The sequence below is a fragment of the Clostridium sp. genome, assembly GCF_029267215.1.
Taxonomy (GTDB): Bacteria; Bacillota; Clostridia; order Clostridiales; family Clostridiaceae; genus Sarcina.
This window is the reverse complement of the sequence record NZ_JARIDH010000044.1, coordinates 1-57,671: the sequence shown is the minus strand read 5'-3', so window position 1 is coordinate 57,671 and position 57,671 is coordinate 1. Positions and strand designations below refer to the sequence as shown.

The following is a 57,671-nucleotide window of genomic DNA, read 5'->3' as shown; positions in this document are numbered from 1 at the left end:
ACCAAATTTTTCTCTTATTATTTCTTCTGGTTCCCATTCATTATTATTTTCTATCTCTTTTGATATTTTTCCATCACAATTAATCTTATCCCGCCCTTGTGATTCTTCTTCATAACAATCATTAAAATCCTCTTCTCTATCTGTATATTGAGAGTTTTCAAAATCAACTGAATTAGCAAATTCTAAAATATCTTGTAATATACCTTTAGCTCCATTTAATATTTCATTAAATGTAGTGTCACTTATTCCCTCAAATACACCTGAAGTACCGAAGAACCCATTTCCTTCAAATACTTCTGTTTTTATAAAGTTTTCATTACTATTATTTTCTTTATTTATAATAGTATTTTCATCATTATAAATTTCTTTACAATTTATTTCTATCGGATTATTTAGATTTTCAACCTCATTTTTAATACTATTTAAATAATCCCCTTTATGTTCATTTTTAACTTCTTCATTATGCTTAAATGTAGAATCCTTATTATATTCTATACTATTTTCTTTTTCCATTTCATCATTAAATCTAAATTTTTCTTTTTTTCTCATATTATTCATTCTATTAACAGTTCTTTCATTAATATTTCTATTACTTCCTCCATATGCATATCCATTTTCCTGAAGACTTATCCTAGTAAAACTAAAACCATCTCTTAACCTCATTCTAAATACTTTCTTTTTAAAATAAGAATGTTCTAATGTTAAAACATAAACTCCAAGTGGAACTAGAAATTCTACAATACCGCAAAAATCTGTATTTGCTTCATATTTATCATTTTTATTTTCAATTCTAACCTTACACCCAGGTATTGGTCTTTGGTTTTCATCAATCACATTAAAAAAAATTCTTTGATTAATCATATACCTACTTAAGAATCACCTTAAGATTTCTCACACTCCAAAGAATACTATACATTATATATTTATTCCTAAAATCTATTTTTGACAGTAAAATTTTTTCAAAATAACAAAATGCTATAAAAAATTGCTTTTTGAATAAAACTCAACATTTAATTACCTATATTTTTCTATGAAATAGGATGTTGATTTCATAGAAATTTGTTAGCTTGAACCTTCAAGAAAACAAACTATTTCCACACCCATTCAACACATAAAAATAATGGTAAACATATTATAAATAGTATAAATTTGTTTTAAAGGAGATTTACTAATGACAAAAAAATGTAGGTTTAAAATAGTTAACCCAAAAGATTTTTCTTATTCTAATTATAGAAAAAACTATAATCTCTCCATAGAACAATTTCCCTGCAAAATAGCAATTTGTTGTAATGAAGAAGATGTCATAAAAACCTTAAAAATAGCAAAAGAAAAAAATTTAGATTTTAGAATTAGAAACCATCGTCATGATTTTGAAGGTAATTCAAATTTAGATTGCGGATTAGTTATAGATTTAAGTAATATAAATCATATTTTCATAGATGAGGAAAATTTAACAGCAACTATTGGCGGTGGCGCAAATTTTGGAGATGTTTATAATTTTCTTGCTGATAGAGGCTTTACTATACCTGGTGGAACTTGTGCAGATGTTGGTGTTGTTGGACTTTCAACTGCTGCTGGTATTGGCTACTCAACAAGATATCTTGGCTTTAGTATGGATAATATTATAGAGTTAACATTAATCGATGCAAATTTTCAAAAACTAACTGTAAATTCTACTACTAATTGGGATTTATTTTGGGCAATAAAAGGTGCTCAACCCTCTAGTTTTGGAGTTATAACAGAAATTAAATTTAAAATATATAAAGTTTCAGATATAACTTATTTCAAAAGTTCATGGCCTATTAATTATGATATTTCCTTAATAGATGCATTCCAAAAATTTGCCTATAATACTGATGAAAGATTAACAATGAATTTAGTTTTTGAAAAAAATGAATGTAACAAATTAAATCTTAATATAAGTGGACAATTTTTTGGACCTAAAGATGAAGTTACTGAACTTTTAACTCCTCTCTTTGAAATAACATCCCCTTTATATTTCACTTTAAAAACAGCTCCATATAAAGATATTATAAAGTTATGGGATGAAGAGTGTTTACCTCCTAATATGTTTAAAAATAGTGGATCATTCCTTTATGTTGACTTATCAGAAACAGAAATAAAGAAAATCCTTAATTTAGTTGAAATAGCACCATGCGGTTTCCTTCACTCTATTGAAATGCTATCTTTAGGTGGTAAAGTATTATCCTATCCTAATAACACAGCCTCATTTCCACATAGACAAGCACACTATCTTCTTCAAATAAAATGTGTATGGAGAAAGTATGATGATGAAATATTAAACAAACATTGGACAGCTAACTTTAAAGATTATATAGATACAGTTGGCGTTGGAAACTATAGAGGCTTTACAGATTTCAATATTTCAAATTGGCAATATCAATACTTTGGTTATAATTATCCAATTTTGAGAGAAATAAAAACTAAATATGATCCTAGTAACTTTTTTAAGTTTTATCAAGGAATTCAGCCTTTAGAATATAATACTTCAAAATTAACTGGAGAAATAATTTTACCTTCTGACACTAATTATAATGAAGCTAGAACACTCTACAACTTATATTTCGATTATTATCCTGTAGCTATTGTTTATGCTAAAAACATTGATGATGTAAGTAATGCAGTTATTTGGGCTAAAGAAAATTACGTTAACTTGAGAATACGAGGTGGAGGACATAATTATGAAGGTTTCTGTAGTGCAAACTATTCTCTTCTTTTAGATATGTCAAATTTAAAAACTTTAAAAGTTAATGATTATACAAACACAGTTACCATAGGTTCTGGTTTTCTACTTGGGGATTTATATGATAAATTATATAAACTAGGTTACCAATTCACCGGTGGCACTTGCAAAGAAGTTGGTGTTGCTGGCTTAGTTTCAGGCGGTGGTGTTGGTCTTTCCTCAAGACTTTATGGACTATGTTGTGATAATTTAACCTCTGTAAAATTAATAAATGAAAAAGGGAAACTTGTTATTGCAACTAACTCTTATAACTCGGATTTATTTTTTGCAATAAAAGGTAGTGGTGGTGGAAACTTTGGTGTTATTGTAGAACTTACATTCAAAATTAGACCTGTAAAAAATATCACTTTCATTAAAATAACTTGGCCTGATTTTATGAATTTCGATGTTATAAGAAACTATGATAATTTCATGTATTATGCAGATAAAAGAGTTACCCTAGAACTTACTGTAAGTAAATCTGGCAGTATATTAGAAGGTTTTAGTTATGCGTCTCTTGAAGAAACCAAAATAATTATTAACCAAATATTATGCATACCAAATAAAGCCTCTGAAATAATAGAATATATTCCTTTTATAGATGCAGTAAATATTATTGGAGAAAAACAACCTCCTAATAATTACTTTAAAAATAGCAGTAGCTATATCTATGAGCCCTTAAGTGATGAAGCAATAAATACAATATTATATAACTTAAATAATGAACCTTCTTCTGGATTCTATCATGGAATATTAATAATACCATTTGGTGGTAAAATAGTAGAGAATTTCTCCCCAAATACAAGCTATGCCCATAGATTTGCACATTATTTAATTCAATATATTTCTAGATGGAATGAAAGTGATAATGAAAATACTAATATTGAATGGATTGAAAACTTTAGACAATCAATGCTTCCTTATACAAAAGGAGCATATATAAACTTTTCAGATATGGATATAGTAAATTATTCCCCAGCATATTACAAAAATTTAAATAACACTATGTGTCTACTAGACATTAAAAATGCTTATTTGAGGAATAACTGGTTATTTAATTTTCCTCAAAGTATAAAATAACTTTTATACTCTTTATATTTAATTAAATTCTAAAAAAGATCTCAAGCTTCAATAGCTTGAAATCTTTTTATTTTAATTCACAAAGCTCTTTCTCTATTCCTTTTAATCTTTCATATATCTCTTCACATCTATATTGTACATAATATGTCTTTCCTATAATCTCAGAAAAAGAATCCTTGTCCATTTTTTTAAATTACTAGTTGCTTCTTCTCTAATTTCATCTAAAGCATTATAAAAATGAACTCCATATGGTCCTTCCACTTCAATTTCTTCCTTAAAAACATTACTAACCTCTTTTAAATTATACTTTAGAACACCATAACAAAAATTCTCATTCACTTTTATCCTTAAAAATCAAAATAAAAAAATAAATAATATTTTATATTGTTTTAAAAGTTTAATTTAGTTTTTAAACAATAATTTTCTTTTCATCATTTTTATGAAACTCTTTAACTCTAATAATAAAATTATCAAGAAGATAAAGATAAACCATCATAAGACCAATTAATATTAAAATTCCTAAAGTTAAAACCTCTCCTCTTCCCAAAGTTAATATTTCACTATTACTTATTAAAACACCATAAAGAACTAAGGAAATTAAACTCTCTATTACTATCATCTTCCTTAAGTTTAAATTAGCTTTTAAATCTTCTTCATCAAAGTTTTTAACATCCTCATCCTTCTTAGAATATAAGATATAAATTAAATATCCTACTATTCCTATTTGAATTAAAATAAAAATTATTGCTGCAAAAAATCCTAGTACCATATATTCTCTCTCCCATACTTTATTTACACTTTTATCTCATGAAATCGTTTCCCTACAATAATTATATCACTTGATTTTACTTATTTTCAATAAATTATAATTAATTAATAAAATATTATTATAAAACAAATTAAAGAGCTTAAAATAGGTGCTAATTAAACTAAAATAACTAAAAAAGTGTAATATTTTAAATACTACACTCTTTTTTCTTATATATTAAAACAAGAATAATAAGAATTCTTATTTAACTATATAATTATATTCAGCTTCTAAGCTTTCCTTTAAAGCCTCTACTGTTTCCATAACATTATTTTTAATATCTAAAGGATGATTAGCACCGCTTATTACAAAGCTTTCTAAATCCTCTCTTGCTTCTATTTTCTTTCTATTTTCATAAGATAAAAGAGTATCCTCATCTCCAAAAATAACTAAAGAATTACTCTCTAAACCAAACTCATTTAAAGTTTTATCTATAGGACTTATGTATATGTTATTTACTTTATTAAATCTTTCTTTTAAATCTTTATTAACAAAATGTTGTACGCTTGTTCCTATGCTTTTTCCTATTATCAAAAGTTCTTCGTATTCTTTGTTTAAAGCATTATCTATAACCTCTAATGTTTCTGAAACCATAATACTAAACTCTTTTTCAATATCAAACTTACTTCTATTTATTTGATATCCATACTCAACTTCTATGGTATCATATCCTAATTCATTAGCTAATTGTTTAGAATAGTCTAAGTAAGATTTATCTAAATAATAAGCTATCCCTGGTAATATTATACATAGTTTCTTAGATCCTAAATCTGTAAATCTTGGATTTAATTCAACGCCCCAATATGATTTTATAACTTTATTTTCCATATAAAATTCCTCCCAAAACATTTTGCATTTTATTTACATATTAATAATACTCCTTTTTCATAAACAAGTTAAATTACTATTATTTATATATAATATAGAAAATTAGTTATATAATAAAAAATAACTTTCACTTAAGTGTTAATGCAATTTTATTTAAAAGAAAGCTATCCTTAAATTAAGGATAGCTTTCTTTTTTTAATTTTTAAGATATATTTATATGGAACAATTGAAAAGATAATCAAATGTAGTTTCAGCAATTACACTATTATAATCATATCCATTAATCATATCCCATGATGATATTATAATTATATGGCCTATTATTTTCATATCACCGTAGAAATTATCTCTTACAACTTTAACTTTACAAGTATCCATAACATATCCATCTTTAGTTATTGCTGTTATATAAGCTTTTCCTCTTCTTAAAGCAGTAACCTTACCATTTTGATCTACTCTAGCTACTTTAGGATTACTTGAAACCCAGACCACTTCTTTATTAGTAGCTATTTTGGGGAATATTCTAGCTTTTAATTTAAAGCTATGATTTTCTTTTATTTTGACACTATGTCTATTTAATCTAATTCTTTTTACATGAACTACAGATGGTACTGGTTTTTCATTAACCTTAACTTTTATTTCTTTTGTAACTGATTCTCCTCTTGAATCAGTTACTTTGTAAATCACATTATATGTTCCTGCTTTTTCTACATTAACTGTGTTTTCAACAATTTGAATTTTTGAAGTAATATTTCCATCTTCTTTATCTGTTGCTGTTACACCTTTCATAGGATCAAATTTTTCTCCAAATTTTAATGTGGTATCTTTAGCATTTATTGTTGGAACGTTATTTATTACTGATGGTTTAATTAAATCCTTCTTAGGAGCTAGTATAGAAGTTCCTCCATCCTCCATAGAAGGTAAGTTAACTGTTACATTTCCATCTTTAGAAACAATGTATTCTTTTCCACCATATAAATCTTGAAGTTTAGTTCCTTCTTTAAAGCTTGTTTTAAATGTTACATTTCTATTTATTTTTTGATCATTTAATACTGCAATTATATTTTCTCCATTATAACTTCTTAATATTGCTGAATATCCTTCTTTATTATTTCCTCCAATAGTTTGTCTACTTCCTTTTGAGAAAACTTTTGAGTATTCTTTTCTTATATTAAGTAGTTTTTCATAGTGATCATGAATTTTTTTATATTTAGGATCTTTTAATCTTGAAAAATCCATATCGTATCTGTTTTGATCGCCTTTTTCAAATCCATTCCATCCAGACATTCCAAGTTCTTCTCCATAATAGATAACAGGAATGCCCTTATCTGTAATTTGAAGTGAGGCACCTAACATTTGTTTTCCTAAGTCATCTCCCACAGTTTTTAAGAATCCATCCTCATCATGACTGCTTAAGAATTGACCCATTAACTTAGTATTATTTATTTTACTTGCTCTATTATTTAAATAAGCTGATGAAGATTCAATATTCCCATTTACAAAATCTCTTGCTTTATATTTATATCCAAAATCTAACAAAGCATCCATTTGTCCATTTTGAAGTTGTCCTCCATCACTATTTATATCAGCACCAAAATATTCTCCAATTATTTTAAAGTTTGGATTTATTTTTGTTAATTTATTTCTAAATGCTTTCCAAGTAGTATTATCAACATGTTTAACAGTATCTATTCTAAAGTAATCTATTGTATTACCTTTTTCTGTTTTACTTTTTTCTATCCATCCAGTTTGCCAATCTATTAGTTTTTGTCTAACTTTTGGATCCTCTGTTTTGAAATCTGGAAGTCCTGCTGATTCTTCAGTTATAAAATCATTACCTGGGTGTTCTCTAAACATTCCTTTAAACACTTCTCTATCCTTATCTGTTGGATAGTTATTAGCGCCCTTATTTGCTTCTACACTCTTCATTCCATATCCAGCATGATTTAAAACAACATCAACCATGATTTTTATTCCATTTTCATGAGCCGTGTCTATTAATGTTTTTAAATCTTTCATAGTTCCTAAATGTGGATCTAGTTTTTCAAAATTCTTAGCCCAGTATCCATGATATGAATATTGATTTCCACCTTTAAAGAACATTTGATTAAAGTCAGTATTTTCAACTATTGGAGTTATCCAAACTGTATTTATTCCAAGCTCTTTTAAGTAAGGTATTTTATCTGTTAATCCTTTTAAATCTCCTCCATGATAAGTATATGGATTTTTCTTATCATAATGATTTCCATGAGGATCGTCATTACTTTTATCTCCATTGAAGAATCTATCTGTTACTGTGAAGTATATTCTTGATTCATCAAATCCAAAATCTAAAGCATCTTTTCCAACCTTTGATTTAACTCTTAATTTTCCTGATTGCTTATGAAAATCTCCATTTTTATCAACTATAACAACTGGAATTTCCTTATCTCCTGATGTAATATCATCTCTTACTCCAATTGTTTCACTTATCTTACCATCTTTTAATAGGTTTAAATCCATTACAACTTTATTAGGACCACCTACTTTAGTAAGATCCATATAAATTTCTCTTATATTATCTTTTTTAAAGTCACTTCCACTTAAATTAAGAGTTAAAAGAGTATTTTGATCACAATTTATAGCATTTGGTGAGAATGAAACCTCTCCATTTATTTTTAATGGATTATATTCTATGGTTTTCTTTTCAGTTTCTGTTGTTTTACCATCTTTAGTAACTAAAAAACTATATTCATACTTACCTGGTTTAATATCTTTTAATGTGTATCCAAAGAATTCCTTTTTAGAATCATAAGTCATATCATAAACTTTTGAATCTTTAAATAATAAACCTGGGAATGTAATTTTAGCTTGTACTTTCTCTATTTTGTTTTGAGCATTTTCTTCATACAATGCTTCATCTCTGAATTTTAAATCTAAGTTTCCTTGATTTATTTCAGCATTTTTAATGGCTGGAACTTGGAAGAAATCTCCCACTCCACTTTTAACTGTTACCTTAGTAACATTCATTGATGGATCTATATTTATATATCTGTCTGAAGAATATGCATCTTTCTCTGCCCAGTTAGTTCCTTTTCTTAAAACAAATCCAACTTTTGTTGTATCTGGTGCAATCTCAAACTTAGCCTTTGCCTTTCCATCTTTAAATTCTGTGAAGTCTTGTTCTCCATCTTTAATTCCTGTTTGCCAAGTCCAAATATTCCACCCATTATAATTTTTATCATCTCTCACATAAGTAAATTCAATATAATTTTTAGTATATTTTTTAACTTCTATTTCTTTTTCAGCCTTAGCATTTCCACATTTAGCTGTAATTATTACCTTTCCTTCCTTTAATCCTTGAACTTCTCCTAAGGAAGATACCTTTGCAATATTTTCATCTGATGAACTCCAAGTTATGTCTTCCCCAGTCATAACCTGACCAAATTGGTCTTTTACTACTCCAGTAAGTGAAATATTTTTAGATGTATAAACTAAATTTCCACCATTTAATTCTATTTTGCTTGGAACTAAGTTTGTAACTTCAACTTGAACTTCTTTTTTGATATTTCCAATACTCAATGTAATAACTGCTTTTCCTTCTTTTAAAGCTGTTACTTTTCCATTGCTTGAATCAACCTTTACTACTGAGTTATCTGAAACATTCCATTTTAAATCAGCATTAGAAATTATTCTTCCATTTTGATCTTTCACTAAAGCTTTTATAAAGGAAGATTTTCCTAAATCTAAATTTAATTTTGATGGAGTTATCTCTATTTTAGTAGGAGTTTGAGTTTCTCCCTCTATACTCTCATCATATAAAACCTTAGTTGATAAAGGAGCTATTTTAACCTTGTCTGTTCCTTTCAATGTTTCTAATACTTTTGTTCCTGCATTATGTTCATTTACAACAACATTCCAATCTCCAGTATGAGGAAGAAAAATTTCTTTTTCAGAATTATTTCCGTTATATGCAACAACAATATTTTTCCAAGAGTCTCCATTTGCAAAGTTTTTAAGTTCAAAAACTACTATATTATCATTGGCTTTTCTTATAACTAAATTGCTTTCAATGGCAGATTTTGTACTCATTCTAAAGGCAGGATGAGATTTTCTTAAAGAGATTAATCCTTTATAATAATCAAATACTCCATTGAAATTTTGTTTATTTTGCCAATTAATTTGATTTATTGCATCTGGACTTCTATAACTATTATGATCTCCATATTTACTTCTTAAAAATTCATCTCCAGCTTGGAAAAATGGAATTCCTTGTGAAGTCATTGTTATAGCAGTTGTTAAAATACTTCTTCTCACATATTCATTATCTAATGGATTTTTCTCTTTTATTACACTATAAGGTTTAGCTTTCTTTTCAACAGCTTCTTGAACTGATGAATATTTTTTAGCATCATCACCTACTAATTTTCCATCATGTAATTCTAAAAATCCTGCTTCTTTTTCTTTTCCAGAAGATTTTATTACTTTATCCCATAAATCTAAATTATCGTGAGCTGTTACATAGTTTATAGTTTCACTTGGACTACTTGCAAAATCATCAACTGATCCTTTAACACCCTCTGCTATGGCACCTTCTTTACCTTGGGCACCAGTTGCAAATCCTTTTCCATATCCATCACTATCACCTTTTATTGCCCCTCTAAAATTATCATTGAATACAGCAAATCCTTTTCCTCTTTGAGTTCCTTTTACTGTTTGCTCATTACTAGGAAGAGAGCTTCCCCCAGCTTGCCATGGTTCCCCATAGATTATTATACTAGGATCAATTTCATTCTTTATTTCAGAAGTTAATTCACTCATTGTTTTTGTATCTATTAACCCCATTAAATCAAATCTTAATCCATCTATATCATAATCCTTAACTAAGTGTTTAGCAGAATCTTTTATATATTTTCTAACCATAGGTCTTTCTGTAGCAACCTCATTACCACATCCTGAACCATTTGTATATTTTCCTTTATCATTACTTCTGTAGAAATATCCTGGAACTATTTTATCAAATGGTGAGTTTTCTCCTATTCCATAAGTATGATTATAAACTACATCCATAACTACTCTTATTCCATTTTTATGAAGAGTTTGCACCATTTCTTTAAACTCTTTAATTCTAGCTTTTGGATCCTGTGCATTGCTTGAATATGAACCTTCTAATGCATTATAGTTTTGAGGATCATATCCCCAGTTATATTGTGGTTTATCACTCATTTCATTTACTGATGCATAATCAAATGAAGGTAATAAGTGAACTGTTGTTATTCCTAATTCCTTTAAATGATCTAATCCTGTTTTTACTGAAGTTTTAGGAATAGTTGTTCCCTCTTCTGATATTCCTTTAAATTTCCCTTTATTCTTTATTCCTGAATTAGTAGAAATAGAGAAATCTCTTACATGCATTTCATAAAGAATAGAATCAGTTGGATTTATCATGGAAGGTCTCTTAACACTTCCCCATCCTTCTGGGTTAGTTTTTGAGTAATCAATTATTGCCCCTCTTTGTCCATTGGCTGAAACTGCCTTTGCATATGGATCTATAGCATAATTAGTTTTTCCATCTGGTAATGTAACTTTAAACATGTAGTATTTTTCTTCTAAGTTTTCGTTAACCTTTAAGCTCCATACTCCATTTTCAGCTTTAGTCATTTTGATTTCTCTTCCACCTGTATTATCAGTTACTTTTCCACTTTTATCATATTTTCCTGCATTATCATATATTGAGACACTAACTTCTTTGGCTGTTGGTGCCCATACCTTAAATGTTGATTCATTACTTTTATAAGTTAATCCTAAATCATTTCCTTTGTAAAAATATTTTGGGGAATCTAATATTTTTCTCATTTTAACATTAGTTCCTCTGAAATCATGGCTACTTACCTCATACAAATGACTTGGATCAATTTCAGGAGTTCCAAAGAATCCTTTTTCAACTGTTACCTTAGCTTCATTTTCTCCAACTTTAACTGCCTTAATATCTATATTTTTATTAGTTGTTTTATCAACTAACTTAAATGAAGCCAAATCTCCCTCTTCCATTTTCCCAGCTGAAGTTACTAATATATCAGTAGAACTATCCATTAAGGCTGAAAAAAGTTTAGGAGAAGTGTCAACATCTTTTTTATTGTAGTAAACATTATCATCTCCTTGAATCAACCAAACCTCAACTTCATTTCCATTTTTAACTTCTATACTTCTGTCATGAGGAACATCTTTATCTTCCCAGTTTCCTTTTCTTATCATAAAATTCATTTTATTTGAAGGGAATTTGTAAACAGCTTCTGTAAATCCTTTTTCAGCTTCATCTTTTTTGTTGAAATCAAAAGATTTTCCTTCTAAGCCCTCTCCCCACATCCATAAATTCCATTTATCATAATTTCCATCATATCTAAAATAGTTTATTTTGTATGTAAACATCTTTTTAGAAATAGAAAATTCCTTAGTAACTGTGTATTTCCCATCAGTAGCTTTTACTTTTACTTTTTTACTTGTATCAGCATCCTTAGAAACCTTTATTGTATTTCCTTCTATTGATACTCCTTTCACAGGTTCAAGTAATGTTAAAGTAGCCTTAGTTTCTTTTTTAGCTCCTGTCTCATCATAAATATAAGTAACTAAATTTGTATCTTTACCTACTTCCAACCCCTCTCCTGAAATTTCTAATCCAGGCATTTTTAAAACTGAATTTCCATTTGCACCATCTTTGTTTAATGGATCTTTAAATGAACCATCCCAATTATCCTTATTAGGTTTAAATTTATATTCATAAACTCCCCCTGATAAAGGTATTGTTACACTGAATATTCCATTTTCTCCTTTTTTCATTGAAATCTCTTTATTTGTATCCCAAGAAATCATTGAACCTATAAGATATAATTCTTTTCCATCAAATTTAGTATTAAAAGTAACTGTACCATCATTATTTATTACTGGACTTTTTACTTCTTTGTTTTTATCACTATTTGGTTTAGTAGACTCTTTATGAGATGATGTATTATTCTTATCACTTATATCATCTTTTCCAGTAGTCTTATCATCCTCTTTAACTTTTAATCCTAGAGCTTTACTTATATCATTTTGATTATTTATTGAATCAAAGATTTTGTTTTCCTTTAAGTCTGCCATAAATACAACATATCTATCCTTTGGCACATTTAAAGTAATATTTCCTTGTGATGGTATTCCTCCACCATTCCAAGAGTGATTTAAAAGTCCTTTATACTCATAAGTCCCTTTTTTAATTAATTTAGAATAAATAACCTTACTTCCATCTATATTATGCATTTCAAAATCTTTATTATTAATATCCCAATTTTCTTTATCATTTCCTCTAACTGTTCCAATTAAAGAAATTGTATTAGAAAGATTAGGTGATTTTATAGAATCTGTAACATAATCTCCTAAATAATCAGCTAAAATAGTTATATTTTTTGTTCCCTTAGGAATAACTGTTTTCTGATTTTCCTTAACTTCCCCATTATTCCAAACACCATTATAAGAAACTTTATATTCTAAATTAAAATCTTTTCCCTGTGCACTTTCTTTTATAGGAAAAGTTTTTTTATAAATTCCTCCACCTAAATAATCAAGCTTTTCAGAAGAATCCCCAGGATTCCAATCAGAAGCGCCTTCAATTAAATCCTTTATATTGCCTACAAATATTGCTTCATTTTTAAATTTATCTGCATTATTTATAGAATCATAAACTTTTTTCTTATTATAATCTAATCTAAATGTTACATCTTCATCTTTAGGAACATTTAATTCTATGTTTCCTCCATTATTTCCATAGCTTTCTTTCCAAGTACCATTCATAGCAATTTTATAATTGTACTTTCCAGCCTTAAGCTTTAAAGTTCCTTCATATATACCATTTTTGTACTTTTTAAGGAGCCCTTTCATATTAGTTGGATCCCAATCGGAATCGTTACCATTTTTCTGCATAAAATCGCCAACAACCACTGCAAAATTCTCACATTGGTTTTTAACTATTGTTTTTTGTACTTCGTTAGAATTAGTTTTTTCTTCTGCTGCCCAAACTGACATTTGAGGAAAAAAACTAAATAAGAAAGTAAATAAAGTTGAAATTGTAATAAATTTTATCCTTTTCCCTGTATTCACTCTCACAACTCTCCTTCCATATTAATATTTTGTTAACATTTCTTTATAATGATAACATTTTCATGATATTGTTTTCAATAGTTTTTAAATCATTTCTAGAATTTTTCTCCAAAATAATTATTTTTTTAACTAGTATAAAAACTTTAATATTACAGCATGAAATCTATGTTTTTATAAGAAACTATTGGTATTTTATTCAAAAACTCTAAATTAAAAAAAGTATATTTTAAGGATTATTTAAATTAATAACTCTCAAAATATACTATACTCTCTATTCTTTAGCTTTGATGTAGAAATTTACTCTAAATTATTTTACAAAGTAAAAGTAAGCTATTAAAATTATTCCTAGGATAATTCTATAATAACCAAATACTTTAAAGTCATGATTTTTAATGTAACCCATTAAGAATTTAATAGCAAATATTGAAACAATAAAAGCTACTGCTGAACCTACTAAAAGAACCATCCATTCAAATCCAGTGAATACAAATCCTGCTTTCATAAGTTTTAATGCACTTGCTCCAAGCATTGTTGGAACAGCTAAGAAAAATGAAAACTCTGCCGCAACAAATCTTGATGTTCCTAATAAAATTGCCCCTATTATTGTTGCTCCTGATCTTGATGTCCCAGGTATTAAAGCTAAAACTTGAAATAATCCTATTAAAAATGCTGTTTTATATGTAAGGCTTTCTAAAGTTTCAAATCTAGGTGATTTATTTCTATTTTCAACAATTATAAAAGCAATACCATAAACAATTAACATTAATGAAACTGTCTTGGCATTAAAAAATGCTTCTTCTATTTTGTCATCAAACAATAATCCTATTATTCCAGATGGTATTATAGCTATAATAACCTTTGTCCACAAATCAATTGTCTCCTTCTTTTCCATGCTACTTTTTGATGGATCAAAAGGATTTAACTTCTTAAAAAATAGCATTAGTACTGCCAAAATAGAACCAAACTGAATAACAACAAAGAATGTACTTATGAATATTGGTGAAAGGTTAAAACTAATAAATTCCTCCACTAAAATCATATGTCCTGTACTACTTACTGGCAACCACTCCGTAATTCCTTGAACTATACCAAGCAAAATTGCCTTTAAAATTTCCATTATTTCCACTAACTAATCCCCCTTTTTACAAATCTCTGTAGATTATATCATCTTTGATTGAAGTTTATAAAAAAGTAGAAAATAGTTTTCAATTTATTAAAGTAAAATTTAATAATAAATGACTATGTTTTAAATACTAATAGTTTTTAAAACATAGCCTAATAAGTTTTTGTAATTTCAATTTTAATATTTATTATTTTTATTCTTGAATTTCAGCATTTTCTACTATTTTAGTTTTAACTTTTTTAGGTTTCTTTTTATTATTCTTAGCCATTTCTATTTCCTCCTTAGATTATATTTTTAATTATTTATAAAGCATTATATCTAAATCTCTTTTAATCTTTTTTAGTAATTTTTCTTAAAATAACCTTAAATTTGTTAATAATCTACTTTTTTCTTTCACAACCTGTTCATTTTTATGTTATATTTGAATAAATAAAATTATGGGAGGTCATTTTATGGAAATTAATAAAGAGAATAAATTAGGCGCTGGAATAATAACTTTATCAGTACTAACAATTATAAGTGTTTTCATAACATATTTCAGCAATATATGCCTTTTAATTCCATCTGTTCAAAACAATCTTAAACAAAAGGGAATACCAATTGAAAAATTAGGTTTAAACAAATCTATAATTGTAATAGGTTTAATAAGTGCCACAATATTATTAATATCAGTTATATTAATATTAATGAAAAAAGCTTTAGGAATATATCTTTATTATTTATTATTTCTTGCTAACTTAATTTACTCAACAGTATTACATGGATTTAATATTAAATCACTTATAATTTCAATTATTTTCCCAGCTTTATTTGGATACTTTTTATACAAAAAGAAACATCTTTATGGCTTTGAAAGTAAGTAATTTAATATTTAGATCTAAAAATAAAAAAGATATGAAAAACTTAAGTTTTTCATATCTTTTTTATATTATAGTCTTTATCTATATATTGCCTTTATAGGATCTAACTTACAAGCATTATAGGCCGGAATTATTCCAAAGATAATTCCTTCTATTATTGAGATAATAGTAGCCCCTGTAAATGTACTTAATGTAAGTATTGGTTTAAATGGCATGAATGCTCCTGCTCCTTTTGCAACTAAATATCCTAACAATATTCCTATTAGTCCACCAAGCAAAGTTACTAATACTGCTTCAAATAAAAATTGTAATAGTATGCTGTTAGGTTTTGCACCTATTGCTCTTCTTATACCAATTTCTCTTTTTCTTTCTGAAACTGAAACATACATTATGTTCATAACCCCTATTCCTCCAACTAAAAGAGAAATTCCTGTTATAAATGCTATAAATTTAGTTAATCCTCCTATTACTTTTTCAAAAGCCTTTGTTATTTCCTCTGGATCTTGCATTTTATATTTTCCACCTATATTTGGGTGATTGGCCATTAAATATTTATTTACTTCTTTAAACACATCTTTTTTACTTACATTTCCTTTTACTGATATATCTAAAGACATAATTTTCTCTCCGTTTGTCATATTATCAATGGCTTTTTTAGAAACATAACTTGTTGTATCTTGACCAAATCCCATAATATCAACTTTTGGAAGTATTCCTATAACCTCGTAGTTAATACCATTCATTGTTACGGCTTTTCCTATTCCACTTTCAATTGGATTAAACAATTCTTTGGCTGTATTATGTTCTAATACTATTAAGTTATCATTTTCTTCCCCTTTTCTAAACCATCTTCCATATTCCACCTTTTCATTTTTACCTTCATATGAATTTAGAATAGCAAATTGATTTTTATCAAAATATTGAAGTTGACTACTTGAAAAACTCATCATACCCATAAATCCTTGTGATGCCTTAGCTTTTTCAACTCCTTTTAAGCTTTCTATTCCATTTATATCAGATTTAGTGAAAGGTTCTATAATTTCCATATTTGCCTCATAATTATCTGGAGTAAATGTTACACTTATCTTATTAGCATTAGTTTCTTCTGAAGATTGAAGAACATAAGCTTTTAATCCATCTCCAACAGACAATATTGTAACAACTGAGCTTATTCCTATAATTATTCCTATCATTGTTAGGAAAGTTCTTAGCTTATGGAATTTTAAACTAGCAATGGCAGTTTTAATTAAATTAATTGCTGACATCCTCTGCCCCCCTTGTTATTGCTCCATCCTTAACACGTATTATCTTATTTGCGTATTTAGTTAAATCCTCATCATGAGTTACCATTATTATGGTTTTATTATCCTTGTTTAAACTTTTTAATATTTCCATTATTTCAGTGCTAGTATTACTATCTAAAGCACCAGTAGGCTCATCTGCAAATATTACATAAGGATTATTTATAAGTGCTCTTGCAATAGCTACCCTTTGTTGTTGCCCTCCTGATAATTCAAGTGGATATTGTTTTTTCTTTTCTAATAAACCAACCATTTTAAGGTATCTATCAACAAGCTCTTCTCTCTCTTTCTTTGGTACGCTTTTTCCATTATATAAAAGAGGAAGTTCAACATTTTTCCCAATAGTCATAGAATTTATTAGATGAAACTGTTGAAATATAAACCCCATATATCTATTTCTTATATTAGCCTTCTTATCCTCTTTCAACTTACTTACATCTTCATTATTAAACATATATGTACCATTTTCAAATCTATCTAAAAGTCCTAAAAGGTTCATAAGAGTAGTTTTACCACTACCTGATTTCCCCATTATCATAACAAAATCACCTTGTTCAATAGACAAATTAACATCCTTCAAAACATGAAACTTTTCTTTTCCTAAATTGTAATACTTATTTAGATTTTTTACTTCTACTATGTTACTCAACAGCCATACCCTCTTTCATGGATATACTAGGATTAGTTACAACTTCATCACTTTCTTTTAATCCATTAACAATAACTTTGTCTTTATCGCCCTCTTTATTTGAATATGTTACCTGTTGTTTTTTAAGTTTTCCATCAACATTTAAGAATACATATTCTTTACCTGAATCATCTTTAAGTATTGCACTCTTTGGAATTTCTATTGGTTTTTGTTCTAGATTTACTGAAGCCTGAACATGAAATCCATTAGTTAATCCCTCTTGAGTATCTGGAGTTATATCTACAGTATAATAAGACATACTATTTCCTCCCCCAGTCTGTACGCTGCTTTTAGCTGCCATTAAGGCTGATGATGATCCATTTTCAGGATTACTTGAAACCTTAGTTATTTTTCCTTTTATATTTTGATTTGTTGATAATATATTTATATAAACTTCTTGCCCCTCTTTTATCTTAGGCTGATCTTTCTCATTAACAGATCCACTTATATAGTAATTATTAGATTCTATTTTTATGTAAGGTTCTGTTGGATTTCCTTTATTTTCACTCATTATAATTTTCCCATTAATTGATGCCTTAACAGTGTAATATTCTTTTTCTTTTAATGATTTTATTTGTTTCTCTAAAAGACTTATTTGATTATCAACACTTTCTGTTGAAATTTGAGATGATCCAATATTAGTTGGCATTTGTTGTCCCTTAGTCATATTTGAAATTTCAGCTAGCTGACTTTGGTTAGAAGCTACTTCCCTCTTTTGACTTTTCATAGCTTCCATATTCTTTTGGGCTTCTTCTATTTGTTTCTTAGCCTCAGTCTCTTTTTTTTTCATTTCTTCCTTTTGTTTCACTAAGGCATTTCTTTCTTTTTTAGCTGATGTTAATTGAAATTGTAGCTGTTCAATCTGCCCTTCAACAGCTGCATTTTTATATGTAAATAAAGGTTCTCCTTTTTTTACAACATCTCCATTTTTGACGTTTACTTTATCTACTTCTCCTCTTGTTGGCTCTAAGTAAATTGTATCTGTATTTTCTGGTCTTATTTCTCCATTTATAAACACCTTATCAGTTGATGGGACTATGTAAAACTCCATATTTGCTTTATTAGATTTATTCATACTTGTTTTTAAGTAATAACTTCCAACTCCAACCCCCGTAAGTATTACAACAGTTGAAATTGCTATTATTAATTTCTTTTTCATGAAAATCCTCCCTCACAAATCTTTTATTCTAATAATACCACAACCTTTTGAATTCATGTGATTCTTTTTAACAAAAAAAATCTTAAATGTTTCTTAAATTCACTAATTAATATGTAAGTATTATAAAAAAATAAAAAGATAGCATATTAAGTCTATCTTTTTAAATTAGTTTATTATTTAAACTAGTATTAACTTTAATTGAAAGCTATTTGTAAAATTAGTTAAGACTTAAAATATATCTAAAATCAACATTTACCCAAAATAGCAATTACATTAAAATTTTTTCAATACACCTTTTAGTAACATTAACCATAAAATCCATATCTTTTTCATTTATTATATATGGTGGGTTAAAATACAAAACATCTCCTAACGGTCTAAGTAATAGCCCTTCTTTTAAGGCTTCTTTATAAATTTCATACCCAATTCTCTCACTACTATTAAATGCTTCTTTTGTTTCTTTATCTTTTACAATCTCTATAGCATTTATCATTCCCAAACTTCTTATTTCCCCAACATTTTTGTTATTTAATAACGCCTCTCTTAATTTCCTATTCAAAACTTTTCCTTTTTCATTAATACTAATTAAGATGTTTTCATCTTCGAATATATTTAAAACTTCAATAGCAATCGCACACCCCAAAGCATTTCCGGAATAAGTATGTGAATGCATAAAAGCTTTATGCTTATTATAATCATCATAAAAACATTTATATATATTATCACCTGTAAGTACTAGAGCCATAGGCATATAGCCACCTGTAAGTCCTTTAGACAAACACATAAAATCTGGACATACACTTCCATGTTCAACAGCAAACATCTTTCCAGTTCTTCCAAAACCAACTGCTATCTCATCTGCTATAAAATGAACATCATAATTATCACAGGCTTTTCTAAGCTTTTCCAAGTATAATGCTGGATATATTTTCATTCCAGCAGCTGCTTGTATTAAAGGCTCTATTATAATACCTGATATTTCATCTTTATTTTCTTTTAATAAATTATCAATATTCTCAAAACATTCGCAGTTACACAACTCTCTATTCTTTCCGTATTTGCACCTAAAACAATCTGGTGCTTCTGCTCTTATAACATCTATCATTAATGGCTTATATACTTCACTATATATATCAAGTCCACCCATAGATAAAGCTCCTATAGTTTCCCCATGATAAGCACCTTCTAAAGCTACAAACCTTCTCTTTTTTACTCTGCCCATTTGTTTATTATAATGAAAACTCATTTTTATTGCTGCCTCAACCGCTGAAGAACCGTTATCACAAAAAAACACCTTATTAAGCTTATCCCCAGTAATATTTATAAGTCTTTCACTTAATTCTATTGCTGGTAAATTAGAAAAATTAGCAAAAATAACATGTTCTAGTTGATCAACTTGCTTTTTTAATGCTTCGTTAATTCTTTTGTTAGAATGTCCAAACAAATTACACCACCAGGAACTTACACAATCTAAATATTTTTTATCATCTAAATCAAAAATATATGGTCCTTCTCCTCTTTTTATTATTATTGGTTTTAAGTCTTCATAATCCTTCATTTGTGAACATGGATGCCATATATATTTTAAGTCCTTAAATATTAATTCTTCTTTATAGTTCATTGAAAACCTCCTGAAGATTATTAAGATCAAAGTCATCTATATCATTTATTCTAGGAACAGTCACTATGTTATTTATTCCAGTAATAAATTTTATTGTTTCCTTATTATTCCTATGTATGATATTGTTTTCTTCAAATTCATTTAATATAATTCCAGCTATTTTTATCCCTTGAACTTTTAAATATTCAACCGTTAAAACAGTATGATTTATTGCACCAAGACCACTTCTAGAAACTAATATAATTGGAAGTTTTGTAAGTTTAACTATATCATTTAACATTATGCTTTCTTTTCCAAGACTTATAGGACATATAATTCCTCCGCTTCCTTCACATATTAAAAAATCATACTTTTCTTTACTTCTTAAATAATCATTTTTTATTTTTTCTAAACTTATATCAACATTTTCAATTTCACAAGCTAAATGTGGTGAATATGGATTTTTTAAAGCATAAGAAACCATATTTTCATAATTTTCTTTTAAATTTCCTATTTTGCAAACCTCTTTGCAATCTAATGGAACCAACTTTCCTTCATTTTCTTCAGCTCCACTTAAAACAGCCTTATAATAACCTGCATTTATACCATCATCTCTTAATTTCCTTAAAAGTAATCCACTTATAAATGTTTTTCCTACATCTGTATCAGTTCCTAAAACATATATTCCTTTATTCATTATCAATCACTCTCATTCCTACTTTTTTTATTAAATCAATATCATCTTTAATTTTATTACCGCAAGTTGTTAATAAATTACCAGTTATAGTTGCATTTGCGCCTCCTTTAAAGGCCTTCTGTCCAAAATTTTCAAGATTTTCTCTTCCTGCTGCAAGTCTAATTTTTGCCTTAGGATTTATAAATCTAAATACAGCTATTGTTCTTAAAATTTCTTCTTCTTTTAAAGGTTCCATTTTTTCAAAATCTGTTCCTTTTATTGGAGTCAACACGTTTATAGGTATTGATTTTATTTCTAACTCTCTTAAAGTAATAGCCAATATAACTCTATCTTTTATTCTTTCTCCGAGACCTATAATTCCTCCCGAACAAACATCTAATCCAATTTCTTTTGCTAATTTTATTGTTTTTATTCTTTCTTCATATGAATGAGATGTACAAATTTTCGAATAAAACTCTCTAGAACTTTCTAAATTATGATGATATCTAGTTATTCCTGCATCTTTTAAATCTATTAATGATTCTTTACTTAATATTCCATGAGATGCACATAATTTTATATTAGACTCTTCCTTTAAGCGCTTATAATAAATACAAACATTTTTTAAATCATTTCCATATAATCCTCTTCCAGATGTAACTATTGAAAATCTATTTACGCCTTCCTTTTCATTTTCCAATGCTACTTTTTTAACCTCTTCATAAGATAATAAATCATATTGTTTTATAGTAGTTTTAAATTTTTTTGACTGAGCACAAAAAGCACAATTTTCACCACATTTTCCGCTCTTCCCATTAATTATTGAACATAATTCTACTCTATCTCCATGAAATTTTTTTCTTATATCATCAGCAAATCTTGTTAACAAATTAATATCATCATAGTTATATAACTTGATACCTTCATCTAAATTGATTATTTCATTATTAAGTGCTTTTTCCTTTATTCTATAAATAAAATCCATAATTCCCCCTTCTTTAAAAATATCTCAAAGTTTTTAATCTCTTTGCTATCTTATATCCAATTATTGATATTATTAAAGTTAATAATAAATCACTAGGTAAACATGCTATTGCTCCTACACTTATTGCCATAACTAAACTCATTGAAGTTCCTAAGTAAAAATTATAAATTAAATACATATATGATACGCCTAAAACATAAATAGCTATAAGACCTAAAAAACAAGTTCCAAAAAGTTTAATCATACTAACCTCTTTTAAATTTTCAGTTATTTTCCCTATTATATAAGCTCCTATAATAAAACCTATTAAATATCCAAAAGTTGGTCTAAAAATATAAGTAGGACCTCCACCCTGTGTAAAAATAGGTATTCCAATAAGACCAACTAAAACGTATACTATTTGAGCTAAAGCACCATTCTTAGCTCCTAGTAAAATAGCTCCTAATGCACAGAAAAAGTATTGTAATGTAAATGGTACTATAGGAATAGGAATTTTTATAAATGCTCCTATAGCTGTAAGTGCCGCGAAAAGCGATATTAATATTAGATTTCTTGTTTTAAAATTCATTTTTTTCTCCTCATTTTAATTTGATTATCAAAATATATTTAAATTTTACTATTTCCTCATTTTATTGTCAACCTATTATTTTATATAAGTTTACAATAAAAAAATAAAAAAACAGGCTAGATATAATATATGCCCTATTTTTTATTTTGTAGCTTTATCAATAATATCATCCTCTTGCTTATTAGAATTATTACCTAACTTTATAACTATATTACTAGTTTCATCTAAAACTTTATTAAATAAATTATTTAAATAATATTCATGTATTCTAAATAATCTAAATTATCCGACAAAGAATTTTGACATTTTTTTCTGAAATTTAGTCAAAAATTATGACAATTTTCTATTTTTAAAAGTAAATTATTCGTATATAATATAAGTGACGATACCTTTAGTATTTACAATTGTAAAATATTTTAAATATGCATTGAGAAGGAGATAGACAAATGAACGAAACAAATCATGGATTAGGAATTATAGCTTTAGAAAGTTGCACGGAACTTGGTAATGCTATAGACAAGCTTATACAAAAGGAAAGAAATTGCAAAGAATCTTTTTTAATCAAAACTGATGAAATAAGATTTTCTAATGGTGAAGGAAAAGTTAAAATTCCTCAATCTGTAAGGGGAAGAGATATTTATATTCTTTGTGATATTGGAAACTATAGTTGTACATATAAAATGTTTGGATTTGAAAATCATAAAGGACCAGATGAACATTTCCAAGATATTAAAAGAACGGTTTCTGCTATAAGAGGAAAAGCTAGAAGAATCACAGTTATTATGCCTCTTTTATACGAATCAAGACAACATAGACGTAAAGGAAGAGAGTCTTTAGATTGTGCTTTAGCACTTCAAGAACTTGAAAGATTAGGTGTTGATGAAGTGTTAACATTTGACGTTCACGACCCTAACGTTCAAAATGCTATCCCACTAATGTCATTTGAAAACTTCTACCCAACATATGATATAGTTAAAGCTTTAATTCACAACGAGAGAGACTTAGAACTAGATAAAGAAAAATTACTTGTTATAAGTCCAGATACCGGCGCTATGGATAGAGCTATATATTATTCAAGTGTATTAGGTGTAGATGTTGGATTATTCTACAAAAGAAGAGACCATTCTCGTGTAGTTAATGGTAAAAACCCAATAGTCAAACATGAATATATGGGAAGAGATGTCTCTGGAAAAGATGTTTTAATAGTTGATGACATGATAGCCTCAGGTGAATCAGTTCTTGATATCGCTCATGAATTAAAAGGCAGAAATGCTAGAAATGTATACATAGCTACTACTTTCTCATTCTTTACTGAAGGTTTAGATAAATTTAACAAATATTATAATGATGGAATAATTAAGAGTGTTTATTCAACAAACTTAACTTATATGCCAGAAACATTAAAATCTCAACCATGGTTTAAACCAGTTGATTTATCTGATTTCATTTCAAAAATAATAAATAGATTAAACTACGATAAATCAGTTGCTTCATACATGGATGCTACTCACATAATTAAAAGATTATTAGAAGAAAAATAATCCTTTAATTTAAAGGCTTTGCATATTAATTTGCAAAGCCTTTTATTTTATAGCTCTTTTTCATTAAATAAAAACTCTAATGATTTTTTACACCCATTATAGTCAAAGGCAGAATCTAATATTTCATCCAATTTATTTTTTATACTTTCTCCATTAGCTAAAAAACTACTTCCTTTTGAAACCTGATCTTTATAACCACTAGAAACCTTCTCTAATTCTTTTTTATGAATTTTATCAACTTCTCCCTCAACATAAATCTTATAAACATCTATTATTTCATCACCATCTCTACTTGGAAAATACTCATGAGGTGGTGTGCTATCAAATATAGCAAAGTTTAATTCTCTACTTATAACCATATCCTTACTATCAGGATCAAAACCACAAGCATAAACCTCAATATCATATCCATACTCACTTATTTCCTTAGCTATCTTTTTAAGAATTGTTGATTTTCCTGTACCTGCTCTTCCTTTTAAGAAATATCTCTTAACTCCCTCTGTTATACTAGGAACATAATCCTTTGCACCAATTGGAGTTGATGCCCCTAAATATCTCTCTATAACCTTTCCTTTCTTATCTTTCTTAGGGAATCCCTCTCTCAACAAAGAAATTATACTATCTGTTAACTCATTAGCCTTATGAAAATTTAAATAAGGAAAATATATGCCTTCCCAATAGTCATGAATTTTCAAAGCTTTTTCAAATTCATCCTGAGCAAATTCCATACATTCATTAAATTTTTCCTTTAAAAATTTTATATTTTTTTCATTGTGTTCTATTATATCACTCTCAAAAAAAACATCTAAATCTATATTTTTTATATTTTCAAGATTTAGATTCATTTTACCATGCAAAGGGGTTCCATTTATTATACCAACATTTTTTTTCCTTATTATAAGGCCTTCTATTTCATTGCAATCTATTGAACTTACTATAACTTCAATCTCAAAATCTTCACTATATTCATCTATTATTTCTTTTAACAATGTTGTTTTAAATGTATTACTTCCTCCATTTAATGAATATATTCTATCTAATCCTTGAAATATTGAGTTATATAGTGGTCTAAATCCTTTTGATGTATTTCCCGCTCCATAGTAATAGGTTAATTTCTTCATATTTTCTCCTAATATTTAATATTATTCTTAAAATATTATATTTTTATAGTAATAAATAGGTTACAACACAAAAAAGTTGAACTCTTTTTAAAAAGAATTCAACTTTTAATTAATCAAAATATTTTATTTTCATTATATTATTTCTAATATTTAACCTTACTTTGTTGCTGTTTTTTGAACTGGTTTTATTGGTGAATTTTTTATAACTTTAAATTCATATCCTTTTTCTTTAAAGAATTTTATTATTGAAGGTAATGCAGTAACAGTTTCTTTCTTAGCTGCTGCATCATGCATTAATAATATTACATGATTCAAAGAATTTAAGTGTTTTGCTGAATTTTGAACATATTGTTCAACAGTATAATGTCTTCCTGTTGCATCCCCTGTTTCAGCATCCCAATCTATACTTACAATATTATTTTTAGCGAAAGCTTCATCTAAAGCTTTTAAATTTGGATCTTTATAATATTTTCTTGACATATATCCACCTGGCATTCTTACTACTCTAGCTTCAAAATTATCTCCTAAAACACTTCTCATTATATCATTTGTTTCTTTAAGTTCATTCATAAACACTTTAACATTTACAGAGTTTCCTGGATATAATGTTTTATAATCATGAGAAAAACTATGGTCTGCTACTGCATTTCCTTGTTCTATCTCTTCCTTTAATAACTGTAAATTTTCTTTATTATCTTTTAAAGATGATCCTATATCAAAAAATGTTGCATGTACACCCTCATCCTTTAATATTTTAAGTATCTTTCTTGTATTTTCACTTGGACCATCATCAAATGTTAAAAATACTTCCTTATTAGTATCCTTAGATTTTGCTTGAAGCATTAATGCCACTTGATCTGCACTTACTGCATATGAATCTGCTGCATATATTATATTTCCATTAGGCATTATATCAGTTGGTTTTGGTTTTTCAACTTTCTTTGGCTTTGCTTCCTTACCTTTCGTTTCTTTATTAGCTTCCACCTTTGTTTTATTCATCTTAGTTTTATTAGAATCTAAAAATTTCATTCCAATTCCAACACCACCTAAAACAACAACAGCTATAGCCACCGCAGCTATTCTTCTTTTCATGTATTTTTTGCCTCTCTCTTCTCTGTTATCGTAATTCATCTAAATCCACCTCTATGTTGTATATTAAAATAATTATCTCATATATATAAATGAAATAATTATTTATATAAATCTTTCTACCTTATATATATTAAAACTTTACGCCAAGGTTTTTGTTACAATTTGTTTAAATTTTATTCATAACATTCTTAATATACTACTTATTATAGCATTTGTATATATTAAATTCCTTATTACTATATTAAATTTTATTTATCTTAAAATTCATCCAAATTTATAAACATTTATCAAAATAAAAACTTTAAGGAAATTATTTCCTCATTTTTTTATTAACATTCTATTATATTTTTATATAAGGCTTTGTTTTAAACTAGTATTGATTTTAGATAGAACTTTATGACCATCTTAATAATCAGTTTAGAGTTTCATTGAATACGGAATATTTATTATTTAATTTTCTTAACTACAAAAGCAGATTTTCTATTTACAACTACTCTTCCACATACCTCTTCTATAATTTCTTTTCCTGATTTTAAATTATTAACTAAAACACCCCATGTTCCTTTTGGTAATTCAATATTTATTGATTTTTGATTTCCGTTAAATATTACTATTACTTCTTCTTTATCTTTAATTCTATATGCAACTACATTTTTTTCATTTATTTGCAATTCATTTTCAAAGAAATGTAATTTCTCTCTTATTTCATTGCTAGTTCTAAGCTTTAATAAATCACAATTATTTCTTAATTCTATTAATCCCTTGTAATATTCAAATAAACCATTGTATTTTATTTTTCTTGTCCAATCTATCTTATTTATAAAATCATTAGAATTATAACTATTTTCAATTAAATTTCCATTTTCATCTTCCTTAGTTCTTAAAAGTTCTTCCCCAGCATGAATAAATGGAATTCCTTGAGATGTTAATACAATTGCAGCACTTAATTTATTCATTTCTATGATTTCTTCCTCTGATGCATTCTCGCATACAATTTTAAGTTTATCATAAAGTGTGTTGTTATCATGGGCTGAACAATAGTTTATTGTTTGATATGGTTCATTAGCCCATGGTTTTTTAGAGTAATTTACCTTACCATAATCTATTTCTTCATGATCTATTGAGGCAACCACTCCAAATTTTATACTTTCTTCAAAGTTTTCTCCTCCATTTACAAAGCCAGCTTCTTTTAAGTTAGAAACATGTCCCTTTATTCCATCCCTCATATCATCACTAAAAGCAGCAATTTGTAAATCATAAAATTTATTTATATTCTTTTTGAAACAAGCTTCCTCTTCTTTTAATGGTGAAGATCCACCTATCCATCCTTCTCCATAAATAATTATGCTATCATCTATTTTTGTAAGTTCATTTCTTATTTGTTTTAAGGTTTCTATATCATGTAGTGCCATCAAATCAAACCTAAATCCATCTATATGATATTCTTTTGCCCAGTATTTTAAGGATTCAATAATATACTTTCTAACCATACTTCTTTCAGATGCTAACTCATTTCCACATCCTGAACCATTTGAAAAATCCCCATTTTCACCCTGTCTATGATAATATCCAGGACATGAGAGATTTAAATTTGAAATTTCCCCTGAATAAGTGTGGTTATAAACAACATCCATAACAACTCTTATGCCAGCTTCATGTAATTTTAATACCATTTCTTTAAACTCTTTTATTCTAACCTCTCCATGATATGGATCCTTTGAATATGATCCCTCCGGAACATTGTAATTAGTTGGATCATATCCCCAGTTATATTGTGCCTCATTTAATCTTTCCTCATCTACACTTCCAAAATCAAAAGATGGTAAAAGATGAACATGAGTTATTCCAAGTTCTTTTAAATGATCTAAAGTTGTTTTAACAAAAGTTCCTGGAACAACTGTATTTTCTTCAATTACTCCTAAGAATTTTCCTTTATTTTCTTCTCTTACTCCTGAACTCTCATCAATAGAAAAATCTCTAATATGCATTTCATAAAGTATTGAATCTAATGGATTCTTAAGTTCTGGCTTTTTATCCTCTTCCCACTTATTAGGATTAGTTTTTTCTAAATCTATTACCATAGCTCTCTTTCCATTAACCCCTAAAGCCTTGCAATAAGGATCCACAAAATAATGATTAAATTCTTCTCCCATAACATGATATTTATAATAAACACCATTTAAATCTCCAAATTTAATCACTTCCCAAAGGCCTTTATCTTTTTTATCCATAGCTATTTTTTCTATTAAAGAATCAGAATTTCCATCTTTATATAAGATTAATTCCATTTTTTTAGCTTCTGGTGACCAAACTCTAAAAATAGTTTTATTCTCACTGTATATAGCACCTAATTCTCCATGAAAATAAAAATTCTTGTTATATTCTTCTGAATTAAAATTCTTTCTCATAAATCTTTCCCCCAAACTTTCGGTAACGTTTCCATTAAATTGTATATAAATTACAAATTTTATAATCTCATTATATTAAAATCATTATTAATTTTCAACCAAAACTTAAATATTGTTCTTATTTGCTCTCAAAAAAAATACTCTAATAATATATCCATTATTTTATAGGTGTTTATAAAATGAAATATTTAAATTACTTTATTCCTAATGAAAATAAGCTTTTCAAAACAATAATAATAGCACTATATATTGTTATTTTTATTTTAATATTATTTATAAATAGTATTTTTATAGCAATTGTAGATGGTTCCTCCATGGAAAATACAATACATGATAATGATATATTAATTATAAATAAAAAAGCTTACTCCCTTTCGTCCCCTCAAAGATACGATATTGTAAATATATACGCTAAAGATAAATATGATAATTTCTTAGTTAAAAGAATAATTGGCCTACCTGGAGATACTTTAGAAATAAATAATTCTTCTATTTATTTAAATGGAACTCTTCTTCATGAAGATTATATAAAAGAAAATATGCAAATACCTTATTATATAAAAATAAATATACCTAAAAATAAATATTTTGTAATGGGCGATAATAGAAATGTAAGTTTAGATTCACGTTATTTTGGATTAATAAAAGAAAGTGATATACAAGGAAAAGCACTCTTAAAATTTTGCTCAAAAACAAAAAAATTAAGTTTATTTTAAATTATTTTTTCAAAAGCTACCCTTAAACCTTAAGGATAGCTTTAAATTTATAAACCAATTTATTTACTTTTTATATTCAGTGTATGCCTTAACAACCTCTGTAAATCTTTCATTATTTAGTGTTCCTATTACAACTCCTATAACCTCATAGCTTGATGTAACTCCATTTTCTCCTCTTATATCTCTTATTACCTTCTCAACATCATTTGAAATAACATGAATATCTGATTCATTTAATATTAAGTCTAAGTCCTTAGCTGCATTTAATAAACTTGTTGAAAGCTTATCAATACTAAAATTTTCTACTCTTCTATCTTTTTTTATTATTTTCATATATACAAACCTCCTTAAAAAATTAATCTTATACTTAATATTTATTAGTTAATTATATTTAGTATATCATTTAAATTTTCCTCTTCAAAACAAATTTTTATGCAAAAAAAATTTACTTTCAATATAAATAAACACCTTAAAAATATTTAAGGTGTTTAATAAATATTATTTTATTTCTAAGATATTACTTTTTCCTAATACTTTATCAAATTTTCCTATCTGTCCCACAGAAATATCTTTTATATCCTTTGGAATTTCATCTCCTATCAATGTATTAGCATCCTTAAATTCTGTAGGAATTTTCTTTCCATTTATAATTATTGAACTTTTATAATTAAAGTTTTCTCCATGAACAATTATATCTTCTCCATTAACTTCATAGTTTTTTAGAACAATATCTTTTAATCCCATCTTCATATTACTCTTTTCATAACCATTACCATTCATAATATAATTCTTTCCAAAAATCATATCATACTGAATAAGTTCAAAATCTTTATTATAATTTTCCTTATTTTTAAACTCTTTGTGGAAAGTTGGCATAATACCAGAAACCATATTTAATTTATCTAATATGTAGGTTGTAAACTCATTAGCCTCCATTGTAACTTCATCCTTAGATAATCCAATATTATCCCACATAAAGAAATCAGCTAAATATTTGTTGTCATTATCTAAAACTTTTTCATCTTTATTTATTACTGTTAATGATGGAAGATGATCTCCAAACATTGCAATAATTGTTTGTTTTCCCTAATTTAAAATATAGTTTTAATATCTTTTAGTATCACATTCTCTTTTTGACTCAATAAAAATTTCTAAATCATTTAAAAACTGGTATAACATAGCTCTATTTTCAAACTCCTCTCTTGTTACAGGAAGAGCTTGTAAACTAAGCTCTTTTCTTACTCTATTTAATCTATTTATTAATATATTTGCATTCACTTCTTTTCCTATTACTGATGCTAATTCCTCTGTAAAGTTTGCAACCCACTCTGTTTGCTTAACAGTCATTGATATTCTTCCAAAATGTTCTCTCATATATTTTAATATTTGAAGTTGAACCCCTCTCATCTCTACATAATGAACATAATATCTTACATCTGAAAAAAGATAGTTATTAAAATTATCGTTTGCTCTTTTTTTTGCAATTTCTATTCTATCTTCAAGCTCACTAAAAAGACTTTGTTGGTTTATTGAAACGCTATGTGTTCTTAATGAGTATGCCATATCCATAAATATTTCTTTTATTTTTTCTGATATATAATCTATATCCTCTTTTAACTTTTCTTCATTCTTAGGCATATAACTATTCAATACCAACGCAACCCCAATTCCAACTATAATAAGTCCAACCTCATTAATAATCAAATTAACCGTAACCTCTTTTTTAACTAATAAATGTGTTACTAAAACAGAGCTTAATACAATTCCATCAGTAACCTTTAGTTTAACTGTTAAAGGTATAAATAATAAAACAAATAATCCAAATACAATTGAATTAAATCCAAATAATAAAAATAATAAAGATGCAATTGCTATGGCAACTAAAGCCGATATACTCCTTCTAATTGCAATATCTAAAGATTCTCTTTTTGTACTTTGTATGCTTAATATAGTTATAATCCCAGCAGCTGGCCAATAAGCAAGTCCAATTTCTTTAGCAATTATCATTGCAATTACTACCCCAATAGCTGTTTTCCATGTTCTAACTCCTATAAATCTCATTTTTTCACTCCATTTAAAATTTAATTCTAAAAAATATTTTTTCTATTCTATATATCATATAATCAATTTTTAAATTAATCAAATTTATACATTTTATTTCTTAAAATGGTAATACTTAATTATATGAACTTATTTTTAGAAAGGGTTGAACACATATTATGAGAATTCCAAAACATATAGGTATAATCCCTGACGGCAATAGAAGATGGGCTGTGTTGAATGGATTAGAAAAAGATAAAGGTTATTTTTACGGAATAGATCCAGGGTTAAAACTTTTTAAACTTTGTCAAAAACTTGGTATTGAAGAAATAACATATTATGGATTTACAACTGATAATGCTAAAAGACCATCTTACCAAAAAGAAGCTTTCATAGAAGCTTGCATAAAATCTGTTGAATTAATAGCTAATGAAGACTGTGAGCTTCTAGTTATAGGAAACTATGAATCTCCAGTTTTCCCTAAGGACTTAAAAAAATATACAACTAGAACAACTCTTGGAAAAGGAGGAATACGAGTTAATTTCCTAGTTAATTATGGGTGGGAGTGGGATTTAAACCTACTAAAATCTTGTGATATAAAAAGTAAAAATATTTATGATAATATACGTTCAAAGGATGTATCAAGAATAGATTTATTAATAAGATGGGGTGGAAGAAGTAGACTTAGTGGCTTCCTTCCTGTTCAATCTGTTTATTCAGATATGTATATAATTAATGATTTATGGCCAAATTTCTCAGAAAATCATTTTTTTGATGCAATAAATTGGTACAATAACCAAGATATTACCTTAGGTGGCTAAAATTTGAGGTGTTAAATATGAAAAAAGCAATTATAGTGGGGGCTGGCATAGGCGGATTAGCTACTGCCATTCGCCTTCTTTCAAATGGATTTAAAGTTGAAATCTTTGAAAAAAATCCTAAAGTAGGAGGGAAAACTTCTCTAATTTCTTATAAAGACTTTAAAATTGATTCCTCAGCATCAATTTTTATGATACCTAAACCATACTTTGAAATATTTAGATATGCGAAAAAAAATCCTAATGATTATTTATCAATTATAGAACTAAATACTCTATACAGAGTATTCTGTCCAAATAATTTAAAATTTGATATATATTCTAATTTTTTAAAAACTACTTTTTCACTTGAAAAAGTCTTTGAAAATGATAGTTCAAATTACTATAAATATATATCAGAATCATACAGACGTTATTTAATAGTAGATAAGTATTTTTTAAATAAAAGCTTTTTAAATACCTCAAGCATATTAAATCCTAAGTTATTTAAAAGTTTATTTCTAATACACCCATTAAAAAATTGTTATAGAACAATCAACAAATACTTAGAGAATAAATATTTAAGAATGTTCTTAGGATTTCAATGTATGTATATAGGTGAATCTCCTTTTAAAAGTTCAAATGTATTTAACCTAATACCATCAGCTTCTCAAGTATATGGACTATACTATTTAAAAGGTGGTATGTATTCCTACATTAAAGCTTTAGAAAAACTTATACTAGAACTAGGAGGGAAAATCTATACCTCTTCACCTGTTGATAAAGTAATTGTGAAAAATAAAAAAGCAATTGGTATAACTTCAAATCACCAAAACTTTTTTAGTGATATTGTTATATGTAATAGTGACTTTCCTTATACAATGAGACATCTTATTCCTAGAAAGATTTCAAATATAAAATATTCAAAAAGATATCTATCTAAATTAAATTACTCTTGTTCAACATTTATACTTCATCTATTTCTTAAGAAAAAATATAAAGTATTAGATGTACATAACATTATATTAAACCATAATGAAAAAGAAAGCCTATTAGCTCCATTTTTTAAAGGAGATTTGCCTAAGGAATTTATCTACTACATTTATTGTCCAAGTTCCATTGATTCAAGTTTAACTCCTCCTAATTGTGAGTGCTTAAATATAATTTTAAGGGTTCAAAATCTTAATAAAATAAATTATAAATGGAATAATACTCAAATACGTAAGTTACGAAATAAGGTTCTTTATGACATAAGTAAAATTAAAGGGCTTGAGGATATAAAATCTAATATACTTTATGAAAGCTATACAACTCCTCTAGACTTTAAAAATGATTATAACTGTTATTATGGTTCATCCTTTGGACTAAATCATAATTTACTTCAAAGCACAGCTTTTCGTCCTCAAAGTAAAATTAAATCAGTTAAAAATCTTTATTTTGTAGGTGATTCAACTCACCCTGGTGCAGGTATTTCCATGGTTTTAAATTCTAGTAAACTTTGTGTTGAAACAATTTTATCTGACTTTAAAGAATAGCATTTATTAAGTTTTTAAAATATTTTTTAAAAATTCTTATGAAGTATTATATAATTAAATTTAACCTATTAATAAATACAAGATTAACATAAACAAAAAGGGGTGCATATCATTTTAATACACCCCTTAAAAATCTTGTATTTCATTTATATTTTCTCTAACAACCTCTGTAAATATTTTAACCAAATCTGGATCAAACTGAGTTCCACTACATCTTTTAAGCTCCTCAATTCCCTCCTCATAAGTTTTTCTTTTGTTATAAGGTCTATTTGAAGTCATAGCATCAAAACTATCAATGACAGTTAAAACTCTAGCTAAATATGGTATATCTTCTCCTTTTAACTCACTTGGATACCCGTTTCCATCAAATCTTTCATGATGATGTAATATAAGTGGTACAACATCTTTAAGTGAATTTACAGATTTTATTATCTCCACCCCATCCCTTGGATGTTGTTTTAATATTTCCCACTCTTCCTTAGTTAATCTCATTTTTTTAGTTAATATCTCATTAGGAACATTTATCTTTCCTATATCATGCATATATGCCCCATATATTAACTGTTTCTTTTCAATTTCAGTTAGACCTAACTTCTTAGCCATAAGCCTACTATAAACTACTACTCTTTCTACATGACTATATGTATATTTGTCCTTTGCATTAATAACACTTATTAAAGTTTTTATTGTTGTTACCAACCCATTTTCCTCTTCCTTTAAATCCTTTTTTAATTCATCTAAAACTGAAATATATGTTTCAACCCTATTCTTATGAAAGAATTTAGCTCTATATAATGCATCATCTGCATATTTTACAAGGTCTAATTCATTCTCTGCTTTATCTGGGAAAATAGCTATACCAACAGATACAGTAAAGTTTGAATTAGGCTGATTTTCCTGTCCATCAAAGTATGTTTTCTCAATTTTTACTCTTATATTTTCTGCTATTATACTAGCTTCCTTTTCTGATGTATCAGGTAAAATAATTGCAAATTCTTCCCCTCCATACCTAGCTACTATATCATTTTCTCTAGCTAAATCTTTTAAAATATCCCCTATCTTCTTGAGAGCTTCATCTCCCCTTTGATGTCCATACAAGTCATTATAATGTTTAAAATAATCTATATCCATAAATATTAATGAAAGTTTTTTATTATCAACTTCACTAATATGCATCTTCTCTCTTAATTTATCATAAAAATATCTATGATTATAAACTCCTGTTAATCCATCTTCATTAACTAATTTTTGAAGTTCTCTTATGTGTTCATTTTCTGTTCTAACATAAAAACCCAATGTCCAAGCAGTTAAAATAAACACACCTGCTAATATTAAATCATTTTGGAAGTACATATTCACTCCACTATTCCCAGCAAAAATTATATCTATTGATAAAATTATTGATGAAGATATTATAGAAACTATGACACCTCTATTCATTCCTCCTTGAATTGTAGATGTTATTATAATAAATAGAAATAAAAATTTATTATTACTCTCATTAGCTCCCGAAACTAATATGGCTACTAAAAATATAACAATGAATAGTATTATTTCTATCCATTGAATTTTATTTATATGATCCTTGTATCTATTTAAAGCTGCAAAACTCCAAAGTATATATATTATCGATAATAGAAGTATACTTATAAACACTGATAATACCCCATAATATGGATAAATATTTTTAGCTTCAGCAAATTTAAATACATATTGCAAAAAAGCTATAGCAGAAAATAATAATGATGATATTTTTACTATTGATAATATTTCATCAACTTTTTTCTTTTTGTTATCATTTACGTTTCTAATCATTTTTTGCCTTTCTGTTAACTACAAAATAAGGCCGGCTTTAACCCCGACCTTATTTCTTAATTCTACTCATCTCTTAAAGATTTTGGTTCTTCTGGTTGATGTGCAAACCACACACAAGCTGAAGTTGCAACTGTAGTTGCAATTACTGTTGTTAAAGCAGCAAATACTGTTAATAAATTTTTGTTTAATTTTTTCATTTTAAACTCATCCCCTTTAAATATTGTAATAATTTATGTATAAAAGAATCAATAAAGTTTAATAACAACTCCCCCATTGAAGTAAGTGTTATGCATTGCCAAACCACACCAAGTACTAAACTTATCATGACAGACTTAGCAATTTCTAAATTAAAATTATAATAAATTATTGCTCCACCTAAAACAACGACTAAATATATTGTTAAAATCTTTAAAGATCCTTTTAGCATACGCTTTTTCTTTTTTTCTGTTTTAATTCTTTTATTTTTAGTATCTACTGGCGCATATTTTAATACTATGTAATATGCCCATATAAATACTATTAAAGAAACAACTAAGATTATATTTAAACTTATATTTCCAATAATAATTTTATCTATAACTAATCCAACTAAAACTGAAATTAATACACCTAAAATCGTGCAAGTATTTGAGGAATCAGAATGTGCTCCCCCTGAATATTTTCTTAAAATACTTACAGAAAATAAAAATATTAATGCTTCAACTTCTATTCCAAAAATTAACCCTAATATAAAAACAGATATTACAGAAATAAGTGTTTGTATTAAAGCATATGTTCCATATTTAATTATAGCTTCTTTTTCTTTATCATATCCTAATTCTACTGAAACCTTATTGGCAATATTTCCAGATATATTCTCAATCATTTTATTTCAACTTCCCTTTTTTTAATGAAATTATATAATATATAATTACTATAGCAAAAAATGCTATAGTTGATGGAATTCCTAAAATCATTTTACTCATTGAATCACTAAAGATAACTTTTAAATCCTTATGTAATACAAATTGTATAAATCCTATATTTACTCCTTCACATATAAATAAAATCATTAATATTAATATCGATGATTTTATACTAACTATTAAATCTATTTTATTAACATTAAATGTTAAAAATATTAATACAAATATGTTTAATATAGTATGTACTCCATAATTTATTGGTAGCATCCTAACTAAATACATTACTAATGCCATAATTAAACTTGATGTTAAATATTCTTTTTTTTCTACTTTTTTATTAGCTAAAGTATATGTTGCTAAAATCATAATAAAAGCTTCTGGTAAACCTCTAACTAATAGTTCTAAAAAAGTTACTTTTAGCATTTATACCTCCATTATGTCAAATGAATATTCTGTCACTTTTTATGCTAATTTCTTCATTTGTTTTCTTAACTGTTGTATATATTATTATTAAAACGAATACTCTTACTAGAATATCCCCTACACTTAAAACACTATATCCAATATCTAGAATATCACTTAAAAATTTCAATTTAACATTAGCTGTACCTAACATATGTATATCATTTATTTTTGAAAAAGTATTAGGTTCTATGTACCCTGTTATGTAGGATAAAGTTGGGTAAACTGGCATTTTCCCACCATTTACACTCATAACTAAATGATTTAATAATGTTCCCACAAATATAAATACTGAACCAATTAGTGCAGGTATATATTCTTTATACCAAAATATAGGTATTAAAAACAAATACATATAAACTTCTTTAAACCAAGGAGCAAAATTAATAAATTCATAATTACCCATAAATACATTTATTTGAAAAAATAAATACATAGCTTCAAATATTAAAATTGGATAGACTGTCCAACTTTTAAAAAATGGTTTTAACTTATAACCTTTTATTTTTGCAAATATAAGCGCTAAAATTACTGTCTCTATCATTTCTCTACTCCTTAATCAAATGTAAAGCTTTAAATAAGATATTAAAAACTTTTATCAATTAAATTAAATCATATTCTTACCATTAAATCAATAATGAAATCTTATTTTTTGACAAAAAAAAACACAAAAATCCTCTTTGTTTTTTTGTGTTTTTCTGTTTTTCTTATTCAATTATTATTTTACTTTCTTAATAGTAAAATATATTAAAGCAATACTAACTATTGCTATACCTAGCTTTAAATTCCCTTTAGAAGATATTATCAACCCATAACTAACCGTAACTTCAATTAATATTGATGGTATTTTCCCAAATAATGTTGAAACTATAAATGTTAAATTACTAACATTACTCATAGACGCTGCTAAAGTAACTACTCCTGAAGGAATAAACGGAACTAATCTTCCTTCAAATATAAATAATCCAAGTTTCTTATCTTCACAGTTTAATATATTGTCTATTATTATTTTATATTTTCCTTCTACGATTCCTATTAATTTTTTTGTACCCTTTTTATACAGTACAAAGCTTATCCATCCTCCAATAACTTCCCCTAATAAAGATATAAAAAAACCTTTTATAGTGCCAAAAAATACTATATTAGCTCCTGTTACAAATACTGAAGGAACAACTCCCAATAAGGCAATTATTATACTTATAAATAAACTTATAAAAATTGCTATTTCACTATATGTATTAAATATATTTATTAAATCCTCTATTATCCTCTCCCCCAAACTTTTTATAAAAACTTAAGAACCATATAATTTCTAGATAAAAATAACTGTCCTAAAAGATAAGGACAGCTATTTATTTTATTAATTTCTCATTATTATATATATTGTATATCCAATATATAAAGCTATTAACAATAACCCTTCATATTTTGTCATTAATTTTTCTTTATTTTTATTAAAAAATATTAAAATTCCAATAAATAACGTTACTACCATAAGGAATAATAAATCAACGTATAAGTTAGATGCTATTTTTATTGGACTTATTAAAGATGATAATCCTAATATTAACAATATGTTAAATGTGTTTGATCCTAAAATATTCCCAAGTGCTATATCATTTTCTCCTTTTTTAGCCGCAACTAATGAAGTTACTAGTTCTGGAAGTGATGTTCCTATAGCTACTATAGTAAGTCCTATAAGTTTTTCACTTACTCCTAAGCCTAAAGCAATAGCTGATGCAGAATCAACAACCACTTTTCCTCCTAAAATTATTCCTAAAACTCCAATTATTGATATAATTATATTTTTTAATGTACTATTATTTTTTAAAACTTCCTCATCAAACTCATTAACTTCCGAAGTTACTGCAACCTCTTTTAAATCTCCATTAGATTTTTTCACAGTATATATTAGATATCCTATGTAAGCTATACACATAATGAATAATAAACCTCCATCAACTCTTGACAAAGCATCTTTACTTCCTAGAATTTTTGTAAAGGCAAATCCATACAAAATTAATGTTGCTAATATGTTTACTAAAAAATCATTTCTTATAACATTCTTTTTTATTACTAGTGGAGCCACCACTGCTGTTGATCCTAATGCAGCTAAAATATTAAATAAATTTGATCCTAGAACATTTCCCATTGTAATGTCATTACTACCTTTTAATGAAGCTGAAATACTAACTGCAAGTTCTGGTGCACTTGTTCCTAGTGAAACTATTGTTAATCCAATTATAACAGCTGGTACCCCCAGTTTCTTAGCTATTTTAGAAGATCCATCAACAAAAAAATCAGCACCTTTTATAAGTAAGGCAAAACCTATTAATAAAAGTATATAATTCATCGCTTCCTCTCCATTTCTATTTAACTAAAACTACTAATTTATTAATTTATAAATATTATTATACTATTTATTTTTAAAAATTATGTAATTTAACATTTTGTTTTCATCTATTTAACATTTGTATATAATATAACTTTAAACATATTTAAATTATCTACCTAATAATATAATCTAAAAAAGTAATTAAACTTTAAAAGTAAGTTGCTCACTTTCTTCCATTTCCAAAATAGTTTCTTCTAAAGAACTTAATGTTATACCTAAAAGTCTAACCTTTCTATTTTTAAAATTAACCTCTTCCATTAGTTCTTTTGTGTATTTAATAATTTTTTCTTTACTATTTATTGCACTTTCAACTGTAATACTTCTCGTTATATACTTAAAATCGCTGAATTTTATTTTTAAAGTAATTGTCCTACCCCTTTTTTTTAGTAAAATTAAACTTTCACTAACCATATCAGCTATATTTTCTAATATTTTAAGCATCTCATAAATATCTTCAACATCTTCTCTTAATGTCCTTTCTTTCCCTATAGATTTTCTTATTCTAAAAGGATTTACAGGTCTATAATCTATTCCTCTTGCAAATTCATATAGACTCTTTCCTCTATCACTAAATATTTCAACTAACTCCTCCTCTGAAAACTTAAGAATATCATCACCCTTAAAAACACCTATATTATTCAATTTATTTTTAGTTACTTTTCCTACTCCAAAGAATTTTCCTATAGGTAATTTTTTTATAAATTCTTCTGAATTCTCCTTTGTTATAACAGTTATTCCATTTGGTTTATCATAATCTGATGCAATCTTAGCTAAAAATTTATTAAAGGAAACACCAGCTGAAGCTGTAAGTCCAACTTCCCTATAAATTCTTTCCTTAATCTCGATAGCTATAAGTGTTGCAGATCCTCTAAATCTTTTACTATAAGTTACATCAATAAAAGCTTCATCTAAAGATAAAGGTTCCACTAAATTTGAATATTCATGTAATATATCCATAACTTTTCTTGAAACACTTTTGTAAACTTCCATTCTTGGTCTAACAAATATAGCTTTCGGACATAACTTATATGCCTTTAAAGATGGCATTGCTGAATGTACTCCATATTTCCTAGCTTCATAAGAACAAGTTGCAACAACCCCTCTTCTATTTGGATCACCACCAACAATTAAAGGCTTTCCTCTAAACTCCTTATTATCCCTTTGCTCTATAGATGCATAAAAAGCATCCATGTCTATATGAATTATCTTTCTATTCTCTTTCACCATATCCCTCCATACGAACAGATGTTTCTTTTTTTAATTTTACATTAAAATTTTAATTTATTCTATAAATAAAAAATGTGTATTAATTATTATCTTAACTTTCTATTAAATCATCAAGATATTTCTAATCAATACACATCTTATTATTTCATATATTCTTATATAATAAATCTTTAATATTTTTAAATTTATTATATATCAAATTCTTCTACTTCTATTCCAAAATTTCCACAATTCTTACAAACATTTATATTAACTAAATAACTTTTATCAACTTTCTTAGTTCTTAAAAGCTTATTATATGTTAAGCCTTCATAATTTTTTTCTATATTGCTAATAATAAACTCTCCATTTTTAGTATATATAAACATATTAAATTCTAAAAATGGAAAACTTCTTTTGTTTTCATCTAATCCAAACTTACATTCTTCACAAGGTCCATCATAATATGCTTTTCCAAATGAAACCTTCTCACTATTATTTAAAATCTCATAAAGTTTTTCTATATCAAATCCCTTAACCTCTTCATTAAAGAAATAAAGCATTTTATCTTCTGATAATTCATACTCTTTTTCATCAAAAGTAAATTTAAACATTGTCTCATCCTTTCTAAATAAACTAAATATATATTTTTATCATATAACTTTATTATTTCCTATAAACATATTTAATAACTTTAAATATAATATGTCAAACTAAAATTTTCTATTCTATAAAATAATCCATTTTATAGAATTAATTAAAAATAAGCTACATCATGTTTTATGATGCAGCTTATTTACTACTTTTTATATTTTTCAAGTTCTAAATCTAAAGAATCTTTTTCTTCTTTATCTTTATTTTCTTTCTCAGTACTTGAAGTTCTATATTTAGCTAATTCCTCATCTAAGCTTAACTCCTCTAACTTAGCGAATTCATCATCTAAGCTCTCACCTTTTAACTCTTCTAAGCCAGCTGCATAGCTTTCTTTCTTAGATATACTTCTCTCTATATCATCAATATTTATAGAATTACTTTTACTTTGAACATTAGCTACTACTTCATTTATTTGTTTTGATGCTTCTGCATTATTTAATCTAGCAACAGCCTCATCTCTATAACTTCTAGTTTTATCTAATTCTTTTTCTAATTCATTTAACTTAGTTTTTAAAACTTCAGCCTTAGCTTTTTGTCCCTCATAACTTTCTTTTAAAGATTGGAACTTTTTATCACTCTCTAATTTTAGTCTTAAAGCCTTTTTAGCTAATTCCTCATTTCCTTTACTCATAGCTAATTTAACTTTCTCATCATATTGAACTGAATCTTCCTTAGCTTGATTCATTTTCTTTTCTGTATCTTTTAAATTACCAAATATTTGAGCTGAAGATCTTTTAGCTTCATTAAAAGATTTCTCCATATCTCTTATTTTTTGATCTAATAATTCTATTGGATTTTCCATTTCATCTAAAGCTGAATTTGCCTTTGCTTTTACCATATTTGATATTCTATTAAATATACCCATATTATCTACCACCTTTATCTACTTTATATTTTTAAATTTATTATACGATTTAATTTTAACAATTATATGTCATAATTGTTAAATTTCAATAATTATCTTCTTTTCCTTCTAGTTAACCAAATCACCAATAAAGCTATTGCTATTATTGTGCCTATTCCTATAAAAGGTCTTCTTATAAACATAAAACTTGTTAAATTCCCAATACTTCTAATCATATGGCTTAACATAAACATTTCATAGAAGCTTGATCCTCCACGATTACTATTTCCATAATATCCACTACTTGACCCTTTGTTATTTGAATTTACACTATTTGATTCCTCCCCCTTTGATTTATTACTACTTGAAGAATCTGAAGGTGCCTTTTTATTGAATTTGTCTGTAGTTGAGTAATTGCTGTTTCCTTGTGAACTGCCACTTTTTGAATCGTTCTTATACTTATTTCCATCTATTGAATTAAATTTATTTCCTGATGAAGAGTTATTAAATTTATCTGTAGTTGAGTAATTACTATTTCCTTGACTCTTCTTTTTCTCACTAAAATCCCCACTTGATGAACCACTGCTTTTAGGTTTTGAGAATTTACTAGTTGATCCATAAGAACTACTTTTACCATAACTTCCACTTCTTGATGAACTACTACTTCTTGAACTTGAAGAACCTTTTCTAACTAGTTGATTCTCAAAAGCATTATCCATTGAATATTCCATAGTATTATATTCAGACTTTTCATTTTCTCTTCCAATTGATGACTTAATTGAATGTGCAAAAGAACTATGTATTTTAAATCCTCTTGCCTCAACATTTTTAACAGGTAAAAAATTAAAACATCCAATTAAAAAGAAAAACCCTATAAAAAATACCATAAGCTTTTTGTAATTTCTACGCTTATTCACTCTCTAACCCTCCTTGACTTTCCTATATTAATAATATTATAAATTAATTAACAACATTTGTATATTTTAAAGAAGATATATTCATATTTTTTCTTTTAATTTATGATATTATAAAATTATAATTTAAATATGTATTTTATAATTAAAAGGAGGAAATCTATTATATGAATGCTACTGAATTTTTAGATAAAGAAAAAAATGTATATGGTAATTTATATAGCAAATTAATTTTTGTACTAGATGATATTGAGGATCTTAGTGAAAACTCAACATTAAAACAAAGGGCTTATTATAAAAATATTAAAATTTTAAAAAAATATAACGACTTATTAGATGAATGTAGTAAAAATAAACCCGAGAAAAAATCTTTATTTTCATTTTTAAATAAGTCTAATGATAAAGAAATAATAAGTAAATGTGAAAAATTCAAAAAAACATATAAGGATTCTCTTGATAAAATATTTATATGTTCTGAATGTACTTGTGTTAAATGTATAAGAAATTGTGGCTTTAATCCATGTTTATCATGTAATAAAACTGGGAAAGTTAATTACTGTGATAGAGAAAATACAAATCTAATTGTATTTAAAGATTTTATTAAACAGCAATATAATGGAGATACTTCAGAAAATGAACCTTTAGAAATTCTTTGTGAAGTTGAAATGTTAGATATTGATAAGCGTTTTAGAATTGTAAAAGAAGTTATAAGTGGACAACAATATGTTCTTGAATACACATATGACTTAAAAGACGGGGATCTCTATAACTCTGTTGATGATGTTGATTTATTCAATGAAATAATTGAAATATATGAAAATAATAAAATCTAATAAAAATTTTATGCTCTGTTTTGAGTAGATGTTGATTTTAGCTAATCCTTAAATCCCTCTTAATAAACAAGCTATATTTAAAATAATACTGAAAAAGTACTTTTAACTATAATATAAAATGGACATAGCTAATACTTAATATGATTTTACTTATTAGCTATGTCCTTCTTATTTTAACTTATTACTTATTTCTTCTAAAAAAATTAAATTAAATATACTTTTCTATAATATTAACCAAACAATAAATTTAAAATCTTCTCTCCAACTTTTCTATTCTTTCCTTTGTATGGGAAACAATGAATATGAATAGCTGGATTAAAATTAAGTTCTATAATCCCATGATTTTTTTTATTGGCCTCTTCTTTTATATCATCTATAACCATGTCAACCCCAGTTATTATGGCCCCAACAGCTTTTGCAGCCTTTTTAGCAACAATTTTATAACTTTCATCTATTTCATCAGTAAAATCTAAGCTATCTCCCCCTGTACTTATATTAGAATTTTCTCTTAAATAGATTTTCTCTCCATTCTTTGGAATATAATCAAAGGTTAACCCTTGATTTTTAAGAAACATCTCTTCTATTTCTCCAAGTTTTATTTTTTCTAAGGGTGTTTTATACCCTTTTCCTCTTAATGGATTCTTATTTTTTTCAATTACTAAATCTCTTATCCTTCTCTCTCCATCACCTATTACATTAGCAGGCTCTCTATGCAAAATTCCAACAACTTCATTATCAATAACTAAAAATCTATATTCTTTCCCAGTCATAAATTCTTCTATAAGTATTGATTTATCCTCATTAAATGCTATTTCAACTGCTCTATCATAATCCTCCTTAGAATAACCACCTGTAAATATACTTATACCAAGACCAAAATTAGTTGACTTTGGCTTTATAACTATTTTATCATCTTTAAACAGTCTAAAATCCCTCTTAGCCTCTTCTATATCATCATAATTTTTTCCTTTAGGAACCCTAATACTTCCTTTTTTTAATATTTCCTTTGTCACAAGCTTATTTTCCATTACTAAAGCAGTTATATAAGAATCTTTAGATGTTTTAGTAGCTTGCTTTACATATTCTATTTTTTCCCCATTACTTAAAGAAATAAAGTTTTCTAATCTATCCATAATCTTAAACTCAATTCCTCTTTTAATGGCATCCAAAATTAATATTTGAGTTGACAACTCTAAATCCTCATACCCAATTAAATTAAACTCTTTCCTCTTTGCATCTTCTAAGTGTTCCTTAGCCATTCTCATATGAAAAGGAATATATCCCTCTTCTTTTATATCCTCTAAAATTATTTTAGATATTGTTTTCTTAGAATCATTTATCTTATCTAATGAATCTTCTATTATTGTTTTAAATACATGATTATCTTTAAAAAGTTCCTCTACAACTCTACTCATCTCTAAAAGAATTTCTCTTCCCTTATCTTTTAAAAGTACCTTTTCTCCCTTTTCATATATTTCAACATTATCATATCTTCCTCTTATAGTTACAATCTCAAGATTTTTAAAAAATTCTTCTTGATCTTTATATGAGAATCCATCATCCTCTTTTAAGAATGTATAAAGCATAAATAAGTGAACTAAATAAAGAGTTTTCTTACATATTCCCTGTTTACATAAAGGATTTAAATCTAAAAGCCTAACCTCTAAATAATCTATTCCATTATTTAGCAAGTTCTCCATCATATCGCCTTTTCCCAAAGACTTTAATCTTATTGGATTATAATACTCTTTTGCACTTTGTATTTGTCCATTCTTTATTAAATTTTCAAGATCCTTATAATATTCATTTATACTATTATATGAAACATATAAATTTTCTTTATTTTTATAACCACAATTACTATTTCTTAAGGAATTTATCCCTTTAAAATAAAAAGAATCCTCTCCAACCTTTTCTCCTTTTTCAGTACACTCTTTTATGTAGCTCTCATGAAAAACTGGACTAGCACCAGTTAAGTATATTAATATCCAGTGGTACTTTAAGAAATTTCTTGTCATTCTAAGATATGTTCTGTCCTTAAATGTTCTAAAATCTCCTTCTTCATTTAACTCCTTATAAAGTAATTTAAGAAACTCTTCTTTAAAAGAAAAATTATAATGTATTCCACTTATTACTTGCTTTTTCTTTCCGTACTTTTTACTAAGATTCTCTCTATATTCCTCATCCTTAGCATTTTCAAACTTAGCTATTGGTATTTTATCTTCCTCTGGTAATATAGGTGGATTACTTTGAGGCCATAGATATTCTCCATTTTTTATAAGTTCTAAACTTACAACCTTATTTAAATTAGCCATAAAGTCATAAACCTCATTAACTGTATCACAGACAGGTGTTACCATTTCAAGCTGACTTTCTGAAAAATCAGTTTTTATATAAGGATTCTTTTCCTTACTTCCAAAAGCTACTGGATGAGGTGTTAATGCAAGATTACCATCTTCAGTTACTCTTACATTTTCCTTTTCTAGACCAAAGTTAGCCTTCTCAAAATAATTTTCAAGAGACTGTTCCTTTATAGTCTTTAATAAAATTCCTTGTAAATTTATCATAATTATCCTCCCCAATTAATACTTCCGATCTGTTAAGTTAAATGAACGTTGCCATTTTCAACACTTGAAAATACAATAAGTTTGCAAAAAATCAAATCATCTCGCTAGTTTATTTACCATGCAAAAATTTATTCAAACTTATATAAACTTCAAAAAACGAGCAATTTTATGAATAATTAAGCTATTTTTTCATAATAACCTATCAGATTCTATATTTACTCTTCATAAATAATCCATAAATTAACTTGATTTTATGTATTATTTATGAAATTACATCTTATTTGTTAAATTCATAACATTAACTATATAAGATTTTTATTATATAGTCAAAACATTTCTTTTTCTTATTCTAAAAGAAAACTATTTTCTCCATATATTTAAAAATAGCTTTTATATCAATAACTCTTATTAATAAATATTTTATATTAAATTTTCCAAAAAACAAGACTTATACCCTCATTTCTAATTAATATGCTTTTATTTTTCTAAAATCCTAATTAAAACTTATAAATAAAAACACTAAAAAGAGTGATATTCAAAATATCACTCTAAAAAATACTATTATATTTTTTCTATTAACATATCTCCATCCTTAATAAAACTTCTTTTTTTAAGAAATATAAAAACTAAATATGATACTATTGCTGGAAGTATAAGTTGAGTTAATATAATAGAAATTAAAGATTCTTTTCCCATTACTACAAAAGTCTGTATTTGTCCAACAAGTCCACTAGTCCCCATTCCAGCCCCAATACTATTAGAAGATATCTTAAATAAAGTTGTTGATAACATTCCTAAAAGTAAACTAGATATTACCGTTGGAATTACTATATAAATATTCTTAACAATATTTCCAAATTGAATTTTAGCAGTACCTATTCCCTGTGCTATAAAACCTTCAACCCCATTTTCTTTATATGATATAACAGCAAACCCAATCATTTGACATGAACACCCAACAACCGCAGCCCCTGCAGCTAATCCTTCTAATCCTAAACTAGTTGCTAAAGCAGCCGAGCTTATAGGTGAAACTAAGACAAGACCCATTATTGTAGAAATTATTGCTCCCATATAAAGAGGTTGCATTTCTGTAGCTTTATTTATAATATTACCAATTACTCCAACAAATTCTGATATAATTGGAGAAATATTTATTCCAACTATTCCTCCAAACAAAATACATATCATTGGTGTTAAAAGTATATCAACCTTGGTTTTTCCAGCAACTAAATTCCCTAATAATACAGTTAAAATAGCTGCTATGTAAGCCCCCGCTGGATCACCAACTCCAAGTATCATAGATCCATCCACAGATTTTATAGCACCTGCCCCAATACTCCCTGTAACAATACAAGAGAAAATAACCAAAGGTGATGAACCTAAAAAATAGGCAACAGCCGCCCCAATAGCTCCTCCCATAAATATTTTTGCAAAGTTTCCAAGCATTATAAAAATCTCAACCTCCACCAATGTACCAAATTGAACTATTATTGTACCTACAACTAAGGTAGCAAATAATCCAATTCCCATACCATTTAATGATTTCACCAAAGTATTTTTCATTAATAGCCCCCATTTCATATATATTTTATTATATTCTATTTTACATAGTAAAATTTTGTCAATATCATAAAATTTATTTATTGGCTACATCTTTTAATGAAAATTTTTCCTTTAAATCTTTAAAACTATTGTAAAGTTTATATAGGACTGGATTTTTTTCACTCATTTCATTTTCATAACTTTTTCTTGCTAATTTAATTATTGGACTTAGAAGATTCATAGTATCATCATATCCTTGTTGAGTTCTTAATCTTTTAGCCCCACAATCTAGATTTAAAGTACCATTTATCACTCCATCATCCAAACTTTTAGGAACAATTTCTATAATTTGAGCATTTGGATAAAGACTCCTATCTACATTTCCCTCTTTTGAAAGATGAACAACTATTATTAAATCACATCCTTCTCCATAAACTGGTTGTATAGGGGTATTGTCCACCATTCCTCCATCTAAATATTTTTTTCCATCAACTTCAGAACTATCATATATTAGAGGTAATGAAGCAGATGCCATTATTATCTCTCTTCCCACTTCATCATCATAATCATTTACCTTAAAATACTTAACCTTACATTCAGGAAGTTCAGTACAAGCAGCATAACAAATTTTCCCTGATTCTTTAACTTTTTTAATATCTATAAATTTATTTACAACTTCATAAGCTCCATCTTTAGGAAAATCTCCATTTTCTAATCTATCCGACATATGTTTTTTAACAAAATTTATACTTTTAACTCCTAATGCCAAAGCTATACCTTTTTTAAACAAGTCTATCTTTGTCATTGGAACTAACTTTTCCATAGTAACTTCATCCCATAAGGCCTGTGCATTATCTATATCACCCTGGGCAAATAAAGCAGCATTAAAGGCACCTATTGAAGTTCCTGCTACAACTTCTACATATTTATCAATATTCATCTCTACTAAAGCTTTCCAAACCCCAAGTTCATAAGCCCCTTTCCCACCACCACCTGATAATACTAATCCAAGTTTCATTTTGTCTCCCCCATTCATTATTAAATAATATATAATAACAGCAAGTTACTCAATATAATATTTTACTATATTATATAAAAAATTGATAATAAAATCACTGTACAAAAAATGGTCATATGATAAATCATATGACCATTTTTATTATTTATAAATTATATTGCAAATTTAAGAAGAAATATAACTCCTAATATTACAGTAGTTAAACTTATATCTTTCCATTTTCCTGTAAATACTTTAAGTACTATGTATGATATAACTCCAAATACTATACCATCTGATATTGAATATGAAAAAGGCATCATTATTATTGTTAAAAAAGCTGGTATAGCCTCAGTAAAATCATGTAAATCTATTTCTCTTATAGGCTCTATCATGAATAATCCAACTAATATAAGCGCTGAGGCTGTTACAGCCGGCGTAATAGCTGTAAATAAAGGTGCAAAGAATAATGCTAAGAAGAACATAAATGCTGTTGATACAGCTGTTAATCCTGTTCTTCCACCTTCTGCAACCCCTGAAGCACTCTCAACAAAAGTACTCACAGTACTTGTACCTAAACAAGCTCCGATTGTTGTTCCAACAGCATCTGCAAATAAAGCCTTCTTTATTCTTGGAACCTTTCCATTTTCATCTAACATCTTGGCTTTAGTTGCAACACCAACTAAAGTTCCTATTGTATCAAACATATCCATAAATAATAATGTAAATAATGCTATTAACATATCTATTGAGAATATATTGTGAAATTCAAATTTAAACATTGTTGGAGCTATTGATGGTGGCATACTAAGTATGCTACTTGGTAGTGGAGTTATTCCCATAGGAATTCCTATTATTGCAGTAACAACCATACCTATAAATAAAGCTCCTTTAATATTTTTAGCTATTAATACACTTGTTATTAATAATCCTATTATAGCTAAAAGTCCAGGTCCTGATATTATATTTCCTAAAGAAACTATTGTTCCCCCATTTTTATGTACTATTATTCCAGCACCTTCTAATCCTATTAACGAAATAAATAAACCTATTCCAACTGATATTGCATTTTTTATGCTTGTTGGTATTGAGTCTACTATTGCTTCACGTACGTTAAATATAGTTAAAAGTATAAATATTATTCCTTCTAATAAAACAGCTGTTAATGCGAACTCAAATGAGTATCCCATTTGAAGAACTATTGTATATGCAAAGAAAGCATTTAATCCCATTCCTGGCGCCTGTGCAAATGGTAACTTAGCATATAGCCCCATTATTAAAGTAGCAATTATTGCAGATAATGCTGTTGCAGTGAAAACTGCTCCTTTATCCATTCCAGCAGCTGCTAATATTGATGGATTTACTATAAGTATATATGCCATTGTCATAAATGTAGTTAATCCAGCAATAAATTCAGTTTTTACATCCGTGTTGTTTTTCTTAAGTTCAAAGAATTTTTCCATTAACATCACTCTTTTCTTATTGTTTTTCAAAGCACCTTTAATATATTATCAGATTTTTTATATTAATCAAGAGTTTTTACGAATATTTTTGTCAAAAAAGATAAATTAATTAGTTTTTTTGTCGTAATAACGCTATTTAAACGTACAAAAATATATTCACAAAACTTAAATATACGCATTTATGCATATTATTCCTTTTAAATTATAATAAAATAACTATTGCAGTCTTTTATAAGCGAACTTTTTTATTATTTTTTACTTAATTTAACCAATATAAATCCTTTTACTAAATCCATTTAATTTACTTTACAACAATTTAATAATCCTCTTGCTATCATTAAACAACATCTTTATAATTAACATTTAAATTTAGTATGTCTATTTTTTTAAATAATAATAAAAGGAGTTAAGACTAAATCTAAGACTTAACTCCTTTTCTATATAACTAATTTAATTTTCCCATTACTTAAATAGTATTATCTCTTATCTTTTTGATAAGGTTGTCCTGAAGCTTTTGGTGCTTGTGAAGATTTTGAGAACATAATCAATGCAAATAAAGTAACTACATAAGGTAACATCTTAAGTAGTACTGGTGGTATTGTTGCAAGTGAAGGTATTATCTGAGATACGTTTGCAATTGTTGTTGCAAATCCAAAAAATAACGTAGCCCCTAATACTCCCCAAGGCTTCCATTGACCAAATATTAAAGCTGCTAAAGCTAGGAATCCAAGTCCAGCAACACTTCCTGTAAACTCTCCACCGTAAGTTACAAGTATTATAGCTCCTCCTAATGATGAGAAAGCTCCTGAAATCATAACACCTATATATCTCATTTTATAAACATTTATACCAGCAGCATCAGCAGCATGTGGATGTTCTCCACAAGATCTAAGTCTTAAACCAAAACTTGTTTTATATAGTAAAAATGTACTTACTATAAGTATTAAAATTACAAACCAAGTAGTTGCATAAGTCTTTTTAAAAAGTAAATCTCCAATTATAGGTATTGATGATAAAAAAGGAATATCTTTAGGAATAAATCCTTGAATTATTCTTATATTTCCACTTCCTGTAATATTTCTAGCTAAGAATACAGTCAAAGCACCTGCTATCATATTTATAGCTGTACCACTTATAACCTGGTCAGCATTTAAATTGATACTTGCAAATGCATGTAATAAAGAAAATAATACTCCAACTAGCATTGCAACTAATAAACCAATCCATAAAGGAAGTGAACTTCCTGGCATTGCTTCTTGAAGTTTTACTATTGTAAAAGCTCCTGAGAATGATCCAACAATCATAAGGCCATCAAGACCTATGTTTACAACACCACTTCTCTCAGAAAATAAAGCACCTAATGAAGTTATTAATAAAGGTATAGTAAATGCTATTGCATATGGAAAAATTTGTTGAATTGTTTCCCACATTATTTACTCACCACCCTTTCTTTAGTTGTCTCTTGATTGGCATTTTTATTTAAATTTTTTTCTCTTTTCTTTTTAAACTTATTAAATATTCTCTCCATTATTACACTGGTTGCTGCAAAGTAAATTATTGTAGCCATAATAGTGTCTGCTATTTCTGGTGGTATGCTTGTCATAGCATTCATAAATCCTTTTCCTGTATATAAAATACCAAAGAATAATGCTGATAATAATACGCCTATTGGATTACTTGCACCAAGTAATGCAACAGCTATACCATCAAATCCTTGTGAAGGCATAACACCTATTTGCATACTTATTGAATTTCCTGAATATTGAACAACCCCTGCAAGACCTGATAAAGCGCCTGCTATCATCATTGATAAAATAATATTTCTATTTACTGATATACCTGCATATAAAGCTGCATCTCTATTAAATCCAACCGCTTTTAATTCATATCCTAAAACGGTTTTATTTAATATAAACCACACTGCCCATACAGAAATAATAGCTATTATTATACCCATATTTATAAATGATCCTTCAAACAAATCAGTAAGTGCTTTTATTCTTAAGGTTGCATTTGCTGGAAGTTGTGCAGACTCAGTTTCTAAGAACTCTCCTTTAAAATGCATAGGTATCATATAATAAACTATCCAATATGCTACCCAGTTCATCATGATTGTTGAAACAACTTCATGAACATTAAATTTAGCTTTTAATAATCCAGGAATCAAAGCCCATATAGCTCCACCTATTAATCCCGAAATAACTACTAATGGTATTAATATTGGTGCTTTTAAATCAACACTTAATCCAACTGCAGTTGCGAAAAAACCACCCATTAATAATTGTCCAGGTGCACCTATATTAAATAATCCTGTTTTAAATGCAAATGCTAATGAAAGCCCTGTAAGTATAAGAGGAGTTGCAGTAGCTAATGTGTTTCCTATTCTCTCTATGTTCATAAGACCACCTTTGAACAAGAAATTATATCCTTCAATCGGATTATGTCCCATAATCCCCATTAGTATTGCACCTGCTATAAGGCCTAATATAACTGCCATCAAAGATATAATAAATTGCTTATACTTCATGCTTTACTCCTCCTTTTATACCAGCCATCATAAGACCAACTTCATTTTCATTTGTTTCATCGGCATTTACAATACCTATAAGCTCTCCATTATTTATAATGGCAATTCTATCGGAAACGTTTAATATTTCGTCTAATTCTAATGATATTAATAAAACACCTTTTCCTTTATCTCTTTGTTCTACTAATCTTTTATGAATATATTCTATTGAACCAACATCTAACCCTCTTGTTGGCTGAGCTGCTATTAAAAGTTCTGGGTTTAATTCAATTTCACGTCCTATAATAGCTTTTTGCTGATTTCCTCCAGATAGACTTCTTGCAATAGAAGCTGCTCCTTCTCCTGATCTTACATCAAATTCTTCTATTATTCTTTTAGCATATGTTTTTATTTCTTTTCTATTTAATAATCCTTTTTTAGAGAACGGTTCTTTATTATATACTTCTAAGACCATATTGTCTTCCATTGAGTAATCTAAAACTAATCCTCTTTTATGTCTATCTTCTGGTATATGAGCTATTCCTGAATTTATTCTATTTCTTATTGACTCACCAGTTATATCATTATTTTTAAATATAATTTTTCCACTTTCAACTTTTCTAAGACCAGTTATAGCTTCAATAAGTTCACTTTGTCCATTACCTTCAACTCCAGCAATACCAACTATTTCTCCTGCTCTTACTTGTAGAGAAAAATCTTTTAATCCTAATACTTTCTTATTATTTTTAACTGATAAATTTTGAACTTCTAAAACTACTTCTCCTGGTTTAGCTGGTTTTTTCTCTACTTTAAATGATACTTCTCTACCAACCATCATTTTAGCCATCTCAGCTTCAGTAGTGTTTTCAACATCTACAGTTCCAATATATTTTCCTCTTCTTATAACTGTACATCTATCTGCAACAGCTTTTATTTCCTTTAATTTATGAGTAATAATTATTATTGATTTTCCTTCCTCAATAAGATTTTTCATTATTTTTATAAGTTCTTCTATTTCTTGAGGTGTTAAAACAGCTGTTGGTTCGTCTAGTATTAAAACATCAGCATCTCTGTAAAGCATCTTTAATATTTCTACTCTTTGTTGCATACCAACAGAAATATCCTCAATTTTTGCATATGGATCAACATTTAATCCATATTGTTTTGATAATTTTTCAATTTTTTTAGCAGCACCTTTTAAATCCATGCCTAAACCAAATAATATTTTAGGTTCACATCCTAAAACTATATTTTGAGTAACTGTAAAATTCTCCACCAATTTAAAGTGTTGATGAACCATTCCTATACCTAAATCATTAGCTATGTTAGGATCAGTTATCTTAACTTCTTTGCCTTTTACTTTTATAATCCCTTTATCTGGCTGATTCATACCAAAAAGAACACCCATTAAAGTTGATTTACCAGCTCCATTTTCTCCAAGAAGAGCATGTATTTCTCCCTTTCTTAGTTGCAAAGTTATATTATCATTTGCTACTATACCAGGAAACTCTTTACGGATGTTAAGCATCTCTACCACATATTCCATAAGTTGTCCTCCTTAATACCTCTAAATTCTATATTTAAATAAGATAAATCCTTTATATAATTTGCCCAATTAAAACTAATACCTATTACTATAGATAAATAAAAGGAGAGGGAAGCCCCATCTCCTTAATAAAAACTTCCTTGAATTTTTAAAACTATTTTATTAAGTCTCCTTGTTCAGCAGAAACTTTTATTTCCCCATTTTTTAACTTGTTAAAAACTTCATCTACTTGTTTCATAGTTTCTTCACTTAAATTTGGATTTTTATCTGGTAAACCAACACCATCGTTTGTTGCATCATACATTAAAGTTTCTCCACCTGGGAAATCACCATTTAATTCTCTCTTAATCATGTCATATGAAGCATGATCTATTCTTTTAACAGCTGAAGTAAGTATTACAGATTTATCTCCTTCATAAATACCATCAGAATATTGGTCAACATCAACACCAATTATCCATGACTCTTTTCCTGATGCTGTTCTATTTTTAGCCTCTTGTATAGCTCCTACACCAACTCCACCAGCAGCACAGAATATAGCTTTAACTCCACTATCAAACATTTGTGCGGCTAATTGTCCACCAGCAGCTGAGTCATCAAAAGATCCTTGATATATTACATTTTTAGCATCTATTGTCATCTTAGTTCCTAGATTCTTATTAGCATAATCTACACCTTGTTGGAATCCCCAGTTAAACTTTTGTACTGGTGGAAATTCCATGCCACCTATGAAACCTAATGCTCCCTCTTTTAATTGAAGTGATGTGGCAACACCAGCCATAAATCCAGCTTGTTGTTCAGCAAAATATATTGATACTGTATTCTTTGCAACTTCTGGTTTAGCATCTTCTTTACCCGAATGAGGAGAACCATCTAATAAAACAAATTTTCCTTCTGGATATTTTGATTGAGCTTTGTGTATAGCTGTCTCAAATTTAAATCCAGGAGTTACTATAAATTTATATCCTGCATCATAAAGGTTTCCTATTTCTTTTAAATAGTCAGCCTCTGTTGTTCCATTTGGCTTTAAATATTTTTCGTCTATTCCTAAATCTTTACTAGCCTTTTGAATTCCAGTCCAAGTACCTTGGTTAAATGACTTATCATCAATAGTCCCTGAATCTGTAACCATACCTACTTTTAATTTTCCCTTAGAACCTGAATTGTCTCCAGATACTTCTCCATTGTCTGAGCTTCCTCCACATCCAGTAAGTAAAGTAGCTGTTGTAAGTACTGCTAATACAGCTGAAAGAAACTTCTTTTTCATTTAATATTCCTCCTTAATATCTATAAATAATTCTTAATCAAAATTCTTATTAACATTAATTTTTAAAATAATATTAACAATAAATTTTTCCATTGATTTATTACACGATTATATTAAACTGTGTAAGCGATATCTTCCTATATGTATATATTTTTTTTAATATTTTATTTTCATTTTTTCAAAAAGTTTAACCTTATTTATTATTTAAAACAAATTTTTATACTATAAAATTATGGAAAACTTATTTTTATCATATGAAAATTTTTAAAACATCTTTAGCCTTCTCACTTAATTCATCTTTTGTACATCCTTACTTTAAAATTTATTAATTATATTCAAATTCTTATAGAAAGCGCTTTCACATAATGCTTATAACTTATAAACTAATCATAAAACTCTTAAATTTCTTAATTTTGCTTATAATTAATATACAATAATCCATTTATTCCCATATTATTCAAATTATCTTTACATTGACAATTTGATTCTAGATTATTTTAGCCTCATATTTTGCATAAAAAAAGTCACAGTATAAAATAATAAAATACTGTGACTAAAAATATATTACTCTCATCTATTAATAAATCTCATTAAATCCCCTGTTTTTTCATTTTTTCATTATAAATTAAATTTACAGCTAATTTTGCTCCTGATGAGTATGATATAACAACTACTCTATTTGGTTTGTTTAAATCAATATAATGTTTAAATGCTGAAAATATATTTTCAACTTGAATAGGATATTTATAATAAAATGCTACATCATATGATGGAATAACAACAGTAAATCCATATTTCTAAAAAAACTTTCCTATTGCAGCACATACTTTTGGACTCCCTTTCCAAAACCATCCTCCATTTATATAAAATATTACTGGCTTTCTTTTATCATAGCCTTCATAAACTCTATAATAATTTCTCTTATTATCCACATATTTAAATTCCTTATATTCTATATTTTTATCTTTAAGAAAATTATATTTAATGAGCTCCTTAAACATTTTTCTCTTCAACTTTTTTTCTTCTTTTTTAAATTTTTGCATTTAAGTTCTCCTAATTTGAAACTTCATCTAATGTTTCTTCCTACCAATATACCTATAATTATTAACATTTTATTTAATATTTATCCACTTTTAAGTATTAAAAGCTTATGTAAACATAAAAACAAAGGATTTATATCTTTAAAGCCATTTTTTCTTAAAATAAAACTATTTATATTTTATATTTTTCAGCACAAAACAATGCTAATTTTTTCATCAAAGTATATGAACTTAATTGATATCTTACCTATATAATTTCTTTTAAGAAATTATATATAAAAAATGACCTATGGATTTATACTCTCCATAGGTCATTTATATTATTTAAGACTAATTAAAAACTATTTTTTGAATTTGTTTAATCTTTCTTTAGTTTCTAATCTATTAGCCCACATTTCTTCTTCTGATTTATATCCTCTTGGCTTTGCTTGATCTTTAGTGTATTTTGGTCCAAAGATAAGATCTAATATGTGAACTGCATCTTTACCAGCAGCTTGCATAGTTCCTCTACATGAACCACAGTAAGTTACTATATTGTCTTGATTAAAATCATTAGCTCTTCTAGTGTATACTCTCTCATATAACTCTGGATTTGAGCTACATACCATTCCACCAACACCACAGCATCTAGTATTTTTACCGTTTCTTTCAACTTCTTCCCAATTGTATCCTAATTGATCTAAAATCCATCTTACACTTTCATGATGTGAAGTTACATCTCTAGTTACACATGAATCATGTATGTTGAATATAACGTCTGAACCTTCTCCTATCCCTTTAGCCTCTGCTGGAATTCCTATTAAGTCCTTCATTAAATCCCAGTAAGCTATAACTCTTTGATTCTTAGCTGTTTCTTTAAATACTTTGTAGCATGATGGACAAACAGTTATTATAACTTCTGCTCCCATTTCATCTAATATATCTACAGCTTTTT

General features: G+C 27.1%; 47 protein-coding genes (1 of these 47 running past the window's edge). 7 read left to right on the top strand and 40 right to left on the bottom strand.

All coding sequences use genetic code 11. The features are described from left to right. Positions 1-861, bottom strand: partial view of a hypothetical protein gene (locus Q1K13_RS08305; RefSeq protein ID WP_300349414.1) — the 5' portion only. Its footprint begins 72 nt before the window's first position; only the first 861 of its 933 coding nucleotides appear in the window; the start codon lies at positions 859-861; its stop codon lies off the left edge, out of view. Positions 862-1,171: 310 nt separating this feature from the next. Between Q1K13_RS08305 and Q1K13_RS08300 the strand changes: the two genes are divergently transcribed. Next, complete coding sequence (locus Q1K13_RS08300) at positions 1,172-3,823, top strand: FAD-binding protein (protein WP_300349412.1); 2,652 nt, start codon at positions 1,172-1,174, stop codon at positions 3,821-3,823. Positions 3,824-3,976: 153 nt separating this feature from the next. Here Q1K13_RS08300 and Q1K13_RS08295 read toward each other — a convergent pair whose 3' ends face one another. The 5 genes from Q1K13_RS08295 to Q1K13_RS08275 form a co-directional block, all read right to left on the bottom strand. Next, positions 3,977-4,162 (bottom strand): hypothetical protein, encoded by a 186-nt coding sequence (locus tag Q1K13_RS08295; protein WP_300349410.1) that lies wholly within the window; start codon positions 4,160-4,162, stop codon positions 3,977-3,979. A 70-nt stretch (positions 4,163-4,232) separates the two neighbouring features. Further along, complete coding sequence (locus tag Q1K13_RS08290; RefSeq protein WP_300349407.1) at positions 4,233-4,592, bottom strand: hypothetical protein; 360 nt, start codon at positions 4,590-4,592, stop codon at positions 4,233-4,235. A gap of 240 nt (positions 4,593-4,832) precedes the next feature. Then, on the bottom strand, positions 4,833-5,459 hold the full coding sequence (locus Q1K13_RS08285; RefSeq protein WP_300349404.1) for an alpha/beta hydrolase: 627 nt from the start codon (positions 5,457-5,459) through the stop codon (positions 4,833-4,835). Positions 5,460-5,672: 213 nt separating this feature from the next. Then, on the bottom strand, positions 5,673-13,571 hold the full coding sequence (gene pulA, locus Q1K13_RS08280) for a type I pullulanase (protein ID WP_300349401.1): 7,899 nt from the start codon (positions 13,569-13,571) through the stop codon (positions 5,673-5,675). Positions 13,572-13,878: 307 nt separating this feature from the next. Next, positions 13,879-14,697: an undecaprenyl-diphosphate phosphatase gene (locus Q1K13_RS08275; protein WP_300349398.1), complete on the bottom strand. Its 819-nt coding sequence runs from the start codon at positions 14,695-14,697 to the stop codon at positions 13,879-13,881. A 449-nt stretch (positions 14,698-15,146) separates the two neighbouring features. Between Q1K13_RS08275 and Q1K13_RS08270 the strand changes: the two genes are divergently transcribed. Continuing rightward, complete coding sequence (locus Q1K13_RS08270) at positions 15,147-15,557, top strand: hypothetical protein (RefSeq protein ID WP_300349395.1); 411 nt, start codon at positions 15,147-15,149, stop codon at positions 15,555-15,557. A 74-nt stretch (positions 15,558-15,631) separates the two neighbouring features. Here Q1K13_RS08270 and Q1K13_RS08265 read toward each other — a convergent pair whose 3' ends face one another. The 7 genes from Q1K13_RS08265 to Q1K13_RS08235 all read right to left on the bottom strand — a co-directional run bounded on the left by Q1K13_RS08265 (position 15,632) and on the right by Q1K13_RS08235 (position 22,531). After that, positions 15,632-16,819, bottom strand: coding sequence for an ABC transporter permease (locus Q1K13_RS08265; RefSeq protein ID WP_300349392.1), 1,188 nt, complete (start codon positions 16,817-16,819; stop codon positions 15,632-15,634). Next, positions 16,806-17,507 carry an ABC transporter ATP-binding protein gene (locus Q1K13_RS08260; protein WP_300349765.1) on the bottom strand — a complete coding sequence of 234 codons (702 nt, stop codon included), beginning with the start codon at positions 17,505-17,507 and terminating at the stop codon, positions 16,806-16,808. Before Q1K13_RS08260 ends, Q1K13_RS08265 begins: the two co-directional genes overlap by 14 nt. Then, positions 17,497-18,702, bottom strand: coding sequence for an efflux RND transporter periplasmic adaptor subunit (locus Q1K13_RS08255; protein WP_300349389.1), 1,206 nt, complete (start codon positions 18,700-18,702; stop codon positions 17,497-17,499). Before Q1K13_RS08255 ends, Q1K13_RS08260 begins: the two co-directional genes overlap by 11 nt. A gap of 268 nt (positions 18,703-18,970) precedes the next feature. Beyond that, positions 18,971-20,323 carry an adenosylmethionine--8-amino-7-oxononanoate transaminase gene (gene bioA, locus Q1K13_RS08250; RefSeq protein WP_300349386.1) on the bottom strand — a complete coding sequence of 451 codons (1,353 nt, stop codon included), beginning with the start codon at positions 20,321-20,323 and terminating at the stop codon, positions 18,971-18,973. After that, positions 20,313-20,999, bottom strand: a complete 687-nt coding sequence (bioD, locus tag Q1K13_RS08245; RefSeq protein WP_300349383.1) for a dethiobiotin synthase — start codon at positions 20,997-20,999, stop codon at positions 20,313-20,315. Before bioD ends, bioA begins: the two co-directional genes overlap by 11 nt. Next, the gene (gene bioB / locus Q1K13_RS08240; protein WP_300349381.1) at positions 20,992-21,963 is read right to left on the bottom strand and encodes a biotin synthase BioB; all 972 of its coding nucleotides are present in this window, start codon (positions 21,961-21,963) and stop codon (positions 20,992-20,994) included. The genes bioD and bioB overlap by 8 nt, the downstream gene beginning before the upstream one ends. A 13-nt stretch (positions 21,964-21,976) precedes the next feature. After that, positions 21,977-22,531: a biotin transporter BioY gene (locus Q1K13_RS08235; RefSeq protein ID WP_300349378.1), complete on the bottom strand. Its 555-nt coding sequence runs from the start codon at positions 22,529-22,531 to the stop codon at positions 21,977-21,979. 446 nt (positions 22,532-22,977) lie between these two features. On the opposite strand from Q1K13_RS08235, the gene Q1K13_RS08230 reads away from it, so the two are divergent. Further along, the gene (locus Q1K13_RS08230) at positions 22,978-24,072 is read left to right on the top strand and encodes a ribose-phosphate pyrophosphokinase (protein WP_300349375.1); all 1,095 of its coding nucleotides are present in this window, start codon (positions 22,978-22,980) and stop codon (positions 24,070-24,072) included. 47 nt (positions 24,073-24,119) lie between these two features. Here the strand turns inward: Q1K13_RS08230 and Q1K13_RS08225 are convergent, their stop codons facing one another. From Q1K13_RS08225 to pulA (Q1K13_RS08215), 3 genes are all read right to left on the bottom strand, one after another. Beyond that, complete coding sequence (locus tag Q1K13_RS08225) at positions 24,120-25,193, bottom strand: PRK06851 family protein (RefSeq protein ID WP_300349373.1); 1,074 nt, start codon at positions 25,191-25,193, stop codon at positions 24,120-24,122. A gap of 156 nt (positions 25,194-25,349) precedes the next feature. Next, complete coding sequence (locus tag Q1K13_RS08220; protein ID WP_300349371.1) at positions 25,350-26,324, bottom strand: polysaccharide deacetylase family protein; 975 nt, start codon at positions 26,322-26,324, stop codon at positions 25,350-25,352. Positions 26,325-26,731: 407 nt separating this feature from the next. Continuing rightward, on the bottom strand, positions 26,732-28,693 hold the full coding sequence (pulA, locus tag Q1K13_RS08215; protein ID WP_300349368.1) for a type I pullulanase: 1,962 nt from the start codon (positions 28,691-28,693) through the stop codon (positions 26,732-26,734). Positions 28,694-28,872: 179 nt separating this feature from the next. On the opposite strand from pulA (Q1K13_RS08215), the gene lepB reads away from it, so the two are divergent. Next, positions 28,873-29,409, top strand: coding sequence for a signal peptidase I (lepB, locus tag Q1K13_RS08210; RefSeq protein WP_300349366.1), 537 nt, complete (start codon positions 28,873-28,875; stop codon positions 29,407-29,409). A 63-nt stretch (positions 29,410-29,472) separates the two neighbouring features. Here the strand turns inward: lepB and Q1K13_RS08205 are convergent, their stop codons facing one another. The 3 genes from Q1K13_RS08205 to Q1K13_RS08195 all read right to left on the bottom strand — a co-directional run bounded on the left by Q1K13_RS08205 (position 29,473) and on the right by Q1K13_RS08195 (position 31,470). Continuing rightward, a complete protein-coding gene (locus Q1K13_RS08205) occupies positions 29,473-29,742 on the bottom strand; it encodes an ATP cone domain-containing protein (protein WP_300349364.1) in 270 nt (89 codons plus the stop codon). A 165-nt stretch (positions 29,743-29,907) separates the two neighbouring features. Beyond that, on the bottom strand, positions 29,908-30,474 hold the full coding sequence (locus Q1K13_RS08200; RefSeq protein ID WP_300349362.1) for a hypothetical protein: 567 nt from the start codon (positions 30,472-30,474) through the stop codon (positions 29,908-29,910). Positions 30,475-30,513: 39 nt separating this feature from the next. Further along, a complete protein-coding gene (locus Q1K13_RS08195) occupies positions 30,514-31,470 on the bottom strand; it encodes an aromatic acid exporter family protein (RefSeq protein ID WP_300349359.1) in 957 nt (318 codons plus the stop codon). A gap of 158 nt (positions 31,471-31,628) precedes the next feature. On the opposite strand from Q1K13_RS08195, the gene Q1K13_RS08190 reads away from it, so the two are divergent. Then, the gene (locus Q1K13_RS08190) at positions 31,629-32,270 is read left to right on the top strand and encodes an undecaprenyl diphosphate synthase family protein (protein WP_300349357.1); all 642 of its coding nucleotides are present in this window, start codon (positions 31,629-31,631) and stop codon (positions 32,268-32,270) included. A 17-nt stretch (positions 32,271-32,287) separates the two neighbouring features. Next, the gene (locus Q1K13_RS08185; protein ID WP_300349354.1) at positions 32,288-33,781 is read left to right on the top strand and encodes a phytoene desaturase family protein; all 1,494 of its coding nucleotides are present in this window, start codon (positions 32,288-32,290) and stop codon (positions 33,779-33,781) included. Positions 33,782-33,907: 126 nt separating this feature from the next. Here the strand turns inward: Q1K13_RS08185 and Q1K13_RS08180 are convergent, their stop codons facing one another. The 11 genes from Q1K13_RS08180 to Q1K13_RS08130 form a co-directional block, all read right to left on the bottom strand. Further along, the gene (locus Q1K13_RS08180) at positions 33,908-35,596 is read right to left on the bottom strand and encodes a diguanylate cyclase (RefSeq protein WP_300349350.1); all 1,689 of its coding nucleotides are present in this window, start codon (positions 35,594-35,596) and stop codon (positions 33,908-33,910) included. A gap of 62 nt (positions 35,597-35,658) precedes the next feature. Beyond that, positions 35,659-35,793 (bottom strand): cyclic lactone autoinducer peptide, encoded by a 135-nt coding sequence (locus Q1K13_RS08175; RefSeq protein WP_300349347.1) that lies wholly within the window; start codon positions 35,791-35,793, stop codon positions 35,659-35,661. Further along, positions 35,790-36,461 (bottom strand): accessory gene regulator ArgB-like protein, encoded by a 672-nt coding sequence (locus Q1K13_RS08170; protein WP_300349344.1) that lies wholly within the window; start codon positions 36,459-36,461, stop codon positions 35,790-35,792. Before Q1K13_RS08170 ends, Q1K13_RS08175 begins: the two co-directional genes overlap by 4 nt. A gap of 1 nt (position 36,462) precedes the next feature. Next, positions 36,463-36,924 carry a hypothetical protein gene (locus Q1K13_RS08165; RefSeq protein WP_300349342.1) on the bottom strand — a complete coding sequence of 154 codons (462 nt, stop codon included), beginning with the start codon at positions 36,922-36,924 and terminating at the stop codon, positions 36,463-36,465. A gap of 16 nt (positions 36,925-36,940) precedes the next feature. Then, positions 36,941-37,507 (bottom strand): DUF5317 domain-containing protein, encoded by a 567-nt coding sequence (locus Q1K13_RS08160; protein WP_300349340.1) that lies wholly within the window; start codon positions 37,505-37,507, stop codon positions 36,941-36,943. Between the two features lie 174 nt (positions 37,508-37,681). Further along, positions 37,682-38,227, bottom strand: coding sequence for a TVP38/TMEM64 family protein (locus tag Q1K13_RS08155; RefSeq protein ID WP_300349762.1), 546 nt, complete (start codon positions 38,225-38,227; stop codon positions 37,682-37,684). Positions 38,228-38,323: 96 nt separating this feature from the next. Then, complete coding sequence (locus tag Q1K13_RS08150; protein ID WP_300349337.1) at positions 38,324-39,316, bottom strand: calcium/sodium antiporter; 993 nt, start codon at positions 39,314-39,316, stop codon at positions 38,324-38,326. Positions 39,317-39,499: 183 nt separating this feature from the next. Then, a complete protein-coding gene (dinB, locus tag Q1K13_RS08145; RefSeq protein ID WP_300349334.1) occupies positions 39,500-40,585 on the bottom strand; it encodes a DNA polymerase IV in 1,086 nt (361 codons plus the stop codon). 188 nt (positions 40,586-40,773) lie between these two features. Further along, positions 40,774-41,178, bottom strand: a complete 405-nt coding sequence (locus Q1K13_RS08140) for a DUF3785 family protein (RefSeq protein ID WP_300349332.1) — start codon at positions 41,176-41,178, stop codon at positions 40,774-40,776. Between the two features lie 185 nt (positions 41,179-41,363). Then, the gene (locus Q1K13_RS08135; RefSeq protein ID WP_300349329.1) at positions 41,364-42,083 is read right to left on the bottom strand and encodes a PspA/IM30 family protein; all 720 of its coding nucleotides are present in this window, start codon (positions 42,081-42,083) and stop codon (positions 41,364-41,366) included. Between the two features lie 92 nt (positions 42,084-42,175). Beyond that, positions 42,176-42,979 (bottom strand): hypothetical protein, encoded by an 804-nt coding sequence (locus Q1K13_RS08130; RefSeq protein ID WP_300349327.1) that lies wholly within the window; start codon positions 42,977-42,979, stop codon positions 42,176-42,178. A gap of 164 nt (positions 42,980-43,143) precedes the next feature. Here Q1K13_RS08130 and Q1K13_RS08125 point away from each other — a divergent pair, with 164 nt between their 5' ends. After that, entirely contained in the window at positions 43,144-43,809 is a 666-nt protein-coding gene (locus tag Q1K13_RS08125) for a hypothetical protein (RefSeq protein ID WP_300349324.1), read from the top strand. 230 nt (positions 43,810-44,039) lie between these two features. On the opposite strand, the gene gshAB is transcribed toward Q1K13_RS08125, so the two are convergent. The 10 genes from gshAB to Q1K13_RS08075 all read right to left on the bottom strand — a co-directional run. Further along, positions 44,040-46,376, bottom strand: a complete 2,337-nt coding sequence (gene gshAB, locus Q1K13_RS08120) for a bifunctional glutamate--cysteine ligase GshA/glutathione synthetase GshB (RefSeq protein WP_300349321.1) — start codon at positions 46,374-46,376, stop codon at positions 44,040-44,042. Between the two features lie 561 nt (positions 46,377-46,937). Beyond that, a complete protein-coding gene (locus tag Q1K13_RS08115) occupies positions 46,938-47,939 on the bottom strand; it encodes a PTS sugar transporter subunit IIC (protein WP_300349319.1) in 1,002 nt (333 codons plus the stop codon). Positions 47,940-48,012: 73 nt separating this feature from the next. Continuing rightward, positions 48,013-48,936, bottom strand: a complete 924-nt coding sequence (locus tag Q1K13_RS08110) for a patatin-like phospholipase family protein (protein ID WP_300349317.1) — start codon at positions 48,934-48,936, stop codon at positions 48,013-48,015. Positions 48,937-49,088: 152 nt separating this feature from the next. Further along, positions 49,089-50,378, bottom strand: coding sequence for an NCS2 family permease (locus tag Q1K13_RS08105; protein WP_300349315.1), 1,290 nt, complete (start codon positions 50,376-50,378; stop codon positions 49,089-49,091). Positions 50,379-50,854: 476 nt separating this feature from the next. Further along, on the bottom strand, positions 50,855-51,808 hold the full coding sequence (locus Q1K13_RS08100) for an ABC transporter permease (protein ID WP_300349312.1): 954 nt from the start codon (positions 51,806-51,808) through the stop codon (positions 50,855-50,857). Next, positions 51,808-52,905 carry an ABC transporter permease gene (locus tag Q1K13_RS08095; RefSeq protein WP_300349309.1) on the bottom strand — a complete coding sequence of 366 codons (1,098 nt, stop codon included), beginning with the start codon at positions 52,903-52,905 and terminating at the stop codon, positions 51,808-51,810. Before Q1K13_RS08095 ends, Q1K13_RS08100 begins: the two co-directional genes overlap by 1 nt. Beyond that, positions 52,895-54,430, bottom strand: coding sequence for an ABC transporter ATP-binding protein (locus Q1K13_RS08090; RefSeq protein ID WP_300349307.1), 1,536 nt, complete (start codon positions 54,428-54,430; stop codon positions 52,895-52,897). Before Q1K13_RS08090 ends, Q1K13_RS08095 begins: the two co-directional genes overlap by 11 nt. A 154-nt stretch (positions 54,431-54,584) precedes the next feature. Next, positions 54,585-55,697, bottom strand: a complete 1,113-nt coding sequence (locus tag Q1K13_RS08085) for a BMP family lipoprotein (RefSeq protein WP_300349304.1) — start codon at positions 55,695-55,697, stop codon at positions 54,585-54,587. 797 nt (positions 55,698-56,494) lie between these two features. Further along, entirely contained in the window at positions 56,495-56,740 is a 246-nt protein-coding gene (locus Q1K13_RS08080; RefSeq protein ID WP_300349301.1) for a hypothetical protein, read from the bottom strand. A gap of 338 nt (positions 56,741-57,078) precedes the next feature. Then, positions 57,079-57,671, bottom strand: a 593-nt coding sequence (locus tag Q1K13_RS08075) for a heterodisulfide reductase-related iron-sulfur binding cluster (RefSeq protein ID WP_300349299.1), incomplete at its 5' end; no start/stop codon positions are given.

Bases quoted from the DNA above. Each gene is read 5' to 3' on its own strand.
- Q1K13_RS08300 (WP_300349412.1), top strand. From the start codon at position 1,172: ATGACAAAAAAATGTAGGTTTAAAATAGTTAACCCAAAAGATTTTTCT.
- Q1K13_RS08290 (WP_300349407.1), bottom strand. From the start codon at position 4,592: ATGGTACTAGGATTTTTTGCAGCAATAATTTTTATTTTAATTCAAATA.
- Q1K13_RS08285 (WP_300349404.1), bottom strand. From the start codon at position 5,459: ATGGAAAATAAAGTTATAAAATCATATTGGGGCGTTGAATTAAATCCA.
- Q1K13_RS08270 (WP_300349395.1), top strand. From the start codon at position 15,147: ATGGAAATTAATAAAGAGAATAAATTAGGCGCTGGAATAATAACTTTA.
- Q1K13_RS08265 (WP_300349392.1), bottom strand. From the start codon at position 16,819: ATGTCAGCAATTAATTTAATTAAAACTGCCATTGCTAGTTTAAAATTC.
- Q1K13_RS08255 (WP_300349389.1), bottom strand. From the start codon at position 18,702: ATGAAAAAGAAATTAATAATAGCAATTTCAACTGTTGTAATACTTACG.
- bioA (WP_300349386.1), bottom strand. From the start codon at position 20,323: ATGAACTATAAAGAAGAATTAATATTTAAGGACTTAAAATATATATGG.
- bioD (WP_300349383.1), bottom strand. From the start codon at position 20,999: ATGAATAAAGGAATATATGTTTTAGGAACTGATACAGATGTAGGAAAA.
- bioB (WP_300349381.1), bottom strand. From the start codon at position 21,963: ATGGATTTTATTTATAGAATAAAGGAAAAAGCACTTAATAATGAAATA.
- Q1K13_RS08235 (WP_300349378.1), bottom strand. From the start codon at position 22,531: ATGAATTTTAAAACAAGAAATCTAATATTAATATCGCTTTTCGCGGCA.
- Q1K13_RS08230 (WP_300349375.1), top strand. From the start codon at position 22,978: ATGAACGAAACAAATCATGGATTAGGAATTATAGCTTTAGAAAGTTGC.
- Q1K13_RS08225 (WP_300349373.1), bottom strand. From the start codon at position 25,193: ATGAAGAAATTAACCTATTACTATGGAGCGGGAAATACATCAAAAGGA.
- Q1K13_RS08220 (WP_300349371.1), bottom strand. From the start codon at position 26,324: ATGAATTACGATAACAGAGAAGAGAGAGGCAAAAAATACATGAAAAGA.
- pulA (WP_300349368.1), bottom strand. From the start codon at position 28,693: ATGAGAAAGAATTTTAATTCAGAAGAATATAACAAGAATTTTTATTTT.
- lepB (WP_300349366.1), top strand. From the start codon at position 28,873: ATGAAATATTTAAATTACTTTATTCCTAATGAAAATAAGCTTTTCAAA.
- Q1K13_RS08205 (WP_300349364.1), bottom strand. From the start codon at position 29,742: ATGAAAATAATAAAAAAAGATAGAAGAGTAGAAAATTTTAGTATTGAT.
- Q1K13_RS08200 (WP_300349362.1), bottom strand. From the start codon at position 30,474: ATGTTTGGAGATCATCTTCCATCATTAACAGTAATAAATAAAGATGAA.
- Q1K13_RS08195 (WP_300349359.1), bottom strand. From the start codon at position 31,470: ATGAGATTTATAGGAGTTAGAACATGGAAAACAGCTATTGGGGTAGTA.
- Q1K13_RS08190 (WP_300349357.1), top strand. From the start codon at position 31,629: ATGAGAATTCCAAAACATATAGGTATAATCCCTGACGGCAATAGAAGA.
- Q1K13_RS08185 (WP_300349354.1), top strand. From the start codon at position 32,288: ATGAAAAAAGCAATTATAGTGGGGGCTGGCATAGGCGGATTAGCTACT.
- Q1K13_RS08180 (WP_300349350.1), bottom strand. From the start codon at position 35,596: ATGATTAGAAACGTAAATGATAACAAAAAGAAAAAAGTTGATGAAATA.
- Q1K13_RS08175 (WP_300349347.1), bottom strand. From the start codon at position 35,793: ATGAAAAAATTAAACAAAAATTTATTAACAGTATTTGCTGCTTTAACA.
- Q1K13_RS08170 (WP_300349344.1), bottom strand. From the start codon at position 36,461: ATGATTGAGAATATATCTGGAAATATTGCCAATAAGGTTTCAGTAGAA.
- Q1K13_RS08165 (WP_300349342.1), bottom strand. From the start codon at position 36,924: ATGCTAAAAGTAACTTTTTTAGAACTATTAGTTAGAGGTTTACCAGAA.
- Q1K13_RS08160 (WP_300349340.1), bottom strand. From the start codon at position 37,507: ATGATAGAGACAGTAATTTTAGCGCTTATATTTGCAAAAATAAAAGGT.
- Q1K13_RS08150 (WP_300349337.1), bottom strand. From the start codon at position 39,316: ATGAATTATATACTTTTATTAATAGGTTTTGCCTTACTTATAAAAGGT.
- dinB (WP_300349334.1), bottom strand. From the start codon at position 40,585: ATGGTGAAAGAGAATAGAAAGATAATTCATATAGACATGGATGCTTTT.
- Q1K13_RS08140 (WP_300349332.1), bottom strand. From the start codon at position 41,178: ATGTTTAAATTTACTTTTGATGAAAAAGAGTATGAATTATCAGAAGAT.
- Q1K13_RS08135 (WP_300349329.1), bottom strand. From the start codon at position 42,083: ATGGGTATATTTAATAGAATATCAAATATGGTAAAAGCAAAGGCAAAT.
- Q1K13_RS08125 (WP_300349324.1), top strand. From the start codon at position 43,144: ATGAATGCTACTGAATTTTTAGATAAAGAAAAAAATGTATATGGTAAT.
- gshAB (WP_300349321.1), bottom strand. From the start codon at position 46,376: ATGATAAATTTACAAGGAATTTTATTAAAGACTATAAAGGAACAGTCT.
- Q1K13_RS08115 (WP_300349319.1), bottom strand. From the start codon at position 47,939: ATGAAAAATACTTTGGTGAAATCATTAAATGGTATGGGAATTGGATTA.
- Q1K13_RS08110 (WP_300349317.1), bottom strand. From the start codon at position 48,936: ATGAAACTTGGATTAGTATTATCAGGTGGTGGTGGGAAAGGGGCTTAT.
- Q1K13_RS08105 (WP_300349315.1), bottom strand. From the start codon at position 50,378: ATGGAAAAATTCTTTGAACTTAAGAAAAACAACACGGATGTAAAAACT.
- Q1K13_RS08100 (WP_300349312.1), bottom strand. From the start codon at position 51,808: ATGTGGGAAACAATTCAACAAATTTTTCCATATGCAATAGCATTTACT.
- Q1K13_RS08095 (WP_300349309.1), bottom strand. From the start codon at position 52,905: ATGAAGTATAAGCAATTTATTATATCTTTGATGGCAGTTATATTAGGC.
- Q1K13_RS08090 (WP_300349307.1), bottom strand. From the start codon at position 54,430: ATGGAATATGTGGTAGAGATGCTTAACATCCGTAAAGAGTTTCCTGGT.
- Q1K13_RS08085 (WP_300349304.1), bottom strand. From the start codon at position 55,697: ATGAAAAAGAAGTTTCTTTCAGCTGTATTAGCAGTACTTACAACAGCT.
- Q1K13_RS08080 (WP_300349301.1), bottom strand. From the start codon at position 56,740: ATGCAAAAATTTAAAAAAGAAGAAAAAAAGTTGAAGAGAAAAATGTTT.